This window comes from Amycolatopsis halotolerans (assembly GCF_042647905.1).
Taxonomy (GTDB): domain Bacteria; phylum Actinomycetota; class Actinomycetes; order Mycobacteriales; family Pseudonocardiaceae; genus Amycolatopsis; species Amycolatopsis halotolerans.
In genome coordinates this window covers 229,012-286,503 of sequence record NZ_JBHRWI010000022.1, presented here as the reverse complement: position 1 = coordinate 286,503, position 57,492 = coordinate 229,012, and the positions used below count along the sequence as shown (strand labels likewise).

Here is a 57,492-nt window from a genome sequence, read left to right as displayed (position 1 = left end):
CAAAGACACCCTCAGCTGTGACGAGTTCGCGGGCAACGCCACGTACAACAGCGGTGGAATGCCCGCCGAAGAGGACGGACTCAACCCGGTGTTCTCCGGCAGCGAATGCCTGCAGACATACGCGACGAAGGTGGACGCGACCATCCACCTCCGCAACATCGGCGGCTACGCACCCCAATGGACCGAGGTGTGCGGACGCTCGTCCATCTCCGGGAACCAGAACACCGGCTCGATGAACAGGTTCGGCGGATTCGCCAAGAACATGCGACTGCTGGACCGCGACGCATACTGGCTGGATCCCCAGATGTCCGCGCAGTGCAACCGGAACGGCAGATCGCTCCGCTGCGCCATGGTCGCCGCCCAGTGACCGGCAGCGCCCCGCGGTTCACGCTCCCGCGAGGACCCGACCGGACGGCGCCGGGGAGACCCGTGTCCCCTCCACGACCGGCCCGGTCGGTGCGTCGACGAAATTCCACAGGCGCGGCCGCCCGGTGTCCATCGCGCACGCAGGAATCGAAGAACGCGAACGCTGTGTGCTCAGCGTCCAGCATCACCGCCGACACCTTCCCACGGCATCGGACCGCCTCGCGCGGCGGTCCGATGCCATAGCCCCGAAGGACCGCAAGCCCCTCCGCGGCGATTCTCGCCCCACCGCGCACGGACCACAACGCAGCAACTCCGGCGGCAGCACACGATGGCGGCCTCCGCCCCTCGGCCTCGGACGGCTCCGCCTGGCCGGGGCGCGGCGGACATCCGCAGCGCGCACGTCCGCCGTCCGGTGAGCCCGTGAGGCAGGTCGCCCGACCCACTGGCCAACCTCGCGCAAGGACGAATCCAGGACGGAGGAAGGACCCAGGTCCATAAGGTCACCGCAGGGGCGACCATCCGTCGCCGCCGACATCACCACCGCATTCGCCCACGTCCAGGCACGAAGCACAAACAGCCCTGAGGAGACACATGAAGCGCCCGCCACAGCCAACTCGCTCATCCCGTTCGGCAGACGCCCCCAAGCGGCGCGGCATCAAATCCGCAGTCATCGGCGCGATCGCCGTAGGCAGTCTCTTCTTCTGCACCGGCAGTGCTTCCGCTGACGGGCTCGGAGGCGACGCCTGGACACCTGACTGCCACGCTTGGGTGGCCCGAGGGAACGACGGGCACTGGGCCTACGGGACGCTGATCGGATTGCGCGGCTGCATGCTGAGGCTGTGGTCGACCACCAGCACCGGAAAGAACATGGCCACCCCTTGGTCCTACTCCTCGACCTACCAGCTCTATCACGCCGACGGAGTTCACTACCTCTGGATCGAACTGCACGACCCCACCGGAATGGACACCACCGGAGACCGTGTCTACTAGGAACCGTCTTGCCGAACTTGCACTCGCATGCCCTGTTTCCGCTCGTTTCACCGGGCTAGACGCGTCCTGCAGGGCAATGCGGTGGTGGTGCGCGGGATCGCGCAGGTGCCGCGGGGGGGGACAGCGTCCATTGCGGCCGATCGGATTGCACCTCTGGACCGGAGGAATCCGGTCGACAAGTCCAGGAATTTCAGGTACACCGCAGCCAAGACGGCAGCTCGCGAGCGGATGGCCGCCGAATTCACTTAGCACGGCTCACGAGGTTGACTGCGCCGCTCCCGATGCACTGCGTCCGCGACACCGGCTTCGACCCGCCGCCCCGCGCGGCGGGGCCGGGCTGACCCAGATCCGCGATCTGGTCGCCGAACTTGGTGGCACCGTGGACATCGAGAGCGCAGCCGGACGCGGTGCGGCGCTCACCGTGCGGGTGCCGGCGCCATGACGATCCGGGTAGTGATCGCCGACGACCATCGCGTCGTTTGAGACGAGCTGTGCTGTCTGCTCGGGCAGGAATCGGACATCGAGGTGGTCGGCGAGGCCGGAGACGGCCGCAAAACCTTGGACATCGTCGCCGCCACCCGCCCGGACGTGCTACTGCTCGACCTGTTCGTGCCCGTGCTGTTCGTGCCCGTGCTGGACGGGCACGCGGTAGAGGACGTCATTACCGCGGTCCGCGACGCCGCCGCGGCATCCTCACCAAACGCGGCCTGCAGGACCGCGTCCAAGCAACGATCTTCGCTCTCCACCAGGAAAACGAAAGCCGAACCTGGACCGGCACCAGCCAGATACCCGGCTGCCGATGCGCGTGCGATCAGCGCCCTTTCAACAAGCATATTCGACGCAAGACTCGCTCCGACCGGCAAGTCCGAGCAGATCAGCCGGCGGTCGGACGCCCCGCTCTCCCACGTTGAAGGCTTTCCCGCCCTCGTCCTGCCCGGGTCAGCGCGGGCGTCACCACGACCGGCCACGGGGAACAGTTCGGTCGTCGAGCCGCGGTACCACCCCGCGGGCCCGCCGCCGGAAATGCTCCCGAGAACCGGTCCCCACCCGTCCACCGCACTCGGGATGCAGGATCCCAGGTCGACGAAACGGCCCTGGTACTACAGGAATCCGTGCGAGGACGTGGCGCCGGGCGGCTGGTACGCGCCGAAGATCTCACACGCTGGGCTTGTCGCCGACTGGGCATAAACAGCAGCCCGCGGCAACGGGCCCTCATCGTTGCACGCCGGAGACTCGGGTTCGTCACCCAGCCGCCCGCGTGACAACCCCGCGGAAGTGTGAGCCAGGCCATGGTTGAGGTTGACCTCGGGTCAGGGTGAAAGCTCGTCGCAGCGGCAGGAAGCCGCCCCGGCAGCACCGATCCGTAGGAGCGAAGCACCATGACGATCCCCCTCCCCCACCAGGACAAGCACGCCGCAGACCGTCCGGAGTTGCGACAGGCGCTCGAGGAGATCGTCGAGGCCGGCTTCGTCGGGGTGTCGCTGCAGGTACGGGACGAGCGAGGCGTGTGGGCCGGCAGCGCCGGAGCGGCTGAGCTGGGCGGGAGTGCCCGGCCGTCGACGGCCGGGCACGTCCGGATCGGCAGCAACACCAAGACCTTCACCGCGACCCTGGTGCTGCAACTGGCTGCCGAGGGCAAGGTCGGGCTGGACGCCCCGGTGACCAGCTACCTGCCCGAGTTCGGCTTGGACGAGCGGATCACGGTCCGGATGCTGTTGCAGCACACCAGCGGGCTGTTCAACTTCACTGGCGAGGTCAACGCGGACGGAACCGTCGCGCTGGGAATTCCCATGCCCTACGGCCCCCAAGGCGAGGAGTGGCTGAACCACCGGTTCACGGCATACCGGCCGCAGGAGCTGGTGGAGCTGGCGCTGGCCCGGCCGGCGCGGTTCGAGCCGGGAACAGGCTGGAGCTACTCCAACACCAACTACGTGCTGGCCAGGCTCCTGGTCGAGAAGATCACCGGCCGCCCGGCCGCCGAGGAGACGAGGCTGCGGATCGCGGAGCCGCTCGGGTTGTCCGGCACCCTGGTCCCCGGCGACGCGGAGATCCCCGAGCCGCACGCGCATGCCTACTACCGGCACGAGGACGGCGGCGCGCGGAAAACGGTCGACATCACCCGGCAGGACCCCTCCTGGGTGTCCGCCGGCGGCGACATGATCTCGACGGTCCAGGACCTGGCCACGTTCGTCTCCGCGCTGCTGGGCGGCAAACTCCTGCCCGCCGAACTGCTGGCCGAGATGTGCGCCCCGCGCCCGACGGGCATCCCGAACATGGACTACGGCCTGGGAGTCTTCGTGCTGACCACGGAAACCGGCGGCACCGTCATCTCCCACAACGGCGCGCAAGGCGGCCACGCGGCGCTGATGTACAGCACTCCCGACGGAACCAAAACCCTGACTGCCGCCCTGAACTGCGTGGACGACGCCAGCATGTCCGTCGCGGCGGCCTTCCAGAGCGTCCAGCGAAGCCTTCTCCGTCAAGTGTTCTGACCGGCACCGGACCAGGCCGCGCGAGCACAAGGCAGGCTGAGCAGATGAAGAACGGAGTCACCATCGGGCAGGCGGCGGCATTCGTCGGCGTCACGGTGAAAACGGTGCGGCACTACCACAAACTCGGCCTGGTCGCGGAGCCCGACCGCGACAGCTCCGGCTACCGGCGGTACGGATCAACAGAGCTGTTGCGGCTGGTCCAGGCCAGGACGCTGGCCTCCGCCGGGGTCCCGTTGGCCGAGATCGGTGCCCTGCTCGACGCCGACGCCGCGACCCTCGCCACCGCACTCGCCGACGTCGAACGGCAGCTCACCGAACGAATCGAGGAACTGACCGAGCGGCGCGACCTGCTGGGCCGCCTCGCTGACGGCGACCGGGCGCTGCTGCCGGACCGCGCCGCGGCGCTGCTGGAGCGGATGCCCGGCCTCGGCTTCCCCGCGCCCGAGGTAGCGGCGGCCAGGGAAGGCTGGGTACTGGCCAAAGCCCTTGCCCCCGAAGGATTCGACGACTACCTCGCCGACCTCGAGCACGCCCTCGGCGACCCCCGCTACGTCACCTTGATCAAGCGCGGCGCCGAAGCCGCGGCCTGGGAACCGGACGACCCCCGCATCGACGAACTCGCCACCGAAATGGCCGAGCATTACCTCGCCAACCCGGCACACCTGAAGATCGTCACCGGCATGCAAGCCCGCACCGAAGCCGCGACCCGGTACCAGTTGATCGCCCACCACGGCGAAGAACAGGGATCGGCCGCGGCGAAGGCCCTTGCGCTGGTCGAAACCAAGCTCCGCGCCGCCGGTGTCCGCATCCCCCGGCCGTAGCCTGGGCTTTTGCTCCCCGCCCGGACCCGGCCCAAGCCCCCCGGTTGAGTTCGGCAGACTGTGCCAAAGCCAGATAACGTGCTCGCGTCGGAGCTGTTGACCACCGTCTGGACACTCCGGCCCAGCCGCCAACGCCACGCCAATCACATCGGCGGTGCCAGTCATGACAGCACCGTCGTCGCGCAGCCGACCACCGTCCCGAAGCGCTTCGTTCTGTTCCCGCGCTCTGGCCAGATACCGGTCGGCCGACCGCGTCAGCAACAACGGCGTTGCGGCGGGCGGACGATCGCGGCGAATGCCGCCCGACAAGGATCAGCACGTGGCTTGACGCTGCCCCCGCACACGGTGACGTCCGATACGGACTACCTCGGCGGGCTCGCAGAGCAGAGTCAGCTGGGCGGTCCGCCAGACCGTGCACCGCGAACGCCGGAACTGCGGCGGCCGACGGGACGTGTCGCCTCGCGGCGGGTCGCGGGCGCAGCCCGCGCGAGCGTGCCCGCAGGAGCCTGTGGCCTTCAGAGCTTGATGGCGCGGAAGCTTCAGCGTTGTGTGACGTCGATGACGGGGGTGGTTGTTTGGTTGCCTCGGCAGGAAGACTGTCGGGATGGATCATCGACAGGACCCGCCCGGGCCAACGCCGCACCGGGTGCGCTCGGTACTGGGGGCGATCGTGCTGGCAGGCCTGACCGTCGCCACGTGGTGGTCGTGGTTGGGATCGGACACCACTTATCAGGTCGATCCGGTCACGGGGCAGCGCACCGGACCGTACGAACCGTGGCAAGTCGCCGGCTGCGTGCTGTGCCTGGTTGTGCTCGCGGTAGCCGGAACGATGATCGGATTGCCTCGATGGGTGGTGGTGCCGGTCATGTCCGTGGTGTTCACGGCGGCGTGGTCCGGGGCAGCGATTGCTGCGGACAGCTCTGGCCTGTGGGGCGTGGGGGCGCTGATGGTTGCCATCGGGATGGTGGTTGGTTCGTATGTGGTCGTGTCCGCTGCCGATAGTGCCCGCACCGCCATGGCACGACGGCAGCGCTGAACGCGGTCCGCGCCGGGGACACGCTCGGCCGTGCCCAGGCTGGACACGCCCGGCCCGGCGGCGTCCAACGCCCGCGAGATCGGCGATTCCCTGGCCGCGAAGGAGTCGCCCTGTCCGTGGACGGCTCCGTCTGCGACCCCCTGCCCGATCCGATGGGGGAAGACGTTCTTCGCCATCCTGGCTGCCTTCCCCGAGTTCGAAGCCGATCTGGCTGCGCATGCGCACCCTTGAGGGCGTGGCCATCGCCAAGGCGAAAGGCAAGCAGCCCAAGCTGCCGGCCTGGCAGCAGGCCCGCCCGGTCGGGCTCCACGAGGCCGGCAAGCACACCCGTCGTCGAGCTGGCTGAACTGTTCTCGGTGTCCCGGCCGACGGTGTCCCGGGTGCTCGACCGTGTCCGGAGTGGTACCAAGTGAGTTTCGGCAACTTCGCCCGCAAAGTGCGCGACCCCGCCCTGCCCCACCAGCACCGCGTCTCGGCGCTGCGGTCCTGCGTGCAGCTGTACCGGCCGATCGGCTTTCACGCCACGCTGAGCTTTCTTCAGCACGAAGCAGGCCCCTTCCAGCGCAACGAAGCGGCGCTGCTGGATGCCCTCGACATGCTCCAGGCCAGCCGGAATGCTTGGCACACCGAGATTCGCGCCTATGCCGCCGCACGACGCGCAGCCAAACGGCGCGGCCAGCGCACCCCACTCCCCGCCGAGGTCAATCCATACACCCCGACACACTGGTACGGCGCACCCCGACCTGCCGGACTGCACGCGCTGCGATTCTGGCACCAGCAGCGGCTTACGCCTCCGCTCAGCACGAGCGACCAAATCGGCCAGGACATCAGCCACTGCGTCACGGCGTTCCAGGAGTCCGGCGGCCGGCTCACGGCCACACAACACCAGCTGCTCGCCAGCTGCGTCGACGAGCTGGTACCGCACCTGTCATTCGATGCCTGGCGTGAAGATCCAGCCCGCTGCAACCGATCAGCGGACCTGCTGAAAACCGTCCGCCTCCTCCAAGCCTCGGCAACCGACGAACGGCCAGACACCAGCGCCACATAAAGCCGCAGATTCCGGTGCCCTCACCACTCGCCCTTCCGTCGGAAACGGGCCGAGGCGAGAGAAAGGGGCCTGCCGCCGCAGGCCCGACCGCCGAACTCCGACTGTCCCAGCGGGCTTGCCCGGCCGCCGTCTCGGCGGGCTCCCGCCGACGTTGCGGCCGTTCGACTCCCTGTTCAGCGGCGCAGTCGGAGTCAACCCCGAAGGCGTTCTGCCGGCTGCGGCCGGAGCGTCGAAGGCGACAGACGGGCTGCCCTTCGACGACATCACCGTCAGACGCCTCCTGTGCGACGAGCCGATGGCCTCGCCGGGAGCATCCATCCTCGACCGCGGACTCCAGCGTCGCGGTCAGGGTGCGCGCGTCGTAGCTGCCCCGCAGGCGGCAGCCCTCGACGAAGAACGTCGGGGTGGCGTGCGCTCGACAACTGGAAGACTCGCTGCGGCAACGGATCGTGAGATCGGATCGGGGGATTCAGAGCTGAGTGTGTTCCGGGCGGCCAGGCACCGGCTCTGACACGTCCGGTTGTAGCGAACAGCACGGCACTTGGCGGTCGACGTCCAGATTCCGGACACAGCACGCACTTCGCGGCGATCTTCGCGTTCCCTCGAGTGCACCGGCCATGGCTGGCTCATGTCGCGCAGTATGGCCGATGGTGGACTGCGCGCTCAGCGCAACGAGTGAACCGTCTGCTCGACCTGGTGCCGCCGCGCGAAAGACCGCCGGATCCACGGTTGCCGTCGACTCGGTTCACGACCGGGCGCCACCGGGCACGCACGCGTGAAGGCAGGCCGCGAGCCGGATCCGGAGGCCTCGCAGATCCCGCAATGCCACCGGAAACCGGCAGGCGGGACGATATCCGACCGCGTCGCCCGGAGTGCCGCACGGCCCGGGCACATAGACGAACCCTTCCTCAGCATCCCGGTGCGCCGCACCCCATGGCTGCTCCTCCCACGGACAACCCGCTCGGCGGCGTGCGAGCCAGTAGCCAGGCGTCTTCATCGCCTCGGACACTGCGGCCGCGAGGCCCCGGACATCGGCGTCGCGGACCCCGAGCCCCCGCCCCGGCCACATCCGCGGCAGAACCAGCGGCTCGCTCCGCGACGCGCATCGGAACGCGGCGAGATCGCCGTCGATCGCGACCGCCCAGTCCCGCATAGCCGCGGTCGGCGGAATCTCGTACATCCCGGCACCACCAAGCCCCGATCAAGAGGTTCATTGCGGACGGCGGCATCAGCGAACACCACCGATGCCGCGGCAGCGGATCGATTTCGGCCGTCCGGCGGAGTGGCCGATCGCACGATGCACCCCGTTCCGGACAATTCACCGCCGACCGCTGCCGGATATCCGCGCGACGTGCGCCGAATGCCGTACCTGCCCGCCGGTTGAGCCGGTCCGATCGCGGCGACCGGATCTGGACAAGCCAGTCCGGCTCCGCGAGCATGGTTTGGTTCCGCTCCCCTGTTGCGACCGATCCTGCCAAGCCGTGCCGGAGAGGACCACGAGCGATGACAGAAGAACGCGCTGTCCAGGACTTGGCCGCAAACCGCTGCGGCACCGCAATCCCCGCTTCCTCATCCAGCCGCCGATCACCCGCCCGAGCCGACCTCGGCTGAGGACCGGCCCGCCGCGGCGGTCCCGGCGCACCGGCCAATGCCGTTCTCGAACCTTCGCCAGGAAGGAAAGATCATGGCAGCCAAGCCCAGCATCGTCTTCGCCCACGGACTGTGGGCCGACGGCTCCTGCTTCGCCAAGCTCATCCCCGCCCTGCAAGCCGAAGGCCACGAGGTCCTCGCCTCGCAACACGGCCTCGACTCGCTGGAAAGCGACGTCGCGTGCGTGACCTTCACGCTCAACCGCGTCCCCGGCCCGATCGTGCTCGTCGGCCATTCCTACGGCGGAACCCTGATCACCAAGGCGGGCACGCACGAGCGCGTCGGCGCACTGGTGTACATCGCCGCGCTCGCCCCCGACGAAAACGAAACCTCGCAGCAACACCAGGACCAGTTCAGCCGAACGCCCGTCTTCGACCACGTCGAGATCGCCGACAACCGCGTATGGCTCCGCTCCTCCGGCATCGCGGACTTCGCGGGCGACCTCCCCGAAGCCGAACAGAAGCTCGTCCTCGCGACCGGAGCCGTGCCCGTCTCAGACCTGTTCACCCAGCAGGCTCCCGGCACCGCCTGGCGCACCAAGCCCTCCTGGTTCATCGTCGCCGCCAACGATCGCACCGTGAACCCCGAACTCGAACGATCCGCCGCCAAGCGCATGGGCGCCAAGACCCACGAAGTGGACAGCAGCCACGTCCCGATGCTCTCGCGCCCGGACTTCGTCCTCGACGTGATCCACGACGCCGCGAATTCCCTTCAGCAGTAAGCGGATCAGCGGCGACCGGGAAGAGATCGTTTGGCAGTCTCATTCCCGGTCGCCTGCTTCCGTCGAGCTTGCCCGCAGCGAGCACCGAATCGATCGGGTCCGCATGCCCGGCGGCGACGGTCGTGCGCTGCGGATTTCCCTGCCCAGTTCAGCCGGATGTCCGAGCTGCTCGCTACCGCGCGGCCCCGCCGACAGACCACGGCAGCACCTTGCCGAACCGGACCAGCTCCCCATAGTGCGCCGGGTCGACCGGACCCAGCGCCAGGTCCGCCAGCGGGACCGCCGCCTGCGCCGGGCTCGGCGCGGTGCTCACGTCCCACCACAGTCCCGACGTCGGCGTGTTGATCATCCCCGGGCAGACCGCGGCCTGCAGGATGCCGCGCCGCCGGTCCTCGGCCCGGCGCGCGGACGCCAGCGCGCGGACCGCGGCGACCTGGGCGATCTTCGACGGGATGTTGACGAACCCGGGCCACGCCCCGGCGCGGGCGCTGCCGTCGCGGACCGCGTCTCGCCACGCTGCCACCTGCTCGTCCACAGCGTCCAAAGAGGACAGTTCAGCGAACCGGCTGTGCAGGACCGGGGCCAGGTGGTGCAAGGTGCCGAGACTGCTGGCCACCACGATCAGCCGCGCGTCGTCACGCAGCAGCGGAGCGAACGCGCGCAGGACCCTGGTCGTGCCGAAGTTGTTCACCTGGGTGTACTCGTCGACGATCGCGCGCGGGTCGTCGTCAGGGCCGACTCGCATCACGGCGTTGTTGAACACGATGTCGACGCCGCCGTGCCGCTCCCGAAGCAGTCCGGCGAACCGTGCCGCCGCGTCGGGGACCCCGACATCGAAGACTTCGCCGCGCACTCGCGCGCCGCCGGCGGGCAGTGTTTCGACTGCCTGCTGGACACGGGTGGAGTCGCGGCCGGTGAGGTAGACGATGTCTTCGGGGTTCATCCGCTGCGCGAGGCTTTCGACCAGCGCCAGGCCGAGTCCTTGCGTCGCACCGGTCACCACTGCGATCTTCATGCTCCCGCCACCAGTTTCTCAGAGTACGTCCACAGCCGTTCCGCGCTGTCCGGGTTCAGGGCGTAGCGCGCCACGCCGTGCAGCTGCGGGGCCTCGTCGCGCCGGTCGATCGTCGGGGTTTCGTTGCAGTCCACGAAATACCGGCCGCCGATGCCGTCGAGCAACGGCGACGTCGCGAGCAGCACCGACGTGGCAGCGCCCTGCTGAGGCGTCTTCATCAGCTCCGGCCCGACCGTCCCGCTGCCGCGTCCGCCGGTGTGTCGCTGGAGATTCGTGAGGATCGCCCCGGGCATCAGCGCATTCGCGGTCTTCGACTGCCCATAGGCCAGCCATGGATCGTAGGCGCGGAACGCGAAGTGCACATCGTCGAAGACGACCGGCGAGAGCTGATGCCCGCTGGAGCTGACCGCCAGGACGCGCGCGCCCTCGGCCACGAGCGAGCGGTGCAGACCGGTGGCCAACGCGAAATGGCCCAAGTGGTTCGTGGCGAATTGCCACTCCCAGCCCTCCGCATTGCGCCGCTCGGGGCAGGCCATCACTCCCGCGTTCGCGACGAGCAGGTGCAGCGGTCCTTCCCAAGCCGCGACGAACGCCGCCACCGAGTCCTGGTCGGCCAGATCCAGCGGCGCGACGCGCACCGCGGCACGGCCGGTCGTCTCGATGACGTCCTTCGCGGCCTGCTCGCCCGCAGCGGTGTCACGGACGGCCAGAACAACCTCCGCACCGGCCGAAACCAAGGCGCGCGCCGTCTCGACGCCAAGCCTGGACGAACCGCCGGTCACGATCGCGCGGCGGCCGGAAAGATCAATGCCCGCAACGACTTCGGCAGCTGTGCTGGCGAAGCCGAACGGCGTGTGGATCAGGGTCATGCCCACCACGCTAAGCCGCTATTGGTCATGTAGGGAGCGAAATATCCTCAACCATGGTATGCGTGACTGTCATGGCCTTCACCGATGCTTCGCTGGTCGCTCTCCGGGTGTTCCGCGAGGTCGCCGAACGGGGCACGCTCACTGCGGCGGCATCCGCTCTCGGCTACACGCAGTCCGCGGTCTCCCGGCAGATCGCCGCGCTCGAACGGGCCGCGGGCGCGCCGCTGCTCGAACGACGGCACGACGGCGTCCGGCTGACCCCGGCGGGCCGGATCGTGCTGCGCCGCGCCGCCGACGTCGTCGACCAGATCGACGCCACCGCACGGGAACTCGCCGGCCTGCCCGAGGAATCCGGCCACGTCCGGCTGGGCTGGTTCGCCACCGCCGGCGCCGTCATCGTCCCCCGCGCGCTGGCGCTGCTGCGCGAAACGCACCCGGCGATCACCGTGACCTCCCGCGAAGGCAGCAGCCCGGCGCTGGTGCGCGCCTTGCGGGCGGGCACGATCGACCTCGCCGTGCTCGCGTCCGTTCCCCCGTACCGTTCGCTGGACACCGAAACCCCGCCGCTGCGAGTTCAAGTGCTCACCGAACGCAGTCTGTGCGTCGCGGTGCCGGAGAACCATCCGCTCGCCCGCGGCGACTACATCGACGTCGCGGACCTGCACGGCCAGCGCTGGATCGCCGGTGCCGCGCAAGAACTCCAGATGGGCGCCTGGCCGGGACTCGCCGAACGACCGGTGATCGCGCACACCTCCCGCGACTGGCTGGCGAAACTCCAGCTCGTCGCGGCCGGCTGCGGCATCACCACAGTGCCGCGCATGCTCGCCCCGACCGTCCCGCCCGGCGTCCGCGTCCTCCCCGTCCGGGGCGGACCGTCGGAGAACCGGCGCGTCGTGCTCACCCGGCTCCCCCAGCCGATGCCGGAACCCGTCGCCCGCGTGGCCGAAGCGATCCGCGAAGCGACTCTGGCAACCGACGCTCGCTGAACCGCCGCGCGCGTGCGGCAGAGCCCTCAGGCAGCGAGGAGGGCGAGAATCTCCGCGGTGGTCCCGGTTTCGCCGAGCCGGGGGAAGATCTTCGCGACCGAGTTGTCGTGCATCGAGACGTCCAGGTCGGTCATGGCGTCGACGGGCAGGGTCACGTGGAATCCGTGCTCGTGGGCCTGCCGTGCGGTGGACTCGACGCCGATCGCGGTGGAGATCCCGCACACGACGACCTGGGTGACGCCGAGTTCGCGGAGGTGCTCGGCCAGGCCGGTGCCGTGGAACGCGCCCCAGGTGTGTTTGGTGACGGTCTTGTCGCCGGGCTGCCGGCCGAGGTCTGGCAGCAGTTCCTGCCAGCCGGCGGGAAGGTCGGCGACCCCGAAGCCGTGTTCGGTGCGGCCCGGGGCGCCGCCGGCGACGTTGACGAGCACGACCGGGAGCTGTTTGGCTCGGAACGCGTCGGCCAGCTTGACGGCATTGGCCAGGACGCCGTCGAACGGGTGCACGGTCGGCATGGCGGTAGCCGCGGACTGGAGATCGACGACCACGAGCGCGGTGACGGGGTCGATGGTGGTGACGGGCATGGTTTTCTCCTTGGTTGACGGGAAAGTCAGCGCCGCAGGGTGCGGTCGCCGAGCGTGAGGGCGACGAGGACGAGGCTGGCGGCCGTCATGATCCAGGCGATCAGATGGACGCCGCCGTCGGTGACGTCGTGCTGGAAGACCAGGCCGGTGACTGCGCTGGCGCCGATGGAACCGACGTAGCCGAAGGTGCGCAGCAAGCCGGACGCGGTGCCGAGTTGCTCCGCGGGCGCGTGCTCGGCGAGCGCGATCTGGTTGCCCGCGGTGGAAAAGCCGATGGCGAGCCCGAAGACCAGGGTCAGGGCGACCACCAGGCCGATCCACGCGGTGGCGGTGAGCAGCAGGACGCCGGCCGAGCCGAGCAGGCAGGCGGCCGCGGCGGCGAGCACCGGTCCCCGGACGAGGCCGCGCCGGGACAGCGGCGCGATGAGCAGACCCGAGACCAGGGTCATCGGCAGCAGGAGCAGCCCGGCCGCGGATTCGCTGAAACCGCGGACGCTTTCGACCCACTCGGTGATGCCGTACAGCACGACGTACACGCACAACTGGGTCAAGCCGAAGCGCAGATAAGTGTTGGCGAGCCCGGGCTTGGCGGCCAGGAGCCGCACGTCCACGAACGGAGTCCGCGCCCGCAGTTCCCACCACGCCAGCACCGCCCACAGCGCGGCCGACAACGCGAGCAGCCACCAGCGCGCGGAAGGCAGGCCGAACAGGAATACCAGCAGCGACAACATGGCCCCGACGAACAGGACGATGCCGCACAGGTCCAGCTTCGAGGCGATCTCCCGCGCGGTCAGCCGATGCTCGCGCCGGGGGTCGGGCGCGATCCACCCGGCCGCGGCGACGAGCGCGAGCACGGCGACCGGCACGTTGACGAAGAAGACAGCCCGCCAGGTCAGCGCGTTCACCAGGACGCCGCCGAGGGGAAGCCCCAGCGACGCGGTCGCGATCCCCGCGATCATCAGCCCGCCGAGGACCCCGCCCGGCGGCTTGTCCATCCCTGCCTCCCGCGCGCGGCGCTGGATCAGCAGCATCGCGGTCGGGTAGGCGCAGGAGGTGCCCAGTCCCAGCACCACCCGGCTCAGGACCAGCATCCACAGGTTCTGCGAGAACCCGCCCAACAAGCCGCCGGCGATCACCAGCACGATGCCCGACACGAACACCCGCCGGGGCCCGAACACCTCGGCGGCCTTGCCCGCGGCGGGCTGGCCGATCGCACTCGCCAGGTAGAGGGCCGCGACCAGCGCCGCGGTCTGCCCGATCGGGATGCCCACGTCGCGGGCGATCGGCAGCAGCGCGGTCGCGATCAGGGAACTGTTGACCGGATTGAGAGCCGAACCGAGGAACAGCGGCGCGGTGAACCGCCAGGAGAACGGATTCTCGTTCCGACCCGGCCGGACCGGGGACACTTCGGTCGAGGACACGGCAACCTTCTTCACGTGCGACTGGGCGCGACGAGCAGCCCCGCGTGCCGGGCACGGGAGCGACTGCGGGTTCAGGTCAGAAGCGCTGGGAAAGCCTTTCGAGCAACGGAGCGGCGGCCGCCAGGACAGCGACCTCGGCATCGGTGAACGACTCGCCGAGCGCGGCAGCCATGCGATCGGATATCGCATCGCGACTGGAATGCAGGACGTCGCCGCCCTTCGCGGTGACGGTCAGCAGCGACCGCCGCCGGTCTTCGGGGTCCGGGGCCCGTGCCACCAGCCCGTGGCTCTCCAGCGACGCGACGGTCGCCCCCATCGACTGCGGGGTGATCTGCTGCGCCCGGGCGAGATCGGCGATCGCGACCGGAGCGGCCCGATCGATCTGCGCCAGCACGGACAGCTCCGGCGTCGTCAGCTCCCCCTGCGCGGCGGCCTCGCGCGTGCGCCGCTTGAACGACCCCAGGGCCAGCCGCAGCGCGACAGCGGTCGAGCGGTTCACGGCGTCACGAGCTTCCATAATAAGAAGCCTAATCTTCGCAGTGTGAGTTGACAAGTTCAGGCTTCCTATTTTGTCACCGCCCACGTGGGCTGTCCCGTTGACACATCAGCGGCGTCGCCGCGGCACGTTGGTCTTCCGAGAACGCGTCGTGGATGCAGCTGTTCAACGCCCAGCTGCGACGCCGTCCCGCATTTGTCCTGAACATCGCGAAGGAGCGTTCCGTGCCCGTAATGCCAAGCGTGGCAGTCAAGGTCGGCACGATCAGCAAGTCCGCCTCGGCGAGCAGCGGCCGACCCCAGCCAGGACAGCGATTTCCCTTACCGGACATGACATTGCCTGTGCCGGGCACCCGGGAGGGGATCTCTCACCCTCGCCCGCGGCGCGTCTCCTCAAGATCGTCCGCTATCGCCGCCGAGGTACGCCGGAGCGGATCGAGGAAGCGGTCCACGATGTCCGCCCTGGACAATGAGCTCGCCGACGTGGACACGTTGACCGCTGCGATCACGGTCCGGGGCGGGGTGTCCGAGTTGCGGCTCACCGAATGCTGGCGGCGGCCGAGAACCGGCACCGCGATCGATCGCAATCCCTCCTGGACCTCTTGGTCGATGAGAGAGAATCCCTGCTCTCGCACCAGATCCAGCTCAGTACGGAGCGCTGCCGGGTCGGTGATCGCCCGCTCGGTCGGGGCGTCGGACGGAAGTGTCCTGAGGTAGTCGCTGAGGTCTTCGGGGGCTTGCGCCGCCAGTAAGACGCGTCCCATCGCCGTCAGGTGCGCGGGAAGGCGGGTGCCGATGTTGATGGTCACGCTCATGATGCGACGACGAATCGTGGCGCGCGCGACGTACACGATGTCGGACCCGTCGAGCACGGAGACCGAGCTCGATTCGTCGATTTCCTGGGACAGCCGCTCGAGATAGGGCTGCGCGACTTCGGGCAGGCTCAGCGACGAGAGGTAGCTGAAGCCCAGCTCGAGAACACGCGGCGTGAGCGAGTACCAGCGACCGTGCGACTTCATGTAGCCGACCTCGACGAGGGTCGAGAGGAAGCGACGCGCGGTCGCCCGCGTCAGCGACGTCGCCGCGGCGATCTCGCTCAGCGTCATCTCCGGGTGGTCCTCGTCGAACGCCCGGATCACGTTCAGCCCGCGTACCAGCGACTGAACGTACTGATCACTGGGACCCGGACCGTCGCCCGTGCTCCTCGTAGCCGTCACGGCAGCGGATCCTACCGGAGGCCGACGCCTCCGCTTTGTATCGCTATACGAACAAGAGTTCGCTGGTTGACACTTTTACGGTCTCGCGCATAGTCTTCACTACGCCTGCCACCCGGGATTCCAGTCACCCTCCGCATCCGCCGCGATTGAGCGTTCTCAAGCCGGGCGACCGTCCCGGCTGTTTCCGCGGCGTTCCCGTTTCGACCGGTCGGACCTCGACGAGCATCGGAGTCACCATGTCCGAGACAGCACTTCACGATCTGCTCCTGAGCGGGTCCTTCCGCGTCGGCCGCACGCTCGTCACGCACCTCAGCGACGGCGTCGTCGTGGAGCCGCGGGCGAATTGGTTCCACGGCGTCGATCCCGCCTGCTGGATGCCCGTCGTCGGGGCCGGCTCCCCCGACACGCCTTTTCCGGTGACCTTCGGCGGGTTCTTGGTCCAGACACCGGACACCACGACGATGTTCGACTGCGGGATAGGGCCGCTGGCCCGATCGATGTTCCCCGGCATCCGCGAAGGCGGGAACCTGTTGCACCGGCTCGAAGAGGCCGGCGTGGCTCCGGGCGAAGTCGACCGGGTGGTCATCAGCCATCTGCACCTCGACCACTGCGGACACCTGCTCAAGCCGGACGGAAGCCTGACCTTCGAGTCCGCCGAGGTCTGGCTGCACCACCGGGAGGCGGAGTACTGGCGATCCGCGGCGGCAGCGGGAAACATCGAGCCCGCGCGGATCAGGCGCTATCTTGACGCGCTCCAGTCAGCAGGCGTCCTGCGCACCTACGCCGACGAGTTCGAACTCTCGCCCGGGGTCCGGCTGATCCCGTCACCGGGCCACACCCCCGGTCACACGGCGATGCTGCTGAGCTCCGCCGGCGCGCACGCCATGCTGCTCGGCGACATCGTGCACCACACCGCGCACTTCACGCATCCGCGCTGGCTGCAGAGCTACGACGTGGAACCGGAATCGTCGTTCGCCACACGGCTCGAGCTCTTCGATCGAGCGGCTCGGCTCGGCGCCGTCGTCACGGCGGTGCACATGCCGATCCTCACTCTGGGGACGGTGACGACGACGGGGTCCGGCGGACACGTTTACCACCCGGCCCCTCCGCACCGGCCCGTCGGCCAACCGTAGTACCACCCTCACCGATATAAGGAGCGATCAATGCAGTACCGCACGCTCGGCCACACGGGACTCCTTGTCTCGCAAGCATTCTTCGGCGGCACGTTCATCGGCGAGTTCGAGGACGAGACGTCGACGCGGCGTCTCGTCGACGCGGCCTGGGACGCCGGGATCAACACGTTCTACTCGGCGGACGCCTACCACAACGGGCGGGCGGAGGAACTGCTCGGGCAGGCGATCCGGCCGCGCCGCGACGAGGTGAACCTGCTCATCAAGGCCGGCAATCGGGTCGGCACGGCGGACGCGCCCACCACGGTCCAGGACTGGAACGCGACGCCTCGCCGGGTCGAGGTCGACCACGCCTTCTACATGAAACGCGGGATCGGGCCGACGTCGCGCGGTCTCACCCGCAAGCACCTCGTCTCCGCGGTCGAGGCGTCGCTGAAGCGGCTGGGAACCGACTACATCGATGTCTACGTCGCGCATTTCTTCGATCCGTCGACTCCGGCGGAGGAGACTCTGCACGCGATGGACGACCTCGTCCATCAGGGCAAGATCCTCTACGTCGGCTGCTCGCAGACCGCAGCCTGGCAACTGTACCGGGCGCTGTGGGCCAGCGAGATCAACAATCTCGTTTCCTACCAGTCACAACAGATCCACTACAACATCTTCGAGCGCGACGCGCGGCGCGAGCAGCTGGCCGCCGCCGACGCGGCCGGGGTCAGCGTGCTCGCCTTCAACGCGCTGGCGGGAGAACTGCTGGCGGGCACCCATGCGCGCGACGACGACTCGCTGCGGGACACGATGGGCTTCCGCCGCCGCTACGCCGACATGTATTGGACCGACGAGAATTTCGACCTGATCGAAGAGTTCGTCTCGATCGCCGGGGCCTTCGGCCGTACTCCCAGCTCCCTGGCCTACGCGTGGACGCTGGCCCAGCCCGCGGTGACGGCACTCAACATCGGTCCCCGCGTCGTCGACGGCTTCGCTCCCGCGGTGAACGCTATCGACACGCCACTGCTCCCAGAGGAAGACCTCGCGATCCAGCACCTCCTGGAGCGGTACCCGACCGCACCCCCGACTCGGGAGCGCCTCACGGTCGAGAGCCTGTAGTGCCGCCTGCCGATACCGGTCGTTTCGAGTACTGGGCCGGAGTGGATACCCCAGCGGTCGGGGGCTCCGCGTTGCGCGAGTTCGATCGCTTCTATTCGACCGTCCATGTACCCGAAGTGCTGGCCTATTACCCGGGAATGCTCTCGTGCGCGCGGTACCGGTTGACCGAACAAGACGAGCGCGGCGATCGCGGTCCGATGTGGCTGGCGCGGTACACGATGGACGAGCACGCGGCCGCCCGTTACCGCACCGTCAACTCGGACCCCGGATTCGTCATGCCGTTCACCCCGATGCCGTTGAGCGAGCGGGATTTCGACGTTCGCTGGCGTTTCCTCTGGCGATCGCTCGCTTCCTACGGAGACGACGCCGGAACCAGCCGGGGCGTACGGCTCATCGGGATGGACCCGGCGCCGGGCACCCGGGCGGAAGAGCTGACGGCGTTCAACGCGTTCTACGACCGGACACATCTTCGCGAGGCACGGGGCGCTCTCCGGTCCCGCTTCGTGACACGTTACGAGCTGTGCCAAGCGTTCTCCTCGTCCGCTGCGCCGCGGTACGCGGCGGTGTACGAGCTGGACAGCCCCGCCGTGACGAACCTGCCCGTACCTCGGGTGACGGACGGCCCGCCGTCCTGGCGGGACCGGAACACGCACTGGCGGCTGACGTACGCGCTGATCGAGCGGATCGACCGAGGCTGAGCGCAGCCACCCGAGGAATTCCGTCGGACCAAGGGAGCAACGATGCCCCGCACCGCCCACGAAACGCGCACGACAACGTCCGCCCGACGAGCCGCGATAGCGGCGTTTCTCGGGAGCACGCTGGAGTACTACGACTTCTACCTGTACGCCGTCGCGGCAGCGCTCATCTTCGACCGGCTGTTCTTCCCCTCCGGCAATGCGGCCGTCGGTCTCGCACTGTCCTTCGCCACCTTCGGGGTCGCCTACGTCGCGCGGCCCGTCGGCGGAATTGTGATGTCGCACTTCGGCGATCGGATCGGACGCCGGCGGGTGCTGATGATCACCCTCGCGATCATGGGCACCTCGTCGTTCGCCGTGGGACTGCTGCCGACGTACGGCTCGGTAGGGATTCTGGCGCCGATCTTGCTGGTCACGGCCCGGCTGGCACAGGGTTTCTCCGCCGGCGCCGAGCTGGCCGGCGCGACGACCCTGACCCTGGAGCACGCGCCGGACCGTCATCGGTCCTTCTTCACCAGCTGGGCCTCGACGGGCTGCTCGGCGGGTTTGCTCCTCGCGACGCTCGTGTTCATCCCTGTCGCAGCGCTTCCCGACGCTCAAATGCTCGCCTGGGGCTGGCGAATCCCGTTCCTGTCGTCGGTCGTGGTCTTCGCAATCGCGTACTGGGTCCGCACCCGCCTCGACGAACCGCCGGAGTTCGAGAAACAGCAGGAAACCGACGCCGTCGCGCGCGTTCCGGGCGTCGAAGTCCTGCGTACCCAGCCGACGGCGGTGCTACGGGTTGTCCTGATGACCCTGATGGCCTCCTCGCAAACGATCTTCAGCTTCTTCAGCCTGTCCTACGCCAGCGAGACGGCCGGCGTGGGCAAATCGCCGATGCTGATCGTCAACGCCGTCACCCTCGGATTGTCGATCGCTGTCCTGCCGCTCGCCGCGTCACTCTCCGACCGGATCGGCCGGAAACCGACACTCCTGATCGGCGCCGTCGGCAGTCTCCTGTCGCTCTTCCTGTTCTTCTGGTTCATCACGACCGGCAGCATCGTGTTGATCTCGCTGGGCGCGTTCCTGTTCATGTCGGTGCTGTACTCGTTCTGGAGCGCCGTCTACCCGGTCTACTTCGCGGAACTGTTCGCCACCCCGGTGCGCTATTCCGGGATGGCTATCGGGCAGCAGATCGGCCTTGTCCTCGTCGGGTTCGCCCCGGTCATCGGGGCGCTCCTCCAGCGTCCGGGGCCGTACGGGTGGCTCCCGGTCGCGGCGTTCACCGGAGTGTGCATCGGCATCGCGGCCATTGCTGTCTGGACGGGACCGGAGACCTACGACGTGCCGGTGGACCGTCTCGGCCGCGCGAACCTGCCCGCCGATGCGGCGGAGCCGCCATCAGCGGGCAGCGATGCGAGAACGCGGTCCGCGGCGTCGCCCGAGTAAAGGCGGCATTCGTGAACTGATAGTCCACAAAGGACCAACGACGGGCGTGCGGTGATCCCAGCCCTGCCGGAGTCGAACTTCCCGGTTGGGAAACCAGCCCGTCGCCGCCCTCGCCCACTGCGGCCGGTGCGCTGGCCCGCTACTCCCCCGGGCGAGTCCCGCCGCGGGCGACCAGCACCGGGCACAGCGCGTACGAGATCAGCGCCTGGCTCGTGGATCCCAGCGCCAGGCCGCTGAACCCGCCCCGGCCCCGGCTGCCGACGACCAGCAACTGCGCCCGGTCGGCGAGATCGAGCAGCACCTCGGCCGGGCGCCCCGCCCGCACGACCCGCTCGACGACGACGTCCGGGTACTTCTCCTGCCAGCCGGCCAGCCGTTGCGCGAGCAGCTCGTGCTCGTGCTCCTCGACTGCCGCGCGGTCCATTCCCCGCCGGCCCTCTTCGAAGATCTCGGCCAGGAACTTCTCGCTCCAGCTGTGCACCGCCACCAACCGCGCGTTCCGCCAGGTCGCCTCTTCGAACGCGGCCGCGATCGCCGCTTCGCCCTTGGGGGTGCCGTCGACGCCCAGCACGACCGGTCCCTCGGCCGGGGCCTCGTCCTCACCGACGTGCGGCCGGATCACCGCGACCGGACACGGCGCGTGCGCGGCCAGCGCGACCGACACCGACCCGAGCAAGACGCGGCCCGCCGTGCTCCGGCCCGGGCTGCCGAGCACGATCATGCTCGCGCCGGCCGCCTCGGCCAGCAACGCCTCCGCCGGTCCCTCGGCCCGCACCGCGGTCGCCGCCTCGACGCCCGGCGCGGCCTGGGCAGCCGCGTCGCCCGCTTCGGCCAGCACTCGCGCGCCGCGCGCGCCGGCAGCTTCCTGCATCTGCTCGAACGACAGCTCGGCCGCGGGAAAGGACACCGGCAGCTCAGGCAACGCATGGACCAGGCGAAGACTCCGACGACGTTCCCGCGCGACCCGTGCCGCCCAGCGCACCGCTGTCAGAGCGGCCGCGGAACCGTCGACACCGACCACCACTGCTGACTCCGACCCCGTCATCCGATCCCCGCTTTCCCCGTACGGACAGTCCGTGCAAGGAAGCTACCTGCCGAAGGCCGTTCCAGCCCGTCGTCACACCCCGATGGGGGGATGCGACGACGTCGGCCGCAGCTTCTGTCGGTACACAGTAGACAGTCGGCGACGCTGTCCGGCCGTTCGATACCATCGGAACCGTGCCTGCCGAGCCGACTGCCCGCGAACTGGTCGACCGCTTCGGCCGGATGACCGCCGACGGCCGTTTCCAGACACTGCGGCTGCTCGTCCCCGGCAAAGGGGATTCGCCGGTGCTCGAACCGTTCCTGCTGTCGACCGCGAACGACACCGCCGAGGACGACCTGGTCCGGGTCGAGGCCGTCCGGGCGATTCCGCTGCTGGACTTCGCCGAACCCGCCCTCGTCGACCGGTGCCGGGACGCGCTGCACCGACTCGCCCGCGAGGACGACGACTGGGACGTCCGCAACGCCGCGGGCTGCGTCGTGTTCGACCTGCCCGGAGCCGAAAACAGCGTCGACCCGATCCGGGCAATGCTGGCCGCGGAACCCGAAGAGTTCGTGCGCGCCAACGTATCCGCCGCGCTCAACCTGTTCCTCCGCCGAGCCTGACCCGCGGATCGCCCAGGACGCGATCGACGAGACAGACCGGACCGAGACCGTCCGGTCGCCGGGCACCGGATGCTGAGCTATGGTGACGGTGTCGCGAAAAACGATGCTCCGCGGTTCAAGCCGTCGGACATCGCGCACACATCGACGCAGACATTTCTGCTCGGTCAGCGGCTCCTTGCCGAGATCGGGTTCTTCCCGCCCCTTCTCGGACACCACCCTTGCCGGCGCGCGCCGGCTCGACAGAGGAGCGCACCATGCAGAAGTCCGTCGCCGTCATCGGAGCGGGGCTGGGCGGCCTGACGCTCGCCCGCGTGCTTCAGGTCAACGGCGTCGCCGCGACGATCTACGAGGCTGAGGCGTCGGCGACCGCCCGCGCGCAGGGCGGCTTGCTCGACATTCACGAAGAGACCGGGCAAGTCGCTCTCCGCGCGGCCGGTCTGTACGACGAGTTCCTCGGCCTAGTCCGTCCGGGCGAGGACGCCAAGCGCGTGGTCGACCACGCCGGCACGGTCCTGTTCGACCTGCCCGGGGACCCCGGATCGGCGCGCCCGGAGGTCGATCGCGGCGAACTCCGGGACCTGGTCATCGAGTCGCTCGCGCCCGGCACCGTCAAGTGGGGGCACAAACTCGAGTCGATTCGGCGCCACCCGGAGGGCGGCTACGACCTCGCCTTCGCGACCGGGGCGGCCGCGCACGCCGAACTGGTCGTCGGCGCCGACGGGGCCTGGTCGAAGGTGCGCCCGCTGCTCACCCCCGCCAAGCCGATCTACAGCGGAACCTGCTTCATCGAGATCGGCCTCGCCGCCGGCGGGCCGGACCACCGGGCGAGCGTGGCGGCGATCGGCAGCGGCACGCTGATGGCGGTCGAGCCGGGCAAAGGCATCATCGCCCATCGCCACGCCGACGGGCGCGTCGCCGGATACGTGGCGCTGAACAAGCCCGAGGAGTGGGCGAAGTCGATCGACTTCGGCGACCCGGCCGAGGGCCTGCGTCAAGTCGGCGCCGAGTTCGCCGGCTGGTCGCCGCTGCTCACGGCGTTCGTCACCGGAAGCGACGTGGAGCCGCGCCTCCGGCCCATCTACGCCCTTCCCGTCGGCGTCAAGTGGGACCGGGTACCCGGTGTGACGCTCATCGGCGACGCCGCGCATCTGATGTCCCCCTTTGCCGGCGAGGGCGCGAACCTCGCCATGTACGACGGCGCCGACCTGGCGGCCGAACTGGCCGGGCAACCCGACGTCGAGAGCGCGCTCGCCGCCTACGAGGACCGGCTGTTTCCGCGCAGCGGCGAGGTCGCCGGCCTCTCGGCACAGAACCTGGAGAACTTCTTCGGCCAGGAGGCGCCGCAGAGCGTGGTCACGCTCTTCGATCGCTCCTAGCGAGCCGGGCGGCGGCTTGGCCCCGGCGCCGCGAACGCCGGGGCCAAGCCGAAAACCCGCTAATCGCCGGTGCAGCAGGACGTGCGGGCGCTCGCTACGTAGTGCGGGTCGTGCCACCAGAACGCCGCGTTGTCCGGTTGATCCGGAACCGGCGTCAGCCGCGCGCTGGCCGGCGCTGCTGAGCCGGCCGACGCGAACGGGGCGAGCAGCTCGTCCACTGTGTGCACGCGCCCGCTCGCGAGGACCTGGCGGACGTCGGCGGCGGCCTTGATATCGGCGAGCGGGTCGCTGCCGAGGACCACCAGGTCGGCGTGGCAGCCCCGGGCGACGCGGCCCAGCGGTTCGCCGAGGACGTCGCCCGGGATGCTCGTCGCGGTGATCAGCGCTTCGTACGGGGTGAAGCCGTAGGCGACCATCGCGCGCAGGTTCATGTGCGTGCTGACCGCGGTGTGGTCGATCGGCGAGTCGGTGCCGGTGACGATCCGGCCGCCGCCGCGCAGGATCGCCGCCGCCTCCTTGACTTGGCGGGCCAGGCTGTTCAGCGCGGCGGTCTGGTCGGCGGTCTTCGAGGTCTCGGCGGTCTTCTGCAGCGACTTGTACTCCCACGCCGGATACAACGTCCGCACCCGCCGATCGGTGACCAGGCTTTCGTCGTCGCGGAACAGCGCGGTGGCGGCGAACAGCGTGGGTGTGCGCGCCGCGCCGCGGCGCAGGAACAGGGCCACGACGTCGTCGTATCCGGCGCCGAGCAGGGAGTAGGTGCGGGAATAGCCGAACCGGCTGGTGGCGCCCATGTGCTCCATGCCGTCGCCGCCGAAGGCGAGCGCCGGGTAGTGGTAGTGCGAGGTCGCCGGCAGCCGCCGCTGGTGACCCCATTCGATCACCCGGCGCTGCATTTCCGGGCTGATCCGCACGTAGGCCTTGAGCAGGTCGTAATCCAGTTTCCCGGCCCGCTCCAGCTCGAGTTCCAGCTGCCGCTCGTCGAAGGTGGGCCGCATGAAGTTGTAGAAGACGCGCGAGCCGTCGATGGCCTCGCCGGTGGCGAAGTACCGCGGCCCGAGCCGCGCGCCGGACTGGATCGACTCCCGCTCCTCCACCATGTGATACGCCGGGCTGCCCGGCGATCGGGTCGTGGTGAACCCGAGCGACAGCCACAGCCTGCCCTGCCGGTCGCCGTAGCCGTACCCCTGCATCTGGCGGTGGTTGTGCATGTCGACGAGCCCGGGGATCACCACGCCGTCGCGCGCGTCGACGATCTCGCCGTCCAGCCCGCTGCCCGCCGGCTCCACCGAGGCGATCCGGCCGCCGTCCACCACGATGTCCGTGTCCGGGCGCGAAGTGTGCGAAGTGCCGTCCCACATCCGCCCGGCGCGCACGATCACCCGGCCGCGGTTGCGGGCGTTGGTCCAGGTCAGGCGCGTCGGCACGGTACGCGGCGCGCCACCGGCCGCCGCGATCAGCCGCAACCGGCCGTTGTTCAGGTACAGCAGGGTCTTCGAGTCGCCGCTCCAGCTCGGCGCGTCGGTGACCTCGTCGGTGACCGCCCGCGGCGGGCCGGCGGGCGTGCCGTCCGGGTGCACGTCGACCACCCACAGCACGCTGGCCGCCACGAACGCCATCCGCCGCCCGTCCGGCGACCACACCGGGCCGTCGTCGCCGCGGGTCTGGATGGACCGCTCCGGCATCGGGTCCACGTAACGGCCGGCGCCGGTTTCGGTGTCCACCAGCAGGATCTTGTTCAGCCCCTCGCGAAAGCGCGTCGAGTACGGCTTCACCGCGGCGAGTGCGACGACCTTGCCGTCCGCAGACCAGGTCGGACGGCCTGGCTCGAAGATCGCGGTGAACACCTGCCGCACGGCGCCGGTCGCGACTTCGACGGTGTGCAGCGCGCCGTTCTGGTCGAGGAACGCGATCCGCGAGCCGTCCGGAGACCAGGCGCTCGACGTCGCGGCCAGATCGGGCAGGTTCGTCAGCTGCCGGTCCTGCCCGGTTTTCAGGTCGCGGATCCACAGGTCGAGCGTGCCGCCGCGATCGGTGGAGTAGACCACCTTGCCTCCGTCGGGCGAGAACGCCGGGTCGCTTTTCCACCACGCGTCCCGGGTCAGCGGGCGCGGCAACCGGCCCAGCTCCATCAGGTAAAGGTCGTTCAGCGCGCGGAACACGACCTGGCTGCCGTCCGGCGACAGCACCGGGCTGCCGATCCCGACCGCGGGTTTCGGGGTGGTGGAAGTGAAATCCCGCGGCCGCGCGTGCAGCGGCCCCTCGGCGACGGTGATCGGCGCGCGGAACGGGATGTCCGTCGCCGCGCCTCCGCTGAGTTTCCGCCGCCGCAGCGCACCGTCGGCGGTGTAGAGGTATTCGTCGTCGCTGAGCCAGGAAACGCGGAACGGGAACACGTCCTCCCCGGTGAACAACGGTTTCCCGGCGCGCGCCAGCTCCACCGCGGCGGGCGGCTGCGGCCTCGGGCCGCCGACGACCCGGGTGTAGACGACGTCCTTTCCGTCCGGAGTCCACATCGGACTGTGCAGCACCGCGTCGGGTTCGCTGACCAGCGTGGAACGGGAGCCGTCGGCGACGGAGACGACGTCGACGCGTGTCCCGCCCGCGACGAACGCGAGTTTCGCCCCGTCCGGCGACCAGGCCGGTTCGTACTCCTCCTCCGGGCTGTCGGTGATCACCCGGCTGGTCCCGGAGGCGACGTCCAGCACCCGGATGCCGTAACTGCCGCCTTCGTCGGAGGAGTAGGCGACGGCGCGGCCGTCCGGGGAAAAGACCGGTTCGCGGTGATCGAACGGCCCGCTCGTCAGCCGCCGGAGGCCGCTGCCGTCGGCCCGGATCGTCCACAGGTCGAAGGCGCCTTCGCGATAGGACTGGAACACCAGCGTCGTGCCGTCCGGGGACCAGGACGGCAATCCGATGTCGAAAACGTCCTCGGTGAGCCGTTTCGCCGTTCCGCCCCGCGCCGGCAGCAGCCACAGCACGCCGAGCAGGTCGATCGCGACGGTCCGGTCGTCCGGCGACAGCTGGGCCGCCACGTTCGTCCCCTGCCGGACCACAAGGGGTTGCCGGGCAAGGGATTCCGCTTGCGCGCCGGATACCGGACCGGTCGCGCCGAGCCCCACCGAGCCGGCCGTTCCCGCTACTCCGGCCAGGAAACCACGCCTGTTCACCGTCATCTGCGCCCCCAGTGCACCGCCGTTCGATGATCTGGCCCACCCTAACGGCGTTTCCGGGCGTTCCGGCAGCGATCATCCTTTCGGCCGCACGAACGTCGACCGCCGAGGCGGACGTGCGACCGTGGTGAGATCACCGGTCCCTACGCCGATGGCTGCAGCCGCGACTGCGCCACCTGGCTCCGATGAATAGTCCGTCCTCGACTGGCGGACACGCATTATTCGAGGTGCTCATTATTGTTGGCTTGCAGCCGCATTCGGCTGTCGCGTACGCGGTAGCCACCAGCTCGCTGATTTCGCGCCGCGCGTGGCCGGAGGAAGGCTGGTGCGCTTTCGGCTCCAGCGCAGATGTCTGGTCGAGGCTGCACAGCGGAGAAGCTGTTCGCGAGACGGCCGCACAGCTGCCCGCGCGAAAAAAGCGGGGTCAGATCAGAAAATGCCTGTGGCAGGCGCGGGTCGGCCGACGATGGCAGTGCAGGTGCGGCACGCGAGAAACGTGCGACCTTGCAGCACCGGCACCGGTCCGCGCGACTGTCCTCGACCAGTTCGGCCGCGCACGTCACGGGGTCGTGAACCGAAGCGCACCGCGGGCCTTCCGCTCGCGGTGCGCCGTCGGAGTTCAGGCGCGGGCCGTCCGCGTGGATCGGCGCGTCCGGTAAAGCGTGACCGCGACCAGGACGAGCACTGCGGCTTCCGTCAGGACGCTCAGCAAAGCCTCCGGCGCGGGCTGGAAACCCCGTTCGGAAAAGCCGAACAACCCGGTCGTCCGCGAAAGCACGAAGCCCGCCAAGGCGCCCGCCGCCAGCGCGGCCGCCGCCAGCCGCAGCAGGAAGGGGCCGCCCAGAGCCACCAGTACGGCCACCGCGAACGCCGCGGAAGCCTGAAGGAGGAACGACGGCCCGATCACCGGGATCACGCGATAGCCGCCGACGTACAGCCGCGCGTGGAGATAGCCGCTCGCCGCGAGGCACACCGCCGTCGCGAGGCGCAGGACGACATTCATGCCAGCTTCACGTCCTTTACCGCCAGGCCCGGCCCACCCGGACGGTAGGACACCTCGCGGATGCCGAGCGCGTCCTTGAGCTTGCCCGCGGGCAGTGTCACCGGCGTCGGCGCCGGCCGCGTTCCCGGCTGGGGCAACGGATACGCGGTGGTTGTCGCGCTGTGGAAGGTGATGTTGCCTTCGGTCTTCGTGAACAGCTGGTGCACGTGCCCGTTGAGGCAGGTCACCGACGAGAACCGCCGCAGGTACGAGAGCGCCTGGGTCGCGTCGTCGGTCCCCCAGCCCCACGTCGGGTACATCGCGAACAGCGGGATGTGGCTGAACACCACGATCGGCGTGTCCGAACCGAGCTTCGCGACGTCCTTGCGCACGAACTCCAGCTGATCCGGCCCCAGATGGCCGAGCTTCTCCAGGCTCAGCGTGTTGACCAGCGCGATGAAGTGGACGCCCTTGACGTCGAAGCTGTACCAGCCGTCGCCCGCCGTGCCCGCGCCGAACGCCTTGCGGTACTTCTGGCCGGCGTCGTCGATCGAGTCGTGCTCGCCGGGCACCGTCGACACGTGCCCGGTGTCGAGAGTGCTCATCATCTGCTTGACCTGGTCGAACTGGGCGGCCGTCGACAGGTGGGTCAGGTCGCCGGTGTGCATGACGAAGTCCGGGCGGTACCCGAGCGCGTTGATCTGCGTGATGGCCTCGGAAAACGACGACTCGACGGCCGTGTTGGCGGGTCCGGTGAAGCCGAGGTGGCTGTCGCTGACCTGGACGAACCGCAACGCGTTCGGGTCGTCGACCGCGGCGGCGTCGCCCGGCGCGGCGATCCGGCTGATCACCTCGCCGCCGGTGACCGTCAGCACCACGGCCGCGCCGAACCACGCCGTGTGCCGCAGGAGCTGGCGCCGGGTCATCCCTTCCGGGCTGTGCTCGTCTTCGGTCACGGCGTCACCGTCACGGTCGCCGTCATGAACGGGTGGATGGTGCACAGGTACTCGAACGTGCCCGGCTTGCTGAACGTGTACTGATAGGACTGTCCAGTTTGGAGGGTCGGCGACCGCAGCGGGCCACCGGATCCCGTGCTGGTGACCGTGTGCGCGTCCTGGTCCTGATTGGTCCAAGTGACGGTGGTGCCCTTCTTCACCGTCGTCGCGGCGGGCGCGAACGCGAAGTCCTTGATGCCCACGGCATTCGCCGTCGAACTGGCGGTCGCGCCCGACGACGGCGGCGGCGTCACCCCGGGCATCCCCGGCATCCCCGGCATCGACGTCATCGGCGCGGCCGGAGGCGGCGCGGCGGGAGGCGACGCGGCGCAGGCCGTCAACGCCAGCGCGGCCGCGGTGATGAGCAGGAAGTGTTTCACCCCAACGGATTTCCTCATACCAGGAATACGTGCGGGGGTTACGCTCCCTCCCCCGGCACCAGGACCTCGACGACGCCGCCGGACTCGCGCACCACCAGGTGCGGCAGCGGCGGCGGGGTCACCGGCAGCTGGTGCGTGAGGACCGCGCCGTCGACGGCGAACGACGTCCGGTGGCACGGGCAGTTCAGCCGCCGGGCCGGCGCGTCCAGGTTCAGCCGGCAGCCGAGGTGCGTGCACGTCGCCGAAACCGCGCGCACCTGCCCGCCGGAGCGCTGCACGAACCCGGCGACGGCCCCGAAGTCGAACGGCAGCACGCCGCCTTCGGGCAGGTCCTGGGCCGCGACCACAGCTCGCCACTGGCCGTTCTCCGGCCGCAGGGTCTTCTCTTCCGGGGGCGCGGCGGCCGGTTCGGCCCCTGAGGTCACCAGGTACTCGACGCCCGCGCCCGCGGCGGCGGCCGCCGCGGCGGCCGCCGCCGCGGCGACCGAGGACACCTGGATGAACCGGCGCCGGTTGCCGCCCCGCACGGGCGCGGGTTCGCGCAGTTCCTGGGCGAGCCGGCGGTGCAGCGCGGCGACGAACTCCTCGCTCGCAGCCGCGCCGCCGGGCCGCGCGGCGCGCAGCAGCACCGCGGTCCGCAGCTCGGCCTCGTCGCCGGGGCCGGCCTCGAACGGGCGCGGCCGGCGCCGGCGCAGGAGGTCCTTGACGAACCGGCGGACGCCTCGCGTGCTCACGTCTCCATCCCTTCCGCCAGCTGGGCCGCCTGGCGCAACGCGCGGTGCTGCAGCACTTTCGCGTTGCCGACGGTGGTGCCCAGCTCGGCCGCCGCCTCCTTCAACGAGCAGGCCTGCAGGAACCGCAGGCGCAGGATCCGGCCGTAGCGCTCGGGCAGCTGCGCGAGGATCGCCTCGGCGCGGGCGAGCACGCCCGGGTCCACGGTGTCCGCTTCGAACGCGGCGATGTCGCGTTCCTCGTCCAGTGCGGTGATCTCCCGGCCGAGCGTGCGCCGCCAATGCCCGGCCAGCACCGTGCGCGCGGTGGCCAGCAGGTACGCCCGGACCTCGCCCACGCTCGCCGAGACCCGCAGCGGCCGCAACGCCGTCAGGAAGACCTCCGTGGTGAGGTCCTCCGCGTCGGGCCGGTTGCCGACCTTCGAGAACATCAGCCGGAACACGCGGTCGACGTTGTCGCGGTAGACCGCCTCCCAGTCCGGGTAGACGTCCGCGCCGACCGCGTGCAGCCGCGCGCGGGGCGCCGCGCCCGCTTCGTCCTGTTCGGCGCGTCTGCGCCGGAACCGCTGTGCCACCGGCACCGCCCGCCTTCTCCCCACCGGTTTTCTCCCACCACCAGAGGGATACGAACCGGGGTTACGCCGTAACCGGAGACCGTATCCGTAAGCGGAGTTTCCGACGACCCGAGGAGCGAAATGACCGCATCGATGTCACGCCGGCAACTGCTCGTCACCGGCGGGGCCGCCGCCGCCGTCCTCGCCACCACCGGCCTGCCGAGGCCCGCCGCCGCGGCGACGCCGATCCGGCCGGGCGGCGCGGACGTTGTCCTCGCCTGGAACCGCGAACTGCTGGCGATCGTGCGCACGCCCGGCCTTCAGCCCGCGACCGTGCACCCGACGCGCAGCTTCGCGCTGCTGCACGCAGCGATGCACGACGCCGTCGTCGCGACGGCCGACAGCGGGCATCCGTACCTGTTCACACTCGAGGTCCGGGGCCACGCGGCCCCGGAAGCGGCGGCAGCGCAGGCCGCGCACGACGTCCTGGCCGCGCTCTACCCCTCCCGGTCCGCGGAACTGGCGACCCTGCTGACCGGGCAGCTGGCCGGCATTCCGCCGGACGCACGCGATCGCGGCGTGCGAGCCGGACGGCTGGTGGCCCGGTTGCTGCTCGGCCTGCGCGCGAATGACGGCTCAGCGGCGGTCCCGCCGGTGCTGGCGCCGGGCACGGCCCCCGGGGAGTACCGGCCGACGCCGCCCGCGTTCGCGCCCGCGGTGTTCACCCACTGGCCCGCCGTGACGCCGTTCGTGCTCGACCAGGCCGGGCAGTTCCGGCCCGGTCCGTACCCCGCGCTGGACAGCGCCCGGTACGCGAGAGCGCTGAACGAGGTCGCCGCGACGGGCCGGGACACGAGCACCACCCGCACCGCGGACCAGACCGTGCAGGCGCGGTTCTGGGCGGCGCCGATCTGGAACTACTGGAACGAGATCGCGCAGTCGGTCGTCGCCGGTTCGCGCAGCGGCCTGATCGACGCGGCCCGGGTGTTCGCACAGCTGAACCTGACCTTCGCCGACGCCGTGATCGCGTTCTACGAAGCGAAGTACCACTACCGGATCTGGCGGCCGATCACCGCGGTCCGCCTCGCCGCCGACGACGGAAACCCGGCGACGGACGGGATCCCGGACTGGTCGAGCCTCGCCACCACCCCGGCGGATCCGGCCTACCCCGGCGCGCACAGCGTCGTCGCGCAGGCGGGCGCGCGGGTCCTGAGCGAGGAGTACGGGCCGAACTGGGCGTTGGAGGTCACGTCCGAGGCGCTGCCGAACGTGGTCCGGCGGTTCGACACGTTCCAGGACGCTGCCGACGAAGCGGGGTTGAGCCGCATCCCCGCGGGCGTGCACACCCGGCTCGACCACGACGCCGGCCGCCAGCTCGGCCTCGACGTCGCCGAGTTCGTCCTGTGCTCCTGACCTTTCGCGGCTGAGGATCCGCGAAATGACGCGGTGGAGCGGGGCCGGGCGGTGAAGGTGCGCGCCGACGACGCTGGTGCCAAGACGGGCATCCCTTAGCTCCGCCATGGCAAAACCGCCCCCTGGACTTAAAGGTCCGGGGGCGGTTTTTCAGGCCGCCACACCTTAATTTTCGCCTTTCCGACTCCAGCTGCCGTTCAGTCGGCCGCGCCGGTGACGGCGAGGCGGTCAACCATGTCGGCCTTCCCTGTTCGGTTCCCGCTGACGGGCGGCGAGAACCAATGCGTAAACGATTCCGCATACTCGCCGGGAGTATCCGAACGCGCCATGGCAGGGCTGCCGAGATTGGGACGATCAGGTGATTCTCGTGCTCGCAGTTTTCGGCCGGCTCCTCTTCCGGCAAAGTCGAGCCGTCCCCGACTCTGCTCAGGAGCGCAGCGCGTGCCTTTCGACCCGAACCAGCCCAGAGATTCCCAGGGCAGATGGATCAAGACAGGCGGCGTTTTGACCGCAGCCGCCTTGGCGACGGTCGTGGCGGCGGCGAGCGGCGGAGACACAGTCGCTTCGGTCGGTGCCGGACTCGACGCCGCGACGTCCAAGAGCGTGTCCGACGCGAACACGGCCAACAGCAAGAAGGCCGCCCGAAACGGCGATCGCGCCGAAGCCTGGCGACGGCTGGCGCTCAAGGAGGTCAGGAACAAGCTCAAGAAGGAGCTGCGCTGCGCCGTCCAGTCGTTCGGCCAGGTTCAGCAGTACTTCCTGCGCCACCCGTGCCAGAAGCTTGACCAGCTGCTGTTCGTCGTGCAGGACACGAACGGGAACACCATCGCCGGATCGGTCACGTGGGTGAAGATGCCGTCGGCCGAATCAGCCGCACAGCTCCGCGGGCTGGAAGACACGTACGGATCCGGTGACGTCACCCCGTTCGGAACGGAGGTTCTCGAAGCAGGCGGCTTTCGTTTCACCGGAAAGCACTACCGGTCGCGGCAGGACGGGAAGCTGGTCGTCATCGCCGAAACCGACCCGGTCAAGGGCAGCCCATCCGACGAGTTCCTCAAGCAAGTCGCCGACGTCGCGGACGTCCTCCCGCCGCCCTGACGACGTGGTGCCGCCGCTCATCCCTGGAGCCGGTCCCGCCGGGCCTCTCGCGTCGCTGGCCCCGGACGATGCGCAGCTCCCCTGGCCGGTTGAGATCTGCTCGCACCGGGCACAACCCGTGTCGCACCAACGCAAGCGCCTGCTGAAACAGATCAAGGGAACGTAGGCAGAGAAGTCGCCACCAGGTTGGGCTACGCTGCCTGGCCGGTCACCGGGGTGTGCGGAAGCGCCCCAGTCGCGGCTCGATACAGACCCTCGTACGCGTCCAGGGTCCGGGCTATTCCGTGCCTGGCCACGGCTTCCTGACCAGCTCGGCCCATTCTCGCGCGCAGGGCGGGATCGGCGGTCAGTTCCAGCAGGCGCTCCCCCAGCACCTCCGTCTCGCCGGGCGGGTAGAGCCACCCGGTCCGGCCCGGGGTCACCAGGTGGGGCAGGGCCATCGCGTCGGCGGCGACTACGGGGAGTCCGGCGGCCATCGCTTCCATCGTCGCCAGGCTTTGCAGTTCGGCGGTGCCCGGCATGCAGAAGAGGTGGCTGGTCCGGTACGCGCGCACCAGTTCGGCGTCCGGCACGAAACCGCGGAACGTCACCCGGTCCGCGACGTCCAGGCGCGCGGCGAGGTGTTCCAGTTCCGTCCGGCACGAACCGTCGCCGATGAGGGTGGCGTGCAGGGTCGGGACTTTCGGCAGGGCCCGGAGGAGGTCGTCCACGTTCTTCTCCGCGTCCAGGCGGCCGACGAACAGGACGCGCACGGGATCGGCGGGTGCGGGGTCGACCGGGGCGTAGTGGCCCAGGTCGATTCCGCACGAGACCACCGCCACCGGGCCGGGGAAACCCTTTTCCTCCAGCAGTTGCGCGGCGCGCGGGGTCGGCGTGGTGACGACCCCGGCGCGGCGGAAGACCCGGACGAAGTCCCGCCAGGCCCAGCGGGTCAGCGCCGACGTCACCGGTTCGGGCAGCGATACGAAGCCGAGCAGGTTTTCCGGCATGAAGTGGTTGGTCGCGACGGCGGGGACGCCGCGTTCTTCGGCAGCGGCCAGCAGTCCGCGGCCGACCGAGAAGTGCGACTGAACGTGGACGACGTCGGGGCGGAGTTCGTCCAGCAGTTCGGCGGCGGTGCGACGGGCGCGGCGCGGGGTGCTGAAGCGGAACGTCGGATGGAAGGGCGTGCGGTGGGACGGCACGTAATGGAGCGTGTAGCCCGCGTCCGGATCGGGGACCTCGGCGCGCTGCGGGGTGAGGATGTGGACCTCGTGGCCGCGGGCGCTCAACCCGCGGGCCAGGCGCTCGGCGAAGTGCGCGGCGCCGTTCACATCGGGAGGGAAGGTGTCGGCGCCGATGACGATACGCAACTGGGAATGCGGCATGGGACGCTCCTGAACAGTTCGAGGTGACGGTTTCGCGTAGGCAAGCGCGACGACGCCGGCGATGGCGACGGCGGCCAGTCCTATTTGGACAGTGGCGGCAACGGGCGAGGCGACTGGTCGCTCGCCGAACAGCAGTGCGCTGGCGAGGATTGCGGTGAACGGGTCCACGACAGTGGTCGCCGCGACAGCGACCGCGGCGGGACCGCTGGCGTAAGCGCGGTGCATCAGCCAGCCGCCGGTCAGCAGGAGCAGTCCGGCTTCGGCGGCCACTACCGCGCCCGTCCCGGGAGTCCCGTGGACAAGATGCAGGGCAGCGACGCGCATCGTGGCGGAGCCGAGTCCGAAAAGGACTGCCGCGGCGGCAGCTTGGGTCAGGCATTTCGCACGGCCGCGGACAAACCATGCCCCGACGGCCGCGCACGCTCCGGCCAGCAGCGCCGGTTGGGCGCTGGCGAGGCCGGGGATAGCGGTGACTCCGACGGACGTGGCGGAGAGCAGGACGAATCCGCCGACTCCCGCGCATACCGCGACGGTCGCGCCGACTGCCCGGGCGGAACGGTCCGGGTTCCGGAACCCGACGGTCAGAACCAGGCTGAGCACGCCGATCGGCTGGACAACCGCCAGCGGCGCCAGCGAGAGCGCGATCAGGTGCAGCGCGCTGCCCAGAACGGCGAGGCTGGTGCCGCCGAGCCAGATCGGGTTGCGCAGGACGGCGCCGGCGACGCGCAAACCGGTCCCGTCGGCGGTTTCGACCGATCGGTGCTGAAAGCGGACGGCGGCGGCGAAGAAACACGCGGCGAGCACCGCCAGCGCGATCGCGACGAGGGTCATCGGTCCGCCCTTCCGATCGCGCGGGCGCCGGTGATCAGGATGGCCAGTTCCGCGGTGAGCGCGACGCGTTCCAGCAATCCGGCAGGCAACGCCGTGACGAACTGGGCGGCGCCGAAACCGGCGGCGGTGACCAGGCCCGCGATCGCACAACCGGTGAGGCGGCGCGCGGTCCTCGCCCAGCGCGGCTTGGCGCTCAGCCGCTGCCCCAGCGACGCGCAAGCCAGCGGCAACGCGCCGAAAAGGACAGCGCCGCCGATCCGGTGGACAGTGCCGTGGAAGGTCGATTCGCCCACCGCCGCGTTTCCCTGGAACACCAGCTCGATCACCAGCGCGACGCCCCACAGTCCGAAAAGGACGATGGTGGTGCGCCCGGCGGGCAAGGACGTGGCCCGGGCGGCCGCGACGAGCAGGACTCCGGCGGCCAGCACCAGGAGCACGGCCAGGGCGAACCAGACCCGGGCGACCCGGTGCAGGGCGTAGTCGCTGACCGGGTCGCGGAACGGGTCGACGGTCGGGTCGAAGGCGAACGACAGCGTGCCGATCAGCGAAAGCGCGGCCGTGGTGAGGCCGATCGCCCACCAGGCGAGCCGCTTCGCGGGAGTGGCGCTGACAAGGCTTCCGGTCACCTGCCCCACGGTGGGCGGGCCGGATGAGAAGCTGATGAGAATTCCCCGGGGTTCGGTTAAGAAGCGCTCGGCGGGGTTCGGACGCGGGGGCGGAACCCGCCGATATCGGTATCGGACGGGAGAATCCGCGACGGATTCGCCCGGCGCGGCGAGTTCTTCAGCGACGCCTGGCCGAGCGGATCCGACAGGTCCGGACGGGATGCCGCATTCCGCTCAGCCGTCGCCCCGCGACCGGGTCCGCCCGCCTGGCCCGATCACGCGCCCGCGGCCGGGAACGCCAGCTCGAACCGCGCTCCCCCGCCGTCTGCGGTTCCGGCGCGGACCGTCCCGCCGTGCTGGCCGACCACCTGCTCCACGATCGCCAACCCCAGCCCGGACCCCGGCTTCGACCGCGCCGCCTCGGCCCGGTAGAACCGCTCGAACACGTGCGGCAGGTCGACCTCGGCGATGCCCGGCCCCTGGTCCGACACGACGATCGCCGGGATCTCCGGCAGCACCGCCGCCCGGACCGTCCCGCCCGGCGGGCTCCACTTCGCGGCGTTGTCGAGCACGTTCAGCACCGCCCGTTCCAGCGCCCCGGCCCGGCCCTTCACCTCGGCGCTCGCCAGCGTCACGGCGAACTCCACCTGCGGCGACCGGGCCCGGACCCGGTCCGCGGCGGCGGCGAGCACGTCCGCGAGGTCGACCCGGTCCACCGGTTCCGGCTCCCGCTCGCCGGTGGACAGGTCCACCAGCTCGCCGACCAAGGTGGTCAGTTCGACCGACTGGACGTCGAGGTCCGCGAGCAGCCGGGTCCGGTCCTCCGGCGGCAGTGCCCGGTCCTGGCCCTCGGCGTGGATCAGCAGCTCGATGTTGTTGCGCAGGCTGGTCAACGGGGTCCGCAGCTCGTGCCCGGCGTCCTGGACGAGCCGCCGCTGCTCGTCGCGCGAGAGGCGGAGCGCGCCGAGCATCTCGTTGAACGCGTCGGCCAGCCGGGCCAGTTCGTCCTTGCCCGCGACGGTGATGCCGGCGGCGAGTTCCTGAGTCCTGGCGACGTCTTCGGCGGCGACCGTCAGCGCGGCGACCGGACGCAGCGCGGTCTTGGCGATCGCGCGCCCGGCCAGCGCCGCACCGGCGACGCCGACCAGCCCGGCCAGCGTCAGCCATCCGCCGAGTTCGGCGAGAGTTCCTTCCAGGTCTTCGGAATTGCGCGCGACCAGCACCGCTCCCCCGCCGGGCCGCGGCACGCTGCGCACCCGGTAGCGGTCCCCGCCGATGCGTTCGACGTCGAAGCCGAGCGCCGCGTCCCCGGCCGCGACGAACCGGGCCTGCGGGCCGGTCGGAAACGGCGGCGCGCCCGCCACGCCGACGCTCGCCCCGTCCGCGTCCACGAACTCCACCGCCATCGCCTCGGCCCGGCCGGAGCTCGGGCCCGGCTTGTCCTGCTGCACCGCGCGCAGGGTGGCCAGCGCTTCCGCCGGGTCCGCGGCCTTCGCGGCGACCTGCGCGTAGGTCTGCAACTGGGCGTCGAACTGCTGGTAGAGGTTGGCCCGGGTCAGGAACCACGCGGCCGAGAACGTCGCGACCACCGCGACGGCCATGGCGAGCGCGACCATCGCGGTGAGCCGGGTGCGCAGCGAGCGCTCCCGCCACCGCAGCCGTTTCACAGCGGGTCGTCCCGCAGCACGTAGCCGACCCCGCGCACGGTGTGCAGCAGCCGGGATTCGCCGCCCTCTTCGAGTTTCCGGCGCAGATAGCTGACGTAGACGTCCAGGCCGTTGGACGAACTGCCGAAGTCGTAGCCCCACACCTGGTCGAACATCGCCGTCCGGGTCAGCACGATCCGCGGATGCCGCAGGAACGCCTCCAGCATCGCGAACTCGGTGCGGGTCAGCCGGATCGGCCGGTCTCCCCGGCGAACCTCCCGGGTCTCCGGGTCCAGGACCAGGTCGGCGAAGGAAAGCGCGGCCCCGGCCGGACGCGCCGGAGTGTCGTACTCGACCCGGCGCAGCAGCGCCCGCACCCGGGCCAGGAGTTCCCGCAGCGCGAACGGTTTCACCAGATAATCGTCGGCACCCGCATCGAGGCCGGCGACCCGGTCCGTGACGCCCGTGCGCGCGGTCAGCATCAGGATCGGCACGAAGTTGCCCTCGGCGCGCAGCACGCGGCAACTGTCCAGACCGTCGAGCACCGGCATCATCACGTCGAGCACGACGCCGTCCGGCTTCTCGGCCCGGATCACGTCGAGACCTTCGGCCCCGTCCCGGGCGAGCGAAACGGTATAGCCCTCGAAGCGCAGCGTCCGCGACAGCGAATCCCGGACCGCTTCCTCGTCGTCGACCACGACCAGATGCACCGCCGCCTCCTTCCGCCTGGCCCCACTCTCCCGCACGAAAATGAGAACTCAGTGAGAAGTCGCCCGTTCCGGGTGCAGCAGCGCCCCCGGGACTGGCCCTGATGTCCGTTCCCGGGGATCGGCGGTCCCGGGTCACCTGACCCACACCGTTCCCCGATACCTGATGCGGTCCTGCCTGTCGACGAGCTTTCGTTTGCTGGGCAACGGGAAGATCGACAGGTCCGCACTGCCCGGCCCGTTCACCGGCCCGGCCGCCGCAACAGCAGCCAGGCGAGCGGGAGACACCGGTTCTCCGTTAGCGCGAATCCGCTCGTGCCCGGCTCGGCGGTGCCAGTTCCTCTTGTGCGGCAAAGGATCATCGAACGGCGGGACCGCATCGCCTGCCGTGCGGCACAATGGGTCGGGAGCGACGTCGCGCACGCACGGAAACGGCTCGGTGATGCTGCGCGATCTTCTCGATGCCCGCTCGGCTCGCACGCGCATCTGGCACAATTCGGACGTACGCCGACGAACCGCACAAGGGAGATGGGATGTCCGCCCACATCGACGAGCTGATCGCCCAGTTCGAGAATTTCCAGACCAAGGTGCGGCAGGCCGAGGCGAATTTCGCCGGGGTCGGCGACATGCAGGAGCGGATCGCGCAGGTCGAGAACGCCGTGACCTCGCCGGACGGCGCGGTCACGGTGGTCGCGGGCGCCAGCGGAACAGTGACCGACATCCGGCTCGCCGCCGGCGCCGCGCGCCTCGACACCGCGCAATTGTCCGTCCTGATCATGAACACCCTGCGCGAGGCTGTCGCCGGAGCCGTCCGGCAGCAGGCCGGGATCGTGGACGACGCCTTCGGCGACGCGTTCGGCGTCAACACCTCCGAACAGGTCCGGCAGGCGCAGGCGGAAGCTTGGGGAACCGAGGCGGAAGAGCCCGCGTCGGAGCACCAGGCGGCGCAGCAGACTCCGCGCCAAGCGGCGCCGAGGCGCCGCCCCGGACCGCGGGACGACGACGACTATTTCGACGACAACTCCATTCTCCGCCGCGACTGAGGGGCTTTCTCGATGGGAAACATCCAGACGAACGTCGACGCGATCGCCGGGTACGTCCGGCAGCTCCCGTACTACGAGCAAGAGGGGGACAAGTTCGGCGGCAAGATCGACGCCGCCGACGTGTCCGACCAGGCGTGGGGCGTCGTCGGGGCCTTCGCCAAGCAGGGCTACACCGACCGCCTGCACGAACTGCGCTCGCTGCTGGGCGAGATGCAGGACGGCGTGGACGGTTTCATCACGAAGCTGAACAAGGCCGCCGAGATGTACCGGGGGGCCGAGGACGCCGGGAAGGTCACGTTCGGCCGGTACGAGGCCGAAATCGACGGGGGGAAGCAGGCCTGATGGCGGAAGAGAAGAAGAGCATCGCGGACACGCTGAACGTCAAGGCGTACGACGAGAGCACGGGCGCGAACCTCGATCGCGCGGCGGGGTACGTGCCGGTGGCCGGGACGGTCTACAAGGCGGGCAAGTCGATCGCCGGGCACGCCCAGCAGGCAGTCCAGGCGGACAACCCCGGCGAGCTGGCCTCGGCGGGCGCCGCGCTGGTCGGCGACGGGGCGAAGTTCGTCGGCGCGGCCGCCGGCGACATGGTCACCTTCGCGATGGACCCGATCGGCTGGCTGGTCGGCCACGGGCTGAACATGCTGCTCGAACTGGTCCAGCCGCTCCAGGACGCGTTGCACCAGGTCACCGGGGACGGCCCGGCGATCGGGCACGCGTCGGAGAACTTCTCCTCGATCGCGCAGGGCTTCGTCGCGCTCGCCGACGACTTCGAGCGGACCGGCGACACGGCGCTGGCCGAGTGGGTGGACGACGCCGGCAACGCGGCGAAGGAAGCGCTCGGCGACTTCTCCTCGGGCATCCGCGGGGTCGGCTCGGCCGCCGGTTCGGTCGCCGAGGTCCTGCAGATGTGGTCGATGGTCATGGTGGTCATCGAAGAGGTGATCAAGGCGATCATCACCGAGCTGGTCTCCTGGCTGATCACCCTCTGGCTGCCCGCGCTCGCCGCCTCGGTGATCAGCTTCGGCGGCTCGGTCGCCGCCGCGATGACGGCCTCCATCGCCAAGGCCGCCAGCGTGCTGGCGAAGGTCACCCGTTACCTCGGCAAGTTCGGCAAGCTGCTCGAGACGTTCATGCAGTTCCTGGTCAAGTTCTCGGGCAAGATCGAGGTCTTCACCCGGAAACTGCGCGTCGGGGTCATGCCGGGCGAGACCAAGTTCGGGCTCGGCGCCGCCGCGCAGGGCTTCCAGCCGAGCAACCGGGTGCTCACCACGGCGTTCGGCACCTCGGTCGGCGCCAAGCCGTTCATCGCCGGAGCGGGCGTCAAGGCGGGCATCGCGGTCGGGAAGTCCGGGTACGCCGAGGGCAAGGACGCCGTCACCCCCGAAGGAGACGAACCGTGGTTCGACAAGAGCAAGATCGGTGGGGACAAGAGCCCGGAGGAAACCCGCGGGAACCTCGACATCTAGCCGGTACCCCAGAGGAGATCGCCCAGTCGGCGCCCACCGAGGGCAGACGGCAGGCGGCGCGGAAGATCCTCGAGCATCAAGACGGTCTCGACCGCAAAACCGAGCAGCTCATGGTCCGCCCCGGGTTTCGGGAGCGAGTCGAGGAGATGATGCGGGGCCAGTGGCGCGAGCCGGTCGTCGCGCTGCGGCTGAGCGACGACAAGCTGCGCTTCGACGTGCCCGGCAGACGCCGGGACGGCACCGTCGAGGGGCAGGGGGTCGTCCGGCGGTTCTTCTGGAATATTCTGCGCGGCGCCGGCAGGGCGGCCTTTCTCGTGTTCGCCGTGATGAACAGCGACGGCAGCGGCGGCGGGGCCAAGGGCAAGCGGGCGGCTGACGTGCAGGGCCCGGCGAACGCGATGGCACTCGACCTGGTCGACCGCCTGCGCAAGCTGGGCGGCCCGTGGCTGGTGTTCTCGCCGTCGTGCGTCGCGGTGGTGGACACCGGATCGACGATCGCCGACCCCGCCGGCGCGCCCCCGCCGCGGATCGTCTGGCAGGCACGCACGCCGCAGACTCCGGAGATCAAGTTCCGCGCGCACACCCTGACCTGGCCGGACGGCTCGCGCTTCACGTTCCCGCTGTACAGCCGGACCGAGGCGCAGCACCTGCGGCAGTACTGCGATTCCCTGCCCGGCCGGGACCAGGGGTGAGCAGAGCGGCGACGCCCTGACCGTCCTGCTCTGGCAGGTCCGGCTGTGGCTAGCCAACTGAATCGGTGACGGGCTTGGCGGCCGGGTGGTCCGCCCGACCCGGCAATGGCCGGTTTGCTGTCGACGCCCCAGCACACCGGGCGACCGCTGGAATAGCCGACCGCGTCGCCACGACTTCCGGCCGGTCGCGTGCGGGAAACCGGGACGCGGCGGATCCCGCGCTTTCCCGAGCCGAGCGCGGACAGATGCGAAGAACATATTGCTCATACTTTTCCGGCAGAACAGCTGCTGACCCCGCCCTGCGCACTCGGAAGATCATCGGGATCGCGCGTATTCCGCCGCTCATGTATTGAGTTCTGGCTTAAACCATCGCGGCCCGCCTTCCCGTGCGCGAGCATTGACTTCCTATCAGGGGCTCCAGCGTCGCGTACCACCCCCTGAGCACTTCCACCGGAGAAGGGGGTTTCGATGCGAGGAAAAGCCGGTGTGCCGCTGGGAGCGATTGCCCGCACGGCTCGTTCTGCATCTGGGAGGACAGCGACTACCGCGGCCGGGAGCTGTCCGTCTCGGGCTGCGGCTTTTCCACGACCTCCCGAATGGCTCGCCCGCCTACTCCGCCGAACCGCACGCCGACTGGCATGCCGTGTGGTTCCTCCGGAACAACTGCTGATCGACGAAAGGGGATTCACCATGACGACAGCCCTTCACCGAAGAAAGAGACAGCGGGTGCTCAGCGGCGTGTTGGCGGCCGTCGCCGCGGCGACGGCTTTCACGCTGTGCACAGCACCGGCGGAGGCAGCGAGCGGGTGCACCACCCTGTACGACGGGCACAGCGGCAATTCGCACGTTTGCAAGACCTGGTACGCGACCGGCGGCGGCTACTACAAGGGATCCTGGTCGATCGGCGTCACCACGTCCTACACCTATGTGCAGTTGTACAAAGACGGCAGTACCAGCAACGCGAGTGGGTCGCATGGCAGCTACTCGCACGTCAAGCACTTCTATCTGCGAGCGTGCAGCAGCTTCGGCGGCTGCGGCGGGTGGTGGTAGCCGTGCTTCGTCGCGGCCGTGATCGAGGATTCCGGCGGAGGTCGGGCGCCGCCGGTGCGGCAATGCTGTCCGTGCTTGGCACGGGAGTCCTCGGCTTGACGGGAGTGCCGCAGTCGGCTGACGCGGCGCCAGCCATCGGGCACTGCCGGACTTGGCACGACAGCAACACTTTCGGCGCGTCTTGCACGGGCGGCGGCAGGGCCGCCTATCAAGCGGTGGCCTTGTGCAAGAACGGGACGGCGGTGGGAGGTCCCTACGAAGGCGGAGAGAGCGGAAACTGGAGCTACGCGTACTGCACCAGTGTTCATTCGTCGCTCAAACGTGGCTACGTGCAGTGGTATTTGTAGCCGCGAAAGCCGGTCGAGCGTGCGCCGCCGCGCACCGATTGGCGTCCGGCCGGACTCCCCCGCCGTTCGAGGCGATGCCGACCGTTCAAACCCGCGGCCGCGCGACCTCGTCCTATTAGGACGACGAGCTGCTCGGCCGGGCTTCGAGATCTCCCAGCTCGGTCCGGATCTGCCGCTCGTTCTCGCGGCGGAGATCCGCGATGGCTGCGTCCCGATGGTCCTTTTCCGACGCGATCACGAGGGCACCGTCCGGAGACAGCGTGGCGTCAGCGATTTCCCGGATTTGCGGCCGGGCAGATCACCACGAGGTGCGCCCCGCCGAGTACAACAGACGCACGAGATGCTCGAAGATGACGTAAATCGGCTACTTCAGTCACAAACGATCGTCTACACTGAGGCCCCCGCTCACGGATCGAAGGGCCTTCATGACAGAGCCGTCCTCCCCCGAGTCCGCCGCGTCCAGTGCGCTCGCCACGCCGGGGTCCGGGTCCTTCGTGTCCGCCGAACTGGCGTCCCAGCCGCAGATGTGGCTCGCCGCGGCGGACGTTGCCGCGGCGGCTGCCGACGCGTTGCCGTGGCCGGGCGAGCGGGTGGCCGTGGTCGGGTGCGGCACCAGCTGGTTCGTCGCGATGAGCTACGCCGCCGCGCGGGAGCAGCGGGGCCTCGGAGTCACTGACGCGTTCGCCGCATCCGAGTATCCGGCCGGCCGCGAGTACGACCGCGTCGTCGCGATCTCCCGGTCCGGCACCACCACCGAAATCATCGAGCTCCTGTCCGCGCTCGCCGGGCAGCCCACCACGCTGATCACTGCGGTGGGCGACGGACCTGCGGCCGCCGCCGCGGCCGAGGTCGTCGCGCTGCCGTTCGCCGACGAGTGCTCGGTGGTGCAGACCCGGTTCGCCACGAGCACGCTCGCTCTGCTGCGCGCAGGCCTCGGCGACGACATCGCCGAGCTGGCGCGACAGGCCGAGCGCGCGCTGCTGGAACCGGTCGAGGACCTGCTCGACGCCGAGCAGGTCACCTTCGTAGGGCGCGGGGCCGCGGTCGGCATCAGTTGCGAGGCCGCCCTGAAAACCCGGGAAGCGGCGCAGTTCTGGGCCGAGGCGTACCCCGCGATGGACTATCGGCACGGCCCGATCGCCATCGCGCAGCCCGGCCGGCTCGTGTGGTCGTTCGGCGAGACCCCGGACGGACTGGCCGCCGAGATCGCCCGCACCGGCGCCCGGTTCGTGCACCACGACCTCGACCCGCTCGCCGGGCTGGTCGTGGCGCAGCGGTTCGCGGTCGCGCTCGCGCGGCGGCGCGGGCTCGATCCCGATCGCCCCCGGTCCCTGACCCGTTCGGTCATCCTCGTCTGATGGCCGTCCTCGGCATCGACGTCGGCGGCACGACCGTCAAGATGCGCGTGACCGACGGACGTTCCGTTCTCGCCGAATGGCGCGAACCGACTCCGTTCGGCGATCCCGCCGCGCTCGCTGACCTGGTGGCCCGGGCCGTCGCGCGTCATCCGGTCGACGCGGCGGGGCTGGTCGTCCCAGGGATTGTGGACGAGCGCGCCGGGCGGTGCGTCCAGGCGGTCAACCTCGGTTGGGAAGACGTACCCGTCCGCGACCTCGTCGCCGCGCGCCTCGACGTCCCGCTCGCTTTCGGGCAGGACGTCCGGGCCGGCGCGCTCGCCGAGGCCCGCACCGGCGCGGCGGCCGGAGCACCGGGGCCGGTGCTGTTCGCGCCGGTCGGGACCGGGTTCGCGACCGCGCTCGTGGTGCGCGGCGAGGTGCTCGACGCGGGCCCGTGGGCGGGCGAGGTCGGCCAGCTTCGGCTGCCCGACGGCCGCCGAGTCGAAGAGGTCGCGTCGGCCTCCGGGCTCGCGCGCCGCGCCGGGGCCCCGGACGCGGCCACCGTCGCCGCGCGGGTCCGCGACGGAGATCCCGCGGCGGTCGAGGCGTGGGACGAGTGCGTCCGCGCGCTCGCGGAGCCGATCGCGTGGGCCACCGCTGTGGCCGGGTGTTCCACTGTGGTCGTCGGCGGCGGCCTCGCCGAAGCCGGAGCCCTGCTGCTCGACCCGCTCGCCCGCGAGGTCGCGCATCGGCTCGGGGCGCTGCGGGCGCCCGCGATCGTCCAGGCGCACCACGGGGACCGGGCCGCCGTGGTGGGTGCGACGCTGCTGGCGTTGCGATGATCGTCTTCGCCACGCCCAACCCGTCGTCGACATCACCTTCCGGGTCCCGCCCGGCGGCACGAGCCGGGTGCTCGACGTCCAGCGGGGAGCTGGCGGCAAAAGCGTGAACGTCGCCCATGTCCTTGCCGCGCTGGACATCCCGGTGCGCGCCGTGCTTCCGCTCGGCCGCTGGCGGTTCCGTTCGGCGCGGCGCCGTGCGAAGCCGAAACCAGGTCGACGGTCACGATCACCAGCGACGGCCATCCCACGGTGTATGCCGAGCCGGGGTCTCAGTTCTCCGACGCCGAATGGTCGAAGTTCTCGGCATTGCTCGCCACCCGGCCGCGGGAGGCGGTCACGATGCCCCTGGTGCCGCACGGGTCCTCGGGGCTGTCCGACGACGAACGGCTCGGCGCGGCACGGCGGTTCCTGGACGAGCAACTCGAGGCAGCAGTGGCGGCGCGGCTGCTGACCGGATAAAGCGGGACGTTCGGGACTGAGCGACGGCAAGACGACACCGCACGGATCCCCCGCCGTCCAACAAATCCAGCACGGCACGCCCACAGGCCTTCGGCACCGGAGGCCTGCGTCTCCGGCGGCACCCGGAATCCGGCTCAAGCTCCGGACTCCCGACACCGACGGAAGTCTGCTCCACCGGTTCAGCCGGTGACTTCGCTGCCCGAGTGCGCTATACAGAAGCGCATGTGCATTTTAATGCGCAAGAAAGGTATGCAATGAGCAGATTTATGCATCCTCTCCGATCCCTGGCCGCAGTGCTGGTCCTGCTGGCCGTCGCGACCCCTGCCACCGCCCACGCCGCCGCTGCGCCCGCCGGGCAGCTCGGCGACCTGACCGGCCTCTCCGCCGACGGCCCGGTGACCACCCTGACCGCGGGCGCCGCGGCCGTCCGGGTCAGCTTCCCGGCCGAGGGCGCGGTCCGGGTCTGGCTCGCGCCGGACGGTGCCTTCACCGATCCGGCGGGCAGCAAGATCGTGTTGCCGAACGGCAAAGCTCCCGTGGTGCCGAAGCGCGTCGACCGAGGCTCCTACTGGGCTATCGGCACCGGAAAGGCCACTCTCCGCGCCTACAAGCACCCGTTGAAGTTCGCCCTCTACGACGGCGCGGACCGCAAGCAACTCTGGGCCGAATCCGCCCCGCTGTCCTGGACCGGCGACACCACCACGCAGACGCTCGCCCGCGGCGGCGCCGAACAGTACGTCGGCGGCGGGGAGCAGAACGGCCGCTTCAGTCATCGCGACCAGACCATCAAGATTTTCGCCGACGACAACTGGAACGACGGCGGCGCACCCAACTCGCAGCCGTTCTACGCCTCGACGGCCGGATACGGCGTGCTGCGCAACACCTTCGCGCCCGGCAGCTATTCGTTCGCCGATCCGGTCCGCACGACCCACGACGAACGCCGCTTCGACGCCACCTACGTCGTCGGCGACGGGCTCAAGGACGTCATCTCCGGCTACACCGACCTGGTCGGCAAACCCTTCCTCCCGCCCATTTACGGCCTGGAGACCGGCGATTCCGACTGCTACCTGCACAACGCCAACCGCGGCGAACGGCACACCCTCGACGCGGTGAAGGTCGCCGAAGACTATCCCGAACACGGCATGCCCAACGGCTGGATGCTGGTCAACGACGGCTACGGCTGCGGTTACGAGAACCTGCAGCAAACCGGCGAAGGCTTGCGGGACAACAAAATGCAGCTCGGCCTGTGGACCGAGAACGGCGTGCCCAACCAGGCCGAGGAGGTCAAGGCGGGCGTCCGCGTGCGCAAACTGGACGTCGCCTGGGTCGGCCCCGGCTACCAGTTCGCCCTCGACGCCTGCGACACCGCGCACAAGGGCATCGAGGACAACAGCGACGCGCGCGGCTTCGTGTGGCAGCCGGTGAGCTGGGCCGGCGCGCAGCGGTGCGGTGTGTTGTGGAGCGGCGACCAGTCCGGCTCCTACGACTACATCAAATGGCAGATCCCGACCTACGCGGGCTCGACGCTGTCCGGCATCGCCTACAACACCGGCGACATCGACGGCATCTTCGGCGGCTCCCCGCAGACCTACGTCCGCGACCTGCAGTGGAAGTCTTTCCTCCCGGTCGCGATGACGATGGACGGCTGGGCCTCCTCGGACAAGCAGCCCTGGCGCCAGGGCGAGCCCTACACCTCGATCAACCGCGAATACCTGCTGCTCAAGGAACGGCTGCTCCCCTACACCTACAGCTACTCGGTGCAGGCGCACCAGACCGGCGTCGGCCAGGTCCGGCCGCTGGCGCTCGAGTATCCCGGCGATCCGAACGCGTGGACGGACAAGGCCAAGTACGAATTCCTGTCCGGCACGGACTTCCTGGTCGCCCCGGTCTACGACAGCTCCTCCGTGCGCGACGGCATCTATCTGCCCAAGGGAACCTGGGTGGACTACTGGAGCGGCAAGACCTACACCGGTCCGACCACAGTGGACGGTTATGACGCGCCGCTCGACAAGCTGCCGCTGTTCGTCCGCGGCGGGGCTGTGGTGCCGATGTGGGCGGAGGGCACGACGTCCTGGCAGACCCGCGCCAAGGGGCAGCTCGACGTCGACGTGTACCCGCAGGGCAAGGGCAGCTTCACCCTCGCCGAGGACGACGGCGTGACGCGCGGCTACCAGCGCGGCGAGCAGGCGCGGCAGACCTTCACCGTGGACGCGCCGCAGTCCGGGCCGGGCACGGTGACCGTCGGGATCGGCGCGAGCGCCGGGTCCTACGCCGGGAAACCGGCGACGCGGAACTACCAGCTGTCAGTCCACACGGGAACGAAGCCGGCGGCGGTACTGGGCGGCCACGGCATCCTGCGGCAATACGCCAGCAAGGCGGAGCTGGACAAGGCCCCGTCCGGCTGGTGGTACGACCCCGCCGCGCGAGGCGTCGTGCGGGTGAAGACCGGCTCGGTCGATTCCGGTGCCGCCCAGGACATCCGGCTGCTCGGGGCGAGCGCGGTCGGCGGGCTCTTCCCCGCTGACGACAACGCCTCGGTGCGGCTTTCCGCCCCCGCGACGGCCGCTCCCGGCCAGGCCGTGTCGGCCACCGTCAGCTTCACCAACAGCACTCCGCTGCCCGTGCGTGATGTTGCATTGTCGGTGCGGGCCAACGGTTTCCACGCGGACATTTCGCAAGCCCCCACGCTTGTATGGCCGGGCCAGACGGTGCAGGTCCCGGTGCGGCTCACGCCGGACGCGGGGCTGCACCCGGCGGACTATGAGCTGACTGCCACGGCGAAATACCAGGCCAGGCTGGGCACTCGCGAAGCGGCGGGGTCGGCGATGGTCACGGTGCCGTACGCGACGATGGCCGCGGCATACGGAAATGTCGGGGTCACTGATGCGGCACACGTCGCGAACGGAGATCTCGACGGCGGCGGCAGCAGCTTCCGTGCGGAGGGACTGGCCGAAGCTGGCCTGAAACCGGGTGCGTTGTTCACCGCTGACGGTGCCCAGTCGACCTGGCCCGACGCCGGTGCCGGGAAACCGGACAATGTCGTGGCGGGCGGCCAAACTGTCGCTGTGCAGGGCAGCGGTTCCAAGCTGGTCCTGAGCGGCACCGGGACCGGGTCAGCCGCGCATGGCACGGTCGTCGTCCGGTACGCCGACGGCAGCACGAGCCAAGCCGACCTGGGCTTCCCGAACTGGTGCTGCTCCGATCCGGCGAAGTACGGCGCGACTACGGTCGCCTCGGTGTCCGGCAAGAACACGAAGGCCGGTCCGGCTTACCCAACTGTCGCCTACCGGGTGTTCGCGAACTCCGTCCCGCTGACGCCGGGCAAGCGAGTCGTCGCGATCACCCTGCCGTCGAATTCGGCACTGCACGTCTTCACCGCCGCGATCGCCTGATCAGCTGTCCGTGAAGGGCTCCTTGAGGGAATCAGAATCCCTCAAGGAGCCCTTCACGGACGTCAAGCGGGGGCGCGTCAGCGGCGCGGGGTGAGCCGCAGGATCTGCTCGCCCGCGGTGCGGCCGTCGCCGACCAGGCTGCCCGTCCGGTCGGTCCAGGAGCGCACCGGCGTGGTCTCGCTCTGCCGTCCCGGATCCGCCGACAGCGCCAGCACCAGTCCGCTGTAGCGGTTGACCAGCCGCGTCCCGCCGTCCGCCGGGACCAGGAACCATTGCTGGGCAACGCCGGATCCGTCGCTCAGGATCGGCGCGGTCCCCCAGGCCCGACCGGAGGGCACTGCCGGAACGCCCAATGCCAGGCCGCTCGCGGCGTTGGTGATGCGGTAAGAGCCGTCCCCGGCCGGGGTGAACCGCCAGTCCGCCCGGTTGCCCGCCAGCGACGAGGGCACCGACGTGGTGCCGCTGCGGCCGGACGCGGCGAGCACGCGGCCGGAGCCGATCCGGTAGACGCGGCCCGGATCGACCAACGACGGCGCCGGTGCGGCGGACGTGACGGTCACGTCCGCGTAGACGCCGTCGCGGCCGTCCGCGCACGAGATCGAGCAATAGGACCGGAAGGTCTTGCCCACGATCGTCCCGGTGGTCCGGCTGGCCGAGTCGACGAACCAGCGGTACCACGACTGGTCCCGGTAGGAGCCGGTGTCGCCGATCAGCCGCCACTTCGGGTTCGCCAGGTCCTCGGTCGCGTAGAACCGCTGCGGGCCCGCTGAATCGACCGCCTCCGGCTCGCCGATGTACAGCCCGAGGTGCGCGTCGTAAGCGATGTTCATGACGAACAGGTCGGATTTGCGCGGCAGCGTGCCGGCGGCCACCTGCTGGGCGGCGGTGCCGGTGCGCGCCGGGTCGTAGTCCTTCTCCGGCGGGGTGTAGCCGCGCGGGTCGACGCCGGTGGGCACGAGGTTGCTTTCCTTGCCGCCGACGCCCGGCTGCGACCATCGGCCGTCGTACCACTTCTGCCAGGTTCCGGTGCCCATCTTCCCGGACATCGGCGCGCGGGCCACGTGGGCGAGGCCGCTGAACCCGCCGCCGCCCGCGCCGGCCTTCGTCACGACGCGAGAGCCGTAGTAGACGTAGAAGTAGCCCGACTGAGGATCGGCGAACAGCCGCGGATCACCGTCGCCGTAGTCGAAAGTCTGGTTCGGGAACGCCGCCGTGTCGCCGCGTTTCGTCGAATACGGCGACGTGATCGCGTGTCCGCCGATCCGCCAGGTGTGGCCCCGGTCGGTCGACACCGCCCAGTCGATGGCGTCGTAGTGCGAAAACGAGTAGGCGCCGAACGGTTCGGGAGTGAATTCGTTGTGCACCAGGCCGTACCAGTCACCGGTGTCCGGATCGACCCAGGTTCCGACGAGATCGCAGAAGTTCTTCTGGGTGTAGCTCGACCCGGCGGGCGGGTCGGTCGCCTCGCGGCCGGTCGGGCTGGTGTTGCACCGCCATGTCGTGTCGTTGTTGCGATCCCTCGGTTCGGCCGGGTTCACCGCGTCGCTCAGACCCGCGTCGCGGTGCGCCGAGTCGAAGTCCGTGCCGGTGTAGAAGTCCCAGACGCGCGGGCCCTCCTTGCCGTAGAGGGCGGCGGACTGCTGGAAATGGAAGGTCCCGTCCCGGTCGAGGAACGGAGCCGCCGGGGTGTCCGTCGGGAACGGGTACTCGGCGACGGCCCCGACCGACACGGAGTAGCCGGGGCCGGCGTGCGCGACGGCGGGCCCGGTGAACGACCCGGCGGTCAGGGCCAGGGCCGCACCGGCGGCGAACGATGTGCGGAAGCGTGGCATGGCTCGGTTCCTCGCAGGCGATCGACGTCAACAATCGACAAGAACGAACAAGTTCACACAGTCTTGATGCTTGATTTTGCGCTGTCAACCCGCCATTCGACCCCCTTCGAGCAGGTCATCGCGGGAGTCTCCGCGAGTCACGATGCAGGGGCGAACCTGGGGCGGAATGTTGACAAGTGATTGATCAACCCTAAAAATGCGCAGCAACACGCACTCAGTGTGTGGTCTTCGACCTCGATCAGGTGGTGGCTGATGCGGTTTCACAAGCTCGTGGGCTCGACCTTAGCGGCGACGCTGCTCCTCGCCGGGTGCGGCAGCGGGGACGCGGCGGGCGGCGGCACCGGGGAAAACGCGCTCCCCGGCGCCGCCGAGTTCCTTGCGTCCCCCTGTCCGGAACCGGCGGTGAAACCGGCGGGCGGCGGGCAGGTCGTCTACTGGTCCATGTGGACCGCGGACGAGCCGCAGGGCAAAGTGCTGCAAAAAGCGCTGAAGTGCTTCCAGGACAAGACCGGCGTGAAGGTCGACGTGCAGTGGCTCGGCCGCAAGGCCTACACGCAGAACCTGGTCCCGGCGCTCAACACCGGCACCGTGCCCGATCTGTTCGACCAGGACGTCAGCAAGGTCGGCGCGGCGATCATGACGCCGGGCGGCACGCAGGGCCTCGACGACGTCTTCGGCATGAAGATCGGCGAGGGCGACAAGACGGTCAAGGACGTCCTCTCCCCCACCTCGTACGACTTCCCGCAGAACAAGGACCGCGAGGGGCACAGCTTCCTCGTGCCGTACGAGATCCAGTCCAGCGCCTGGTGGTACGACAAGGCCAAGGGCGGCGCGCTCGGCCAGCCGAAGACCGTGGACGAGCTGGCCGGTCTGTTCGACAAGGCGAAGGCGGACGGCAAGGCGGCGGTCAGCCAGGACGGCGACATCCCGTTCTACAACATGTACTACTTCACCCAGCTGGCCGAACGCTACGTCGGCGCGGGCGGGCTGGCGAAGGCGGCGCAGGACCCGACCGGGCGCGCGTGGACCGACGTTCCCGGATTCCGCGAGGCGGCCGCGCAGACCGCGCGGATCTCGAAGTACTTCATCGACGGCTGGGACGCGGCCAAGTTCCCGCAGATCCAGCAGCGCTGGGCGGACGGCGACGCGCGCTTCCTGTACGTCGGCAGCTGGGCGCCCAGCGAAACCCGCGAATACCTGGACAAGCAAGGCGCGGGCACGAAGATCGACTACGGCTCCTTCCAGTTCCCGATGCCGCCCGGAGCCACGCACGACACCGTGGAGCAGATGTCGATCGGCTTCGCCGTGCCCAAGAAGGCCAAGAACGCCGACGCGGCCAAGGCGTTCATCGCCTACTTCCTCAACAAGGGCAACCTCGCCGGCATCCCCGCGGTGGCCGACAACCTGGTGCCCCGGCCCGACCTCGCGGTGCCGGACGACCTGAAGCCGGTCAAGACGGTCCTGGACGACCAGAAGAAAGAGCATGTGCTGCAGTACGACGGCATCGACGCGATCGCCGGCGGCACATGGCAGACCGACGTGTTCGACCCCGCGGACACCGCGCTGCTCAAGGGCCAGCTGACTCCGGAGGCGTTCGTGGCGCAGCTCGCGCAGAAGTCCGCCGCCTTCTGGAAGAGCCAGCACTGATGGCGACGATCACCGGGGCGGCCCGAGCCGGGCGGCGGCCCGCGCTCGGGCCGCATCTGAGCCGCAAACGCAAGCTGTTCTGGCCCTTCGCCGCCCCGGCGCTGGCGCTCTACCTGGCGTTCCTGGTGCTGCCGACGATCGCGACCGTGGTGCTCAGCTTCACCAGCTGGTCCGGCGCGGGCGACACGCCGCGGCCGCAGGGGGTCGGGAACTACGTGCGGATGTGGCAGAGCGATTCGTTCCGTTACGCCTTCGGCAACACGCTGATCTACGTGTTCCTCGGCGGCGTCGGCACCTTCCTGCTCGCGTTCCTGTTCACCATGGTGCTGCGGGACATGCGCGGCGGGAAGATCGTGCGGGCGATCCTGTTCTTCCCGAACATCGTCGCCCCGGTCGCGCTCGGCATGTTCCTCGGCTTCGTGTTCAAGTACCAGCCGGGCAAACAGGGGCTCGCCAACTACGTGCTCGAGCACCTCGGCGCGGACGCGGCGAAGTTCCTCGCTCCGGAGAACGTGACCGGGGTGGTGACCGCGTCGCTGATCTGGGCCAGTTCCGGCTTCTACATCACCATCCTGATGGCCGCGGTGGACCAGATCCCGCCGCAGCTCTACGAGGACGCGGACCTGGGCGGCGCCTCGCCCTGGCAGAAGTTCCGCTCCGTCACGCTGCCGCTCACCTGGGACGTGGTGGGCGTGGCCGGGGTGCTGTGGACGATCAACGCGCTCAAGATCTTCGAACTCGTCTTCGTGCTCGCCGGGCCCGGCACCTACGCCCCGCCGAACCGGGCGTGGACGCTCGGCATCTACGTGTTCGACCGGACCTTCGGCTCGAACGGCACGCCGGACTTCGGCGCGGCCTGCGCTTGCGCGGTCGCGATGATCGCCCTCGTCTCGATCCTCGTCGTGCTGCTGCGGCGGCTGATGCGCCGTGACGCCATCCAGTTCTGAAGGAGACCCCGTGACCGTCACGGAAACGCCGCCGCGCGGCGGCGCACCGGGCAAGCCCAGGCGCACCCCGCCGCGCCGGCCCCGCCCGGCTCCCGGCAGCCGCAGGCTCAGCCCGCTGCGGCTGCTCGGCTCGGCGATCGTGTGGCTGTTCACCGCAGGCAACCTGCTGGTGCTGTACTGGCTGATCACCGCGTCGTTCAAGACCCCGGTGGAGATCTTCACCAAGCCGTTCGCCCTGCCGTATCAGTGGTTCCACGTCGGCAAGCCGTTCCGGAACTTCGTCTACGCCTGGAACAACGCCGGATTCGGCGACGCCGTGCTGTCCACCGTGGTCTTGGTCGGCCTGGCGACGATCGCCACCGTCGCGATCTCCGCGCCGTGCGCTTACGCGCTCACCCGGCTCGGGGTGCGCGGTTCGGGCGTGCTGACCAACGGCGTCGCGATCGGCATGGGAGTGCCGTTCCAGACCGTGATCATCCCGCTGTTCGTCGCGTTCAGCGAAATCCGTCTGGACAACCAGTACGGGCTGTTCGTGCTCTACGTGGCACTGTCGATCCCGTTCACGGTGTTCCTGCTGACCGGGTTCTTCCGGTCGCTGCCCGACGAGATCGAAGAGGCCGCGGCGCTCGACGGAGCCTCGCCGGTGCGGGTGTTCGTCTCGGTCGTCCTTCCGCTGGCCCGCGGCGGCGTGATCACCGCGCTGACGCTCAACGCGATCGGGCTGTGGAACGAAACCCTGCTGGCGATCGTGTTCCTCAAGGACCAGGCGCATTTCACGCTGTCGCGCGCGCTGTTCACCTTCTACGGCGCGGCCAGCTACCAGTCCGAGTACGGCGGGCTGATCGCCGGGGTGGCGATCGTCGTGCTCCCGATGCTGCTGCTCTACGTCGTGCTCGCCCGCCGGATCATCACCGGCCTGACCCTCGGCGCCGGAAAGTAGGACTCTGATGGCCACCGTGAGTTTCACCGACACCACCCGCTACTACGCCGGGGTCGAGCGCCCCGCGGTGGACGGGCTCGACCTGGAGGTCGCCGACGGCGAATTCCTGGTGCTGGTCGGCCCGTCCGGCTGCGGCAAGTCGACCACCCTGCGGATGCTCGCCGGGCTGGAGGGCGTGGACGAGGGCTCGATCCGCATCGGCGAGAAGGACGTCACCGCGCTGCCGCCGAAAGAGCGGGACATCGCGATGGTGTTCCAGAACTACGCGCTCTATCCGCACATGACCGTCGCGGAGAACATCGGCTTCCACCTCAGGCTCGCGCGCATGCCGAAGGGCGAACGGGAACGCCGGGTCCGCGAAGCCGCGGCCACCCTGGACCTGACCGAATACCTCGACCGGCGACCGGCGAAGCTGTCGGGCGGGCAACGGCAGCGGGTGGCGATGGGCCGCGCGATCGTGCGCGAGCCGAGCGTGTTCCTGATGGACGAGCCGCTGTCCAATCTGGACGCCAAACTGCGGGTGCAGACCCGCACGCAGATCGCGTCGCTGCAGCGGCGGCTCGGCACCACCACGCTGTACGTCACGCACGACCAGATCGAGGCGATGACGATGGGCGACCGGGTGGCCGTGCTGCGCGACGGCGTGCTGCAGCAGTGCGATTCCCCGGTCGGGCTGTTCGAACGCCCGCGCAACGTGTTCGTCGCGGGCTTCATCGGGTCCCCCGCGATGAATCTCATCGAGACCACAGTGGACGGTTCCGGCGCGGCGGCGGGCGACGGCACGCTCCCGCTGACCCCGGCGCAGCGGTCCGCGCTGACCGGGAAGGGGATCGTCGTCGGCGTGCGGCCGGAGGGCTGGGAAATCGGCGGCGCCGGATACCGCGCGGTCGTCGAAGTCGTCGAAGAACTCGGCAGCGACCAGTACCTCTACTGCCGGACCGGGGACCGCGTGCTGACCGTGCGGACGCCGGGCATGGCGCCGTGGCGACGCGGCGAGGAGATCTCGCTGGCGCCGCGGACCGGCGCGGCGCACCTGTTCGACGCCGCCTCCGGCGAACGGCTGCCGGACGCATGAGCACGATCACGAGCGTCGAACTCGTGCTTCCCGCGGCCGAGCTGGGCCCGGAGAACCCCTTGCCGCCGCTGGTCCGGACCGAACCGGCCGCGTCGGTCGCCAACGCGGGCGAACTTCCCGCGGACCTGGCGGAGAACCTGTCCTACGGCCGGCTGGACACGGTGCTGCCGTGCCGGACGCAGGACGGGTACGGCCGCGACCGGACCGAACGGCGGCTGCCCGCGCTGGTGCTGGAGAACGACCTGCTGCGCGCGACTGTCCTTCCCGGACTCGGCGGGCGGCTGCATTCCCTGCTGGACAAGGAAACCGGCCGGGACCTGGTGTTCCGCAACCCGGTGTTCCAGCCGGCGAACCTGGCGCTGCGCGACGCGTGGTTCGCCGGCGGCGTCGAATGGAACCTCGGCACCACCGGGCACACCACGCTGACCTGCGCGCCGATGTTCGCCGCCGAGGCGCCCGGGCCCGGCGGCGAGCCGGTGCTGCGGCTGTGGGAATGGGAACGCACCCGCGATCTGCCGTACCAGCTGGATTTCTGGCTGCCCGAAGGATCGCGGCGGCTGTTCGTCGGGGTGCGGATCCGCAATCCGCACGAGCGTGACGTGCCGGTGTACTGGTGGTCGAACACCGCGGTGGCGCAGACGGCCGGGACCCGTGTGCTCGCCCCCGCGGGCAAGGCGTGGCACTACGGCTATTCCGGACGGCTGGAACTCGTCAACGTCACTGGCGAGCTGACCTATCCCGCTCGGGCGACGGCGGCGGCCGACTATTTCTTCGAGGTCGACGGCCCGCCGTGGATCGCCGCCGTGGACGCGGACGGGCACGGGCTCGGCCAAGCGTCCACGGCGCGGCTGCGCGGGCGGAAGCTGTTCGTGTGGGGCGAATCCGCGGGCGGACGGCGGTGGCAGGAATGGCTCGCGCCCGGGACGGAGGGATACCTCGAAATCCAGGCCGGGCTGGCCCGGACACAGCTTGAGCACCTGCGGCTGCCCGCGGGCGCCTCGTGGGACTGGCTCGAAAGCTACGGTCCGGTCGCGGCCGACCCGGAGATCGTGCACGGGCCGGACTGGCCCGCCGCGCTCGCCTCGGTCGCCGCCGGGCTGCCCGCCGCCGGGGAACTGGAGCGGCGGTGGCGCGAATGGCGCGCAGTCGCCGACGCCCCGCCCGGGGAGCTCCTCGCGGAGGGATCCGGCTGGGGCGCGCTGGAAACCGGCCGGATGCTGGCGGAACTGCCCGGCACGCCGTTTCCCGAGACCAGCCTCGGCGCCGCCCAGCAGCCGTGGCGGGACTTGCTCGACGGCGTGGCGCCCCGGGCCGAGCCCGCCGCCGAACCTCCCGACACGCTCGTCAACCGGCATTGGGCCGAGTTGCTGGAGGCCGTGCCCGACCGGGGTTGGCTCACCTGCTACCACCGGGGAATCGCGAGGTGGGCGGCGGGCGACCGTGCCGGCGCGGCGGCCGCGTGGCGCCAGTCGATCGAGGCGGAGCCGAACGGCTGGGCGTGGCGCAACCTCGCCGTCGCCGAGGACGATCCGGTGCGCGCCGCGGAGTACTACCGGCGGGCGCTGGACCTGCTGCCGAAACTGGCTCCGCTGGCGCTGGAGGCCATCGCCGCGCAGATCGCCGCCGGAGACCCCGGCGCCGCACGGGAATTGCTCGAACCGTGGCCGGTCGAAGGCCGGTTCGCGTTGCTGCGGGCGCGGATCTCGCTCGCGCTCGGCGATCTCGACGGGGCGCGCGAGGTGTACGACCGGGGGTTCACCGTGCCCGGGATCCGCGAGGGAGAGACGTCGCTGAGCGATGTGTGGCACGCGGTCTCCCCCGGCCCGCTGCCCGCCGAATACGACTTCCGGATGAAAACCGGCGGCGGGGCCGGATGAGCGCGATCGGCCGTCGGGGTGAACAATGACGCCGCGGCGGGCAAGCAGGCACGGGGACCGGTGCGAAGGGAGCACAAGCCGATGGCTCGGCATGAACGGTTGAGCACACTGTTGGACCTCTTGGCGAAGCGGGAGAAGCTCGACGTCGAAGAGGTGGCCGCGGAACTGAACGTCTCCGCCGCCACGATCCGCCGCGATCTGGACCACCTCGCCGAACAGCAGCTGCTCACCCGCACCCACGGCGGCGCCGTCGCGAACGACCTGGCCTACGATCTGCCGCTGCGCTACAAAACCGCGCGCCACGCCCCGGAAAAACAGCGGATCAGTGCCGCCGCGGCGGCACTGGTGTCCAACGGGATGGTCGTCGGCCTCAACGGCGGCACCACGACCGCGGGCGTGGCCCGGGCGCTGGCCATGCGCGCGGACCTGGCCGACGCCCCCGGCCTCACCATCGTGACCAACGCGCTCAACATCGCGCACGAGCTGGCCGTGCGGCCGAACATGAAGATCGTCGTCACCGGCGGGGTCGCCCGCCCGCAGTCCTTCGAACTGAGCGGGCCGCTGGCCACCCTGGTGCTCGGCCAGCTCAGCCTCGACCTGTTGTTCCTCGGCGTGGACGCCTTGCACCCCGCCGCCGGTGCGTTCGCCTGCCACGAGGGCGAGGCGGACATCAACCGGCTCATGGTGCAGAACGCCGCCCGGGTGGTGGCCGTGGCGGACAGCTCGAAACTCGGCCGCCGCGCCTTCGCCCGCATCTGCGACATCACCGACGTCCACGAGGTCGTGACCGACACCGACGCCGATCCTGACGTCACCGCCGCCCTCAAAGCCGCCGGGATCCCCGTGCAGATCGCCTGAGGTCCGGACGCCGTCCCCGCTCCGCTCCCTCAGAAGTCCGTGAGGGGAACCCTGAGGGACTCTGATTCCCTCAGGGTTCCCCTCACGGATCTCCGCACCCGCGTACCGAGCCCGC

51 protein-coding genes and 1 pseudogene (1 of these 52 only partly in view) are annotated in these 57,492 nt (G+C 70.1%); 32 read left to right on the top strand and 20 right to left on the bottom strand.

Annotated features, from left to right (window positions below):
• The 6 genes from ACFORO_RS19850 to ACFORO_RS19825 all read left to right on the top strand — a co-directional run.
• Positions 1-367 carry the final stretch of a golvesin C-terminal-like domain-containing protein gene (locus ACFORO_RS19850; RefSeq protein ID WP_377871720.1) on the top strand. It extends 4,061 nt beyond the left edge of the window, so the window shows 367 of its 4,428 coding nt (coding positions 4,062-4,428); its start codon lies off the left edge, out of view; the stop codon is at positions 365-367.
• A 767-nt stretch (positions 368-1,134) separates the two neighbouring features.
• Positions 1,135-1,356, top strand: a complete 222-nt coding sequence (locus ACFORO_RS19845; protein ID WP_377871721.1) for a hypothetical protein — start codon at positions 1,135-1,137, stop codon at positions 1,354-1,356.
• 1,379 nt (positions 1,357-2,735) lie between these two features.
• Positions 2,736-3,848 (top strand): serine hydrolase domain-containing protein, encoded by a 1,113-nt coding sequence (locus ACFORO_RS19840; protein ID WP_377871722.1) that lies wholly within the window; start codon positions 2,736-2,738, stop codon positions 3,846-3,848.
• Between the two features lie 44 nt (positions 3,849-3,892).
• On the top strand, positions 3,893-4,669 hold the full coding sequence (locus ACFORO_RS19835) for a MerR family transcriptional regulator (protein WP_377871723.1): 777 nt from the start codon (positions 3,893-3,895) through the stop codon (positions 4,667-4,669).
• Between the two features lie 604 nt (positions 4,670-5,273).
• The gene (locus ACFORO_RS19830) at positions 5,274-5,705 is read left to right on the top strand and encodes a hypothetical protein (protein ID WP_377871724.1); all 432 of its coding nucleotides are present in this window, start codon (positions 5,274-5,276) and stop codon (positions 5,703-5,705) included.
• A gap of 409 nt (positions 5,706-6,114) precedes the next feature.
• Positions 6,115-6,753 carry a hypothetical protein gene (locus ACFORO_RS19825; protein ID WP_377871725.1) on the top strand — a complete coding sequence of 213 codons (639 nt, stop codon included), beginning with the start codon at positions 6,115-6,117 and terminating at the stop codon, positions 6,751-6,753.
• 745 nt (positions 6,754-7,498) lie between these two features.
• On the opposite strand, the gene ACFORO_RS19820 is transcribed toward ACFORO_RS19825, so the two are convergent.
• On the bottom strand, positions 7,499-7,933 hold the full coding sequence (locus tag ACFORO_RS19820) for a hypothetical protein (RefSeq protein WP_377871727.1): 435 nt from the start codon (positions 7,931-7,933) through the stop codon (positions 7,499-7,501).
• Positions 7,934-8,437: 504 nt separating this feature from the next.
• On the opposite strand from ACFORO_RS19820, the gene ACFORO_RS19815 reads away from it, so the two are divergent.
• Positions 8,438-9,124 carry an alpha/beta fold hydrolase gene (locus ACFORO_RS19815; RefSeq protein WP_377871728.1) on the top strand — a complete coding sequence of 229 codons (687 nt, stop codon included), beginning with the start codon at positions 8,438-8,440 and terminating at the stop codon, positions 9,122-9,124.
• 172 nt (positions 9,125-9,296) lie between these two features.
• Here the strand turns inward: ACFORO_RS19815 and ACFORO_RS19810 are convergent, their stop codons facing one another.
• Positions 9,297-10,139, bottom strand: a complete 843-nt coding sequence (locus ACFORO_RS19810) for an SDR family NAD(P)-dependent oxidoreductase (protein ID WP_377871729.1) — start codon at positions 10,137-10,139, stop codon at positions 9,297-9,299.
• The gene (locus ACFORO_RS19805; protein WP_377871730.1) at positions 10,136-11,008 is read right to left on the bottom strand and encodes an SDR family NAD(P)-dependent oxidoreductase; all 873 of its coding nucleotides are present in this window, start codon (positions 11,006-11,008) and stop codon (positions 10,136-10,138) included. Before ACFORO_RS19805 ends, ACFORO_RS19810 begins: the two co-directional genes overlap by 4 nt.
• 71 nt (positions 11,009-11,079) lie before the next feature.
• On the opposite strand from ACFORO_RS19805, the gene ACFORO_RS19800 reads away from it, so the two are divergent.
• Positions 11,080-11,994 carry a LysR family transcriptional regulator gene (locus tag ACFORO_RS19800; protein ID WP_377871768.1) on the top strand — a complete coding sequence of 305 codons (915 nt, stop codon included), beginning with the start codon at positions 11,080-11,082 and terminating at the stop codon, positions 11,992-11,994.
• A gap of 26 nt (positions 11,995-12,020) precedes the next feature.
• On the opposite strand, the gene ACFORO_RS19795 is transcribed toward ACFORO_RS19800, so the two are convergent.
• From ACFORO_RS19795 to ACFORO_RS19780, 4 genes are all read right to left on the bottom strand, one after another.
• Complete coding sequence (locus tag ACFORO_RS19795) at positions 12,021-12,575, bottom strand: isochorismatase family protein (RefSeq protein ID WP_377871731.1); 555 nt, start codon at positions 12,573-12,575, stop codon at positions 12,021-12,023.
• A gap of 26 nt (positions 12,576-12,601) precedes the next feature.
• Entirely contained in the window at positions 12,602-13,996 is a 1,395-nt protein-coding gene (locus ACFORO_RS19790; protein WP_377871732.1) for an MFS transporter, read from the bottom strand.
• Between the two features lie 76 nt (positions 13,997-14,072).
• Entirely contained in the window at positions 14,073-14,513 is a 441-nt protein-coding gene (locus ACFORO_RS19785) for a MarR family winged helix-turn-helix transcriptional regulator (RefSeq protein ID WP_377871733.1), read from the bottom strand.
• Between the two features lie 346 nt (positions 14,514-14,859).
• On the bottom strand, positions 14,860-15,708 hold the full coding sequence (locus tag ACFORO_RS19780; RefSeq protein WP_377871734.1) for an IclR family transcriptional regulator domain-containing protein: 849 nt from the start codon (positions 15,706-15,708) through the stop codon (positions 14,860-14,862).
• 236 nt (positions 15,709-15,944) lie between these two features.
• Here ACFORO_RS19780 and ACFORO_RS19775 point away from each other — a divergent pair, with 236 nt between their 5' ends.
• The 4 genes from ACFORO_RS19775 to ACFORO_RS19760 are packed head-to-tail and all read left to right on the top strand — an operon-like array spanning position 15,945 to position 20,065.
• Positions 15,945-16,841 (top strand): MBL fold metallo-hydrolase, encoded by an 897-nt coding sequence (locus tag ACFORO_RS19775; RefSeq protein WP_377871736.1) that lies wholly within the window; start codon positions 15,945-15,947, stop codon positions 16,839-16,841.
• Positions 16,842-16,871: 30 nt separating this feature from the next.
• Complete coding sequence (locus tag ACFORO_RS19770; RefSeq protein ID WP_377871737.1) at positions 16,872-17,942, top strand: aldo/keto reductase; 1,071 nt, start codon at positions 16,872-16,874, stop codon at positions 17,940-17,942.
• A 41-nt stretch (positions 17,943-17,983) separates the two neighbouring features.
• Entirely contained in the window at positions 17,984-18,640 is a 657-nt protein-coding gene (locus ACFORO_RS19765; protein ID WP_377871738.1) for a hypothetical protein, read from the top strand.
• Between the two features lie 42 nt (positions 18,641-18,682).
• Positions 18,683-20,065 (top strand): MFS transporter, encoded by a 1,383-nt coding sequence (locus ACFORO_RS19760; RefSeq protein WP_377871740.1) that lies wholly within the window; start codon positions 18,683-18,685, stop codon positions 20,063-20,065.
• Between the two features lie 139 nt (positions 20,066-20,204).
• Here ACFORO_RS19760 and ACFORO_RS19755 read toward each other — a convergent pair whose 3' ends face one another.
• Complete coding sequence (locus ACFORO_RS19755) at positions 20,205-21,110, bottom strand: universal stress protein (protein WP_377871741.1); 906 nt, start codon at positions 21,108-21,110, stop codon at positions 20,205-20,207.
• Positions 21,111-21,283: 173 nt separating this feature from the next.
• On the opposite strand from ACFORO_RS19755, the gene ACFORO_RS19750 reads away from it, so the two are divergent.
• Positions 21,284-21,712, top strand: a complete 429-nt coding sequence (locus ACFORO_RS19750; protein WP_377871742.1) for a HEAT repeat domain-containing protein — start codon at positions 21,284-21,286, stop codon at positions 21,710-21,712.
• Between the two features lie 254 nt (positions 21,713-21,966).
• Positions 21,967-23,088 (top strand): FAD-dependent oxidoreductase, encoded by a 1,122-nt coding sequence (locus ACFORO_RS19745; protein ID WP_377896607.1) that lies wholly within the window; start codon positions 21,967-21,969, stop codon positions 23,086-23,088.
• 59 nt (positions 23,089-23,147) lie between these two features.
• Here ACFORO_RS19745 and ACFORO_RS19740 read toward each other — a convergent pair whose 3' ends face one another.
• The 6 genes from ACFORO_RS19740 to ACFORO_RS19715 all read right to left on the bottom strand — a co-directional run bounded on the left by ACFORO_RS19740 (position 23,148) and on the right by ACFORO_RS19715 (position 29,930).
• Positions 23,148-26,264, bottom strand: coding sequence for an amidohydrolase family protein (locus ACFORO_RS19740; RefSeq protein WP_377896606.1), 3,117 nt, complete (start codon positions 26,262-26,264; stop codon positions 23,148-23,150).
• A gap of 616 nt (positions 26,265-26,880) precedes the next feature.
• Positions 26,881-27,264 (bottom strand): hypothetical protein, encoded by a 384-nt coding sequence (locus ACFORO_RS19735; protein ID WP_377871746.1) that lies wholly within the window; start codon positions 27,262-27,264, stop codon positions 26,881-26,883.
• Positions 27,261-28,199 carry a metallophosphoesterase family protein gene (locus ACFORO_RS19730; RefSeq protein WP_377871748.1) on the bottom strand — a complete coding sequence of 313 codons (939 nt, stop codon included), beginning with the start codon at positions 28,197-28,199 and terminating at the stop codon, positions 27,261-27,263. Before ACFORO_RS19730 ends, ACFORO_RS19735 begins: the two co-directional genes overlap by 4 nt.
• Positions 28,196-28,618 carry a plastocyanin/azurin family copper-binding protein gene (locus tag ACFORO_RS19725; RefSeq protein ID WP_377871749.1) on the bottom strand — a complete coding sequence of 141 codons (423 nt, stop codon included), beginning with the start codon at positions 28,616-28,618 and terminating at the stop codon, positions 28,196-28,198. Before ACFORO_RS19725 ends, ACFORO_RS19730 begins: the two co-directional genes overlap by 4 nt.
• Positions 28,619-28,656: 38 nt before the next feature.
• Positions 28,657-29,352 carry a QcrA and Rieske domain-containing protein gene (locus tag ACFORO_RS19720; protein WP_377896605.1) on the bottom strand — a complete coding sequence of 232 codons (696 nt, stop codon included), beginning with the start codon at positions 29,350-29,352 and terminating at the stop codon, positions 28,657-28,659.
• Positions 29,349-29,930 (bottom strand): RNA polymerase sigma factor, encoded by a 582-nt coding sequence (locus tag ACFORO_RS19715; protein ID WP_354742221.1) that lies wholly within the window; start codon positions 29,928-29,930, stop codon positions 29,349-29,351. Before ACFORO_RS19715 ends, ACFORO_RS19720 begins: the two co-directional genes overlap by 4 nt.
• Positions 29,931-30,044: 114 nt before the next feature.
• On the opposite strand from ACFORO_RS19715, the gene ACFORO_RS19710 reads away from it, so the two are divergent.
• Entirely contained in the window at positions 30,045-31,316 is a 1,272-nt protein-coding gene (locus ACFORO_RS19710) for a vanadium-dependent haloperoxidase (RefSeq protein ID WP_377871752.1), read from the top strand.
• 504 nt (positions 31,317-31,820) lie between these two features.
• Positions 31,821-32,414: a hypothetical protein gene (locus ACFORO_RS19705; RefSeq protein ID WP_377871753.1), complete on the top strand. Its 594-nt coding sequence runs from the start codon at positions 31,821-31,823 to the stop codon at positions 32,412-32,414.
• A gap of 191 nt (positions 32,415-32,605) precedes the next feature.
• On the opposite strand, the gene ACFORO_RS19700 is transcribed toward ACFORO_RS19705, so the two are convergent.
• The 4 genes from ACFORO_RS19700 to ACFORO_RS19685 form a co-directional block, all read right to left on the bottom strand.
• A complete protein-coding gene (locus ACFORO_RS19700) occupies positions 32,606-34,612 on the bottom strand; it encodes a glycosyltransferase (protein ID WP_377871754.1) in 2,007 nt (668 codons plus the stop codon).
• Complete coding sequence (locus tag ACFORO_RS19695) at positions 34,609-35,238, bottom strand: DUF998 domain-containing protein (protein ID WP_377871755.1); 630 nt, start codon at positions 35,236-35,238, stop codon at positions 34,609-34,611. Before ACFORO_RS19695 ends, ACFORO_RS19700 begins: the two co-directional genes overlap by 4 nt.
• A 254-nt stretch (positions 35,239-35,492) precedes the next feature.
• On the bottom strand, positions 35,493-36,884 hold the full coding sequence (locus tag ACFORO_RS19690) for a HAMP domain-containing sensor histidine kinase (protein WP_377871757.1): 1,392 nt from the start codon (positions 36,882-36,884) through the stop codon (positions 35,493-35,495).
• Positions 36,881-37,573 carry a response regulator transcription factor gene (locus ACFORO_RS19685; RefSeq protein ID WP_354742233.1) on the bottom strand — a complete coding sequence of 231 codons (693 nt, stop codon included), beginning with the start codon at positions 37,571-37,573 and terminating at the stop codon, positions 36,881-36,883. Before ACFORO_RS19685 ends, ACFORO_RS19690 begins: the two co-directional genes overlap by 4 nt.
• A 530-nt stretch (positions 37,574-38,103) precedes the next feature.
• Between ACFORO_RS19685 and ACFORO_RS19680 the strand changes: the two genes are divergently transcribed.
• From ACFORO_RS19680 to ACFORO_RS19655, 6 genes and pseudogenes are all read left to right on the top strand, one after another.
• The gene (locus tag ACFORO_RS19680; protein WP_377871758.1) at positions 38,104-38,613 is read left to right on the top strand and encodes a YbaB/EbfC family nucleoid-associated protein; all 510 of its coding nucleotides are present in this window, start codon (positions 38,104-38,106) and stop codon (positions 38,611-38,613) included.
• Positions 38,614-38,625: 12 nt separating this feature from the next.
• Positions 38,626-38,955: a hypothetical protein gene (locus ACFORO_RS19675; RefSeq protein WP_377871759.1), complete on the top strand. Its 330-nt coding sequence runs from the start codon at positions 38,626-38,628 to the stop codon at positions 38,953-38,955.
• On the top strand, positions 38,955-40,082 hold the full coding sequence (locus tag ACFORO_RS19670; protein WP_377871761.1) for a hypothetical protein: 1,128 nt from the start codon (positions 38,955-38,957) through the stop codon (positions 40,080-40,082). The genes ACFORO_RS19675 and ACFORO_RS19670 overlap by 1 nt, the downstream gene beginning before the upstream one ends.
• A complete protein-coding gene (locus ACFORO_RS19665; protein WP_377896604.1) occupies positions 40,013-40,774 on the top strand; it encodes a hypothetical protein in 762 nt (253 codons plus the stop codon). The genes ACFORO_RS19670 and ACFORO_RS19665 overlap by 70 nt, the downstream gene beginning before the upstream one ends.
• 407 nt (positions 40,775-41,181) lie before the next feature.
• Positions 41,182-41,331, top strand: a pseudogene (locus ACFORO_RS19660) (peptidase inhibitor family I36 protein); the annotation flags it as partial.
• A gap of 169 nt (positions 41,332-41,500) precedes the next feature.
• Complete coding sequence (locus ACFORO_RS19655) at positions 41,501-41,824, top strand: hypothetical protein (RefSeq protein ID WP_377871764.1); 324 nt, start codon at positions 41,501-41,503, stop codon at positions 41,822-41,824.
• 462 nt (positions 41,825-42,286) lie between these two features.
• Here the strand turns inward: ACFORO_RS19655 and ACFORO_RS19650 are convergent, their stop codons facing one another.
• Entirely contained in the window at positions 42,287-42,409 is a 123-nt protein-coding gene (locus ACFORO_RS19650) for a hypothetical protein (RefSeq protein WP_377871765.1), read from the bottom strand.
• A 286-nt stretch (positions 42,410-42,695) separates the two neighbouring features.
• Here ACFORO_RS19650 and ACFORO_RS19645 point away from each other — a divergent pair, with 286 nt between their 5' ends.
• The 4 genes from ACFORO_RS19645 to ACFORO_RS19630 all read left to right on the top strand — a co-directional run bounded on the left by ACFORO_RS19645 (position 42,696) and on the right by ACFORO_RS19630 (position 48,201).
• On the top strand, positions 42,696-43,529 hold the full coding sequence (locus ACFORO_RS19645; protein WP_377871769.1) for an SIS domain-containing protein: 834 nt from the start codon (positions 42,696-42,698) through the stop codon (positions 43,527-43,529).
• A complete protein-coding gene (locus ACFORO_RS19640; RefSeq protein ID WP_377896603.1) occupies positions 43,529-44,350 on the top strand; it encodes an ROK family protein in 822 nt (273 codons plus the stop codon). Before ACFORO_RS19645 ends, ACFORO_RS19640 begins: the two co-directional genes overlap by 1 nt.
• A 249-nt stretch (positions 44,351-44,599) precedes the next feature.
• Complete coding sequence (locus ACFORO_RS19635; protein ID WP_377870754.1) at positions 44,600-44,809, top strand: hypothetical protein; 210 nt, start codon at positions 44,600-44,602, stop codon at positions 44,807-44,809.
• Positions 44,810-45,075: 266 nt separating this feature from the next.
• Positions 45,076-48,201, top strand: coding sequence for a TIM-barrel domain-containing protein (locus tag ACFORO_RS19630; protein WP_377870755.1), 3,126 nt, complete (start codon positions 45,076-45,078; stop codon positions 48,199-48,201).
• Positions 48,202-48,278: 77 nt separating this feature from the next.
• Here the strand turns inward: ACFORO_RS19630 and ACFORO_RS19625 are convergent, their stop codons facing one another.
• The gene (locus tag ACFORO_RS19625; RefSeq protein WP_377870756.1) at positions 48,279-50,033 is read right to left on the bottom strand and encodes an RICIN domain-containing protein; all 1,755 of its coding nucleotides are present in this window, start codon (positions 50,031-50,033) and stop codon (positions 48,279-48,281) included.
• Between the two features lie 252 nt (positions 50,034-50,285).
• Here ACFORO_RS19625 and ACFORO_RS19620 point away from each other — a divergent pair, with 252 nt between their 5' ends.
• The 6 genes from ACFORO_RS19620 (at position 50,286) to ACFORO_RS19595 (ending at position 57,377) form a co-directional block, all read left to right on the top strand.
• Complete coding sequence (locus ACFORO_RS19620; RefSeq protein ID WP_377870758.1) at positions 50,286-51,680, top strand: ABC transporter substrate-binding protein; 1,395 nt, start codon at positions 50,286-50,288, stop codon at positions 51,678-51,680.
• Positions 51,680-52,627: a carbohydrate ABC transporter permease gene (locus ACFORO_RS19615; protein WP_377870759.1), complete on the top strand. Its 948-nt coding sequence runs from the start codon at positions 51,680-51,682 to the stop codon at positions 52,625-52,627. The genes ACFORO_RS19620 and ACFORO_RS19615 overlap by 1 nt, the downstream gene beginning before the upstream one ends.
• A 10-nt stretch (positions 52,628-52,637) precedes the next feature.
• On the top strand, positions 52,638-53,567 hold the full coding sequence (locus ACFORO_RS19610; protein ID WP_377870760.1) for a carbohydrate ABC transporter permease: 930 nt from the start codon (positions 52,638-52,640) through the stop codon (positions 53,565-53,567).
• Positions 53,568-53,574: 7 nt separating this feature from the next.
• Positions 53,575-54,642, top strand: coding sequence for an ABC transporter ATP-binding protein (locus tag ACFORO_RS19605; protein WP_377870761.1), 1,068 nt, complete (start codon positions 53,575-53,577; stop codon positions 54,640-54,642).
• A complete protein-coding gene (locus ACFORO_RS19600; protein ID WP_377870762.1) occupies positions 54,639-56,519 on the top strand; it encodes a DUF5107 domain-containing protein in 1,881 nt (626 codons plus the stop codon). The genes ACFORO_RS19605 and ACFORO_RS19600 overlap by 4 nt, the downstream gene beginning before the upstream one ends.
• Positions 56,520-56,600: 81 nt before the next feature.
• Positions 56,601-57,377, top strand: a complete 777-nt coding sequence (locus ACFORO_RS19595; protein WP_354742267.1) for a DeoR/GlpR family DNA-binding transcription regulator — start codon at positions 56,601-56,603, stop codon at positions 57,375-57,377.
• The last annotated feature ends 115 nt before the right edge of the window (positions 57,378-57,492 follow it).

Excerpts from the sequence above, each read along its gene's own strand:
- ACFORO_RS19835 (WP_377871723.1), top strand. The coding sequence starts at position 3,893 with ATGAAGAACGGAGTCACCATCGGGCAGGCGGCGGCATTCGTCGGCGTC.
- ACFORO_RS19670 (WP_377871761.1), top strand. The coding sequence starts at position 38,955 with ATGGCGGAAGAGAAGAAGAGCATCGCGGACACGCTGAACGTCAAGGCG.
- ACFORO_RS19625 (WP_377870756.1), bottom strand. The coding sequence starts at position 50,033 with ATGCCACGCTTCCGCACATCGTTCGCCGCCGGTGCGGCCCTGGCCCTG.
- ACFORO_RS19795 (WP_377871731.1), bottom strand. The coding sequence starts at position 12,575 with ATGCCCGTCACCACCATCGACCCCGTCACCGCGCTCGTGGTCGTCGAT.
- ACFORO_RS19775 (WP_377871736.1), top strand. The coding sequence starts at position 15,945 with ATGTCCGAGACAGCACTTCACGATCTGCTCCTGAGCGGGTCCTTCCGC.
- ACFORO_RS19630 (WP_377870755.1), top strand. The coding sequence starts at position 45,076 with ATGCATCCTCTCCGATCCCTGGCCGCAGTGCTGGTCCTGCTGGCCGTC.
- ACFORO_RS19700 (WP_377871754.1), bottom strand. The coding sequence starts at position 34,612 with ATGACCCTCGTCGCGATCGCGCTGGCGGTGCTCGCCGCGTGTTTCTTC.
- ACFORO_RS19830 (WP_377871724.1), top strand. The coding sequence starts at position 5,274 with ATGGATCATCGACAGGACCCGCCCGGGCCAACGCCGCACCGGGTGCGC.
- ACFORO_RS19840 (WP_377871722.1), top strand. The coding sequence starts at position 2,736 with ATGACGATCCCCCTCCCCCACCAGGACAAGCACGCCGCAGACCGTCCG.
- ACFORO_RS19605 (WP_377870761.1), top strand. The coding sequence starts at position 53,575 with ATGGCCACCGTGAGTTTCACCGACACCACCCGCTACTACGCCGGGGTC.
- ACFORO_RS19760 (WP_377871740.1), top strand. The coding sequence starts at position 18,683 with ATGCCCCGCACCGCCCACGAAACGCGCACGACAACGTCCGCCCGACGA.
- ACFORO_RS19785 (WP_377871733.1), bottom strand. The coding sequence starts at position 14,513 with ATGGAAGCTCGTGACGCCGTGAACCGCTCGACCGCTGTCGCGCTGCGG.
- ACFORO_RS19680 (WP_377871758.1), top strand. The coding sequence starts at position 38,104 with ATGTCCGCCCACATCGACGAGCTGATCGCCCAGTTCGAGAATTTCCAG.
- ACFORO_RS19745 (WP_377896607.1), top strand. The coding sequence starts at position 21,967 with ATGCAGAAGTCCGTCGCCGTCATCGGAGCGGGGCTGGGCGGCCTGACG.
- ACFORO_RS19640 (WP_377896603.1), top strand. The coding sequence starts at position 43,529 with ATGGCCGTCCTCGGCATCGACGTCGGCGGCACGACCGTCAAGATGCGC.
- ACFORO_RS19770 (WP_377871737.1), top strand. The coding sequence starts at position 16,872 with ATGCAGTACCGCACGCTCGGCCACACGGGACTCCTTGTCTCGCAAGCA.
- ACFORO_RS19740 (WP_377896606.1), bottom strand. The coding sequence starts at position 26,264 with ATGACGGTGAACAGGCGTGGTTTCCTGGCCGGAGTAGCGGGAACGGCC.
- ACFORO_RS19620 (WP_377870758.1), top strand. The coding sequence starts at position 50,286 with ATGCGGTTTCACAAGCTCGTGGGCTCGACCTTAGCGGCGACGCTGCTC.
- ACFORO_RS19645 (WP_377871769.1), top strand. The coding sequence starts at position 42,696 with ATGTGGCTCGCCGCGGCGGACGTTGCCGCGGCGGCTGCCGACGCGTTG.
- ACFORO_RS19810 (WP_377871729.1), bottom strand. The coding sequence starts at position 10,139 with ATGAAGATCGCAGTGGTGACCGGTGCGACGCAAGGACTCGGCCTGGCG.
- ACFORO_RS19615 (WP_377870759.1), top strand. The coding sequence starts at position 51,680 with ATGGCGACGATCACCGGGGCGGCCCGAGCCGGGCGGCGGCCCGCGCTC.
- ACFORO_RS19675 (WP_377871759.1), top strand. The coding sequence starts at position 38,626 with ATGGGAAACATCCAGACGAACGTCGACGCGATCGCCGGGTACGTCCGG.
- ACFORO_RS19815 (WP_377871728.1), top strand. The coding sequence starts at position 8,438 with ATGGCAGCCAAGCCCAGCATCGTCTTCGCCCACGGACTGTGGGCCGAC.
- ACFORO_RS19595 (WP_354742267.1), top strand. The coding sequence starts at position 56,601 with ATGGCTCGGCATGAACGGTTGAGCACACTGTTGGACCTCTTGGCGAAG.
- ACFORO_RS19710 (WP_377871752.1), top strand. The coding sequence starts at position 30,045 with ATGACCGCATCGATGTCACGCCGGCAACTGCTCGTCACCGGCGGGGCC.
- ACFORO_RS19800 (WP_377871768.1), top strand. The coding sequence starts at position 11,080 with ATGGCCTTCACCGATGCTTCGCTGGTCGCTCTCCGGGTGTTCCGCGAG.
- ACFORO_RS19735 (WP_377871746.1), bottom strand. The coding sequence starts at position 27,264 with ATGAATGTCGTCCTGCGCCTCGCGACGGCGGTGTGCCTCGCGGCGAGC.
- ACFORO_RS19820 (WP_377871727.1), bottom strand. The coding sequence starts at position 7,933 with ATGTACGAGATTCCGCCGACCGCGGCTATGCGGGACTGGGCGGTCGCG.
- ACFORO_RS19755 (WP_377871741.1), bottom strand. The coding sequence starts at position 21,110 with ATGACGGGGTCGGAGTCAGCAGTGGTGGTCGGTGTCGACGGTTCCGCG.
- ACFORO_RS19600 (WP_377870762.1), top strand. The coding sequence starts at position 54,639 with ATGAGCACGATCACGAGCGTCGAACTCGTGCTTCCCGCGGCCGAGCTG.
- ACFORO_RS19805 (WP_377871730.1), bottom strand. The coding sequence starts at position 11,008 with ATGACCCTGATCCACACGCCGTTCGGCTTCGCCAGCACAGCTGCCGAA.